Annotated in this window: 58 protein-coding genes (1 of these 58 cut by a window edge); 41 read left to right on the forward strand and 17 right to left on the reverse strand. The window is 70.3% G+C overall.

Going from position 1 to position 55132, the window contains the following annotated elements:
- Positions 1-92: 92 nt before the first annotated feature.
- A complete protein-coding gene (locus VHW64_RS10025; protein ID WP_329650403.1) occupies positions 93-1112 on the reverse strand; it encodes a LacI family DNA-binding transcriptional regulator in 1020 nt (339 codons plus the stop codon).
- 295 nt (positions 1113-1407) lie between these two features.
- Between VHW64_RS10025 and VHW64_RS10030 the strand changes: the two genes are divergently transcribed.
- From VHW64_RS10030 to VHW64_RS10065, 8 genes are read left to right on the forward strand one after another with little or no spacing between them, the layout of a single operon-like run.
- Positions 1408-2586, forward strand: coding sequence for an amino acid ABC transporter substrate-binding protein (locus tag VHW64_RS10030; RefSeq protein ID WP_329650504.1), 1179 nt, complete (start codon positions 1408-1410; stop codon positions 2584-2586).
- 3 nt (positions 2587-2589) lie between these two features.
- Positions 2590-3468, forward strand: a complete 879-nt coding sequence (locus VHW64_RS10035; RefSeq protein ID WP_329650404.1) for a branched-chain amino acid ABC transporter permease — start codon at positions 2590-2592, stop codon at positions 3466-3468.
- On the forward strand, positions 3465-4541 hold the full coding sequence (locus VHW64_RS10040; protein WP_329650405.1) for a branched-chain amino acid ABC transporter permease: 1077 nt from the start codon (positions 3465-3467) through the stop codon (positions 4539-4541). The genes VHW64_RS10035 and VHW64_RS10040 overlap by 4 nt, the downstream gene beginning before the upstream one ends.
- Positions 4541-5272 (forward strand): ABC transporter ATP-binding protein, encoded by a 732-nt coding sequence (locus VHW64_RS10045; RefSeq protein WP_329650406.1) that lies wholly within the window; start codon positions 4541-4543, stop codon positions 5270-5272. Before VHW64_RS10040 ends, VHW64_RS10045 begins: the two co-directional genes overlap by 1 nt.
- Positions 5273-5274: 2 nt before the next feature.
- The gene (locus VHW64_RS10050) at positions 5275-6060 is read left to right on the forward strand and encodes an ABC transporter ATP-binding protein (RefSeq protein WP_329650407.1); all 786 of its coding nucleotides are present in this window, start codon (positions 5275-5277) and stop codon (positions 6058-6060) included.
- Positions 6057-7001, forward strand: a complete 945-nt coding sequence (locus VHW64_RS10055) for an NAD(P)-dependent oxidoreductase (protein ID WP_329650408.1) — start codon at positions 6057-6059, stop codon at positions 6999-7001. The genes VHW64_RS10050 and VHW64_RS10055 overlap by 4 nt, the downstream gene beginning before the upstream one ends.
- Positions 6998-8236, forward strand: a complete 1239-nt coding sequence (locus VHW64_RS10060; protein WP_329650409.1) for a Xaa-Pro peptidase family protein — start codon at positions 6998-7000, stop codon at positions 8234-8236. Before VHW64_RS10055 ends, VHW64_RS10060 begins: the two co-directional genes overlap by 4 nt.
- 22 nt (positions 8237-8258) lie before the next feature.
- Entirely contained in the window at positions 8259-9719 is a 1461-nt protein-coding gene (locus tag VHW64_RS10065) for an NAD-dependent succinate-semialdehyde dehydrogenase (RefSeq protein ID WP_329650410.1), read from the forward strand.
- A 17-nt stretch (positions 9720-9736) separates the two neighbouring features.
- Here VHW64_RS10065 and VHW64_RS10070 read toward each other — a convergent pair whose 3' ends face one another.
- On the reverse strand, positions 9737-10429 hold the full coding sequence (locus VHW64_RS10070; protein WP_329650411.1) for a GntR family transcriptional regulator: 693 nt from the start codon (positions 10427-10429) through the stop codon (positions 9737-9739).
- Positions 10422-10958: a VOC family protein gene (locus VHW64_RS10075; RefSeq protein WP_329650412.1), complete on the reverse strand. Its 537-nt coding sequence runs from the start codon at positions 10956-10958 to the stop codon at positions 10422-10424. Before VHW64_RS10075 ends, VHW64_RS10070 begins: the two co-directional genes overlap by 8 nt.
- 97 nt (positions 10959-11055) lie before the next feature.
- On the opposite strand from VHW64_RS10075, the gene VHW64_RS10080 reads away from it, so the two are divergent.
- Together VHW64_RS10080 and VHW64_RS10085 are read left to right on the forward strand one after the other, a co-directional pair.
- Entirely contained in the window at positions 11056-13230 is a 2175-nt protein-coding gene (locus tag VHW64_RS10080; protein ID WP_329650413.1) for an alpha-ketoacid dehydrogenase subunit alpha/beta, read from the forward strand.
- 20 nt (positions 13231-13250) lie between these two features.
- Positions 13251-14501, forward strand: coding sequence for a dihydrolipoamide acetyltransferase family protein (locus tag VHW64_RS10085; RefSeq protein WP_329650505.1), 1251 nt, complete (start codon positions 13251-13253; stop codon positions 14499-14501).
- An 81-nt stretch (positions 14502-14582) separates the two neighbouring features.
- Here VHW64_RS10085 and VHW64_RS10090 read toward each other — a convergent pair whose 3' ends face one another.
- Positions 14583-15176, reverse strand: coding sequence for an AAA family ATPase (locus VHW64_RS10090; protein WP_329650414.1), 594 nt, complete (start codon positions 15174-15176; stop codon positions 14583-14585).
- Between the two features lie 8 nt (positions 15177-15184).
- Entirely contained in the window at positions 15185-15595 is a 411-nt protein-coding gene (locus VHW64_RS10095; RefSeq protein ID WP_329650415.1) for a TA system antitoxin ParD family protein, read from the reverse strand.
- 249 nt (positions 15596-15844) lie between these two features.
- Here VHW64_RS10095 and VHW64_RS10100 point away from each other — a divergent pair, with 249 nt between their 5' ends.
- A complete protein-coding gene (locus VHW64_RS10100; protein ID WP_329650416.1) occupies positions 15845-16393 on the forward strand; it encodes a hypothetical protein in 549 nt (182 codons plus the stop codon).
- A 152-nt stretch (positions 16394-16545) separates the two neighbouring features.
- On the opposite strand, the gene VHW64_RS10105 is transcribed toward VHW64_RS10100, so the two are convergent.
- The 3 genes from VHW64_RS10105 to VHW64_RS10115 form a co-directional block, all read right to left on the reverse strand.
- Positions 16546-18006: a benzaldehyde dehydrogenase gene (locus tag VHW64_RS10105; protein ID WP_329650417.1), complete on the reverse strand. Its 1461-nt coding sequence runs from the start codon at positions 18004-18006 to the stop codon at positions 16546-16548.
- The gene (locus tag VHW64_RS10110) at positions 18003-19130 is read right to left on the reverse strand and encodes a 5-methyltetrahydropteroyltriglutamate--homocysteine S-methyltransferase (RefSeq protein WP_329650418.1); all 1128 of its coding nucleotides are present in this window, start codon (positions 19128-19130) and stop codon (positions 18003-18005) included. Before VHW64_RS10110 ends, VHW64_RS10105 begins: the two co-directional genes overlap by 4 nt.
- Positions 19131-19196: 66 nt before the next feature.
- On the reverse strand, positions 19197-20201 hold the full coding sequence (locus VHW64_RS10115) for an amidohydrolase family protein (protein WP_329650419.1): 1005 nt from the start codon (positions 20199-20201) through the stop codon (positions 19197-19199).
- Between the two features lie 92 nt (positions 20202-20293).
- Here VHW64_RS10115 and VHW64_RS10120 point away from each other — a divergent pair, with 92 nt between their 5' ends.
- The 5 genes from VHW64_RS10120 to VHW64_RS10140 all read left to right on the forward strand — a co-directional run bounded on the left by VHW64_RS10120 (position 20294) and on the right by VHW64_RS10140 (position 25052).
- Entirely contained in the window at positions 20294-20938 is a 645-nt protein-coding gene (locus VHW64_RS10120) for a GntR family transcriptional regulator (RefSeq protein WP_329650420.1), read from the forward strand.
- Positions 20939-21040: 102 nt separating this feature from the next.
- Complete coding sequence (locus VHW64_RS10125; protein WP_329650421.1) at positions 21041-21742, forward strand: 4-carboxy-4-hydroxy-2-oxoadipate aldolase/oxaloacetate decarboxylase; 702 nt, start codon at positions 21041-21043, stop codon at positions 21740-21742.
- Positions 21739-22695 carry a VOC family protein gene (locus tag VHW64_RS10130; protein WP_329650422.1) on the forward strand — a complete coding sequence of 319 codons (957 nt, stop codon included), beginning with the start codon at positions 21739-21741 and terminating at the stop codon, positions 22693-22695. The genes VHW64_RS10125 and VHW64_RS10130 overlap by 4 nt, the downstream gene beginning before the upstream one ends.
- 21 nt (positions 22696-22716) lie before the next feature.
- Positions 22717-24354 (forward strand): MFS transporter, encoded by a 1638-nt coding sequence (locus VHW64_RS10135; RefSeq protein ID WP_329650423.1) that lies wholly within the window; start codon positions 22717-22719, stop codon positions 24352-24354.
- Between the two features lie 32 nt (positions 24355-24386).
- Positions 24387-25052 carry a substrate-binding domain-containing protein gene (locus VHW64_RS10140; protein ID WP_329650424.1) on the forward strand — a complete coding sequence of 222 codons (666 nt, stop codon included), beginning with the start codon at positions 24387-24389 and terminating at the stop codon, positions 25050-25052.
- A gap of 250 nt (positions 25053-25302) precedes the next feature.
- Here the strand turns inward: VHW64_RS10140 and VHW64_RS10145 are convergent, their stop codons facing one another.
- The gene (locus VHW64_RS10145) at positions 25303-25842 is read right to left on the reverse strand and encodes a hypothetical protein (protein WP_329650425.1); all 540 of its coding nucleotides are present in this window, start codon (positions 25840-25842) and stop codon (positions 25303-25305) included.
- Positions 25843-26821: 979 nt separating this feature from the next.
- On the opposite strand from VHW64_RS10145, the gene VHW64_RS10150 reads away from it, so the two are divergent.
- Positions 26822-27532 (forward strand): hypothetical protein, encoded by a 711-nt coding sequence (locus tag VHW64_RS10150; RefSeq protein ID WP_329650426.1) that lies wholly within the window; start codon positions 26822-26824, stop codon positions 27530-27532.
- Here VHW64_RS10150 and VHW64_RS10155 read toward each other — a convergent pair.
- Both VHW64_RS10155 and VHW64_RS10160 read right to left on the reverse strand, forming a co-directional pair.
- On the reverse strand, positions 27518-28624 hold the full coding sequence (locus VHW64_RS10155) for a HAMP domain-containing sensor histidine kinase (RefSeq protein ID WP_329650427.1): 1107 nt from the start codon (positions 28622-28624) through the stop codon (positions 27518-27520). The genes VHW64_RS10150 and VHW64_RS10155 overlap by 15 nt on opposite strands.
- Positions 28608-29270: a response regulator transcription factor gene (locus tag VHW64_RS10160; RefSeq protein ID WP_329650428.1), complete on the reverse strand. Its 663-nt coding sequence runs from the start codon at positions 29268-29270 to the stop codon at positions 28608-28610. The genes VHW64_RS10155 and VHW64_RS10160 overlap by 17 nt, the downstream gene beginning before the upstream one ends.
- 516 nt (positions 29271-29786) lie before the next feature.
- Between VHW64_RS10160 and VHW64_RS10165 the strand changes: the two genes are divergently transcribed.
- Genes VHW64_RS10165 through VHW64_RS10180 form a run of 4 tightly spaced genes read left to right on the forward strand, consistent with a single transcriptional unit; the run spans position 29787 to position 33851 of the window.
- Positions 29787-30392, forward strand: a complete 606-nt coding sequence (locus VHW64_RS10165; protein WP_329650429.1) for a hypothetical protein — start codon at positions 29787-29789, stop codon at positions 30390-30392.
- A gap of 27 nt (positions 30393-30419) precedes the next feature.
- Complete coding sequence (gene coxB, locus VHW64_RS10170; protein WP_329650430.1) at positions 30420-31193, forward strand: cytochrome c oxidase subunit II; 774 nt, start codon at positions 30420-30422, stop codon at positions 31191-31193.
- A gap of 22 nt (positions 31194-31215) precedes the next feature.
- On the forward strand, positions 31216-33165 hold the full coding sequence (locus VHW64_RS10175) for a cytochrome c oxidase subunit I (protein ID WP_329650431.1): 1950 nt from the start codon (positions 31216-31218) through the stop codon (positions 33163-33165).
- Positions 33162-33851, forward strand: a complete 690-nt coding sequence (locus VHW64_RS10180) for a hypothetical protein (RefSeq protein ID WP_329650432.1) — start codon at positions 33162-33164, stop codon at positions 33849-33851. The genes VHW64_RS10175 and VHW64_RS10180 overlap by 4 nt, the downstream gene beginning before the upstream one ends.
- Here VHW64_RS10180 and VHW64_RS10185 read toward each other — a convergent pair.
- Complete coding sequence (locus VHW64_RS10185; protein WP_329650433.1) at positions 33791-34135, reverse strand: hypothetical protein; 345 nt, start codon at positions 34133-34135, stop codon at positions 33791-33793. The genes VHW64_RS10180 and VHW64_RS10185 overlap by 61 nt on opposite strands.
- Positions 34132-34992: a cytochrome c oxidase assembly protein gene (locus tag VHW64_RS10190; protein WP_329650434.1), complete on the reverse strand. Its 861-nt coding sequence runs from the start codon at positions 34990-34992 to the stop codon at positions 34132-34134. The genes VHW64_RS10185 and VHW64_RS10190 overlap by 4 nt, the downstream gene beginning before the upstream one ends.
- A gap of 51 nt (positions 34993-35043) precedes the next feature.
- Between VHW64_RS10190 and VHW64_RS10195 the strand changes: the two genes are divergently transcribed.
- The 4 genes from VHW64_RS10195 (at position 35044) to VHW64_RS10210 (ending at position 37653) form a co-directional block, all read left to right on the forward strand.
- Positions 35044-35799 carry an SCO family protein gene (locus VHW64_RS10195; protein WP_329650435.1) on the forward strand — a complete coding sequence of 252 codons (756 nt, stop codon included), beginning with the start codon at positions 35044-35046 and terminating at the stop codon, positions 35797-35799.
- Positions 35796-36350, forward strand: coding sequence for a TlpA disulfide reductase family protein (locus tag VHW64_RS10200; protein ID WP_329650436.1), 555 nt, complete (start codon positions 35796-35798; stop codon positions 36348-36350). The genes VHW64_RS10195 and VHW64_RS10200 overlap by 4 nt, the downstream gene beginning before the upstream one ends.
- Positions 36347-37270, forward strand: a complete 924-nt coding sequence (locus tag VHW64_RS10205) for a heme o synthase (protein ID WP_329650437.1) — start codon at positions 36347-36349, stop codon at positions 37268-37270. The genes VHW64_RS10200 and VHW64_RS10205 overlap by 4 nt, the downstream gene beginning before the upstream one ends.
- Positions 37271-37407: 137 nt before the next feature.
- Entirely contained in the window at positions 37408-37653 is a 246-nt protein-coding gene (locus VHW64_RS10210; RefSeq protein WP_329650438.1) for a hypothetical protein, read from the forward strand.
- 105 nt (positions 37654-37758) lie between these two features.
- Here the strand turns inward: VHW64_RS10210 and VHW64_RS10215 are convergent, their stop codons facing one another.
- On the reverse strand, positions 37759-38448 hold the full coding sequence (locus VHW64_RS10215) for a hypothetical protein (RefSeq protein ID WP_329650439.1): 690 nt from the start codon (positions 38446-38448) through the stop codon (positions 37759-37761).
- Between the two features lie 204 nt (positions 38449-38652).
- On the opposite strand from VHW64_RS10215, the gene VHW64_RS10220 reads away from it, so the two are divergent.
- The 3 genes from VHW64_RS10220 to VHW64_RS10230 all read left to right on the forward strand — a co-directional run bounded on the left by VHW64_RS10220 (position 38653) and on the right by VHW64_RS10230 (position 41053).
- Positions 38653-39063 carry a hypothetical protein gene (locus VHW64_RS10220; RefSeq protein ID WP_329650440.1) on the forward strand — a complete coding sequence of 137 codons (411 nt, stop codon included), beginning with the start codon at positions 38653-38655 and terminating at the stop codon, positions 39061-39063.
- Positions 39064-39224: 161 nt separating this feature from the next.
- Positions 39225-40037, forward strand: a complete 813-nt coding sequence (locus VHW64_RS10225; RefSeq protein ID WP_329650441.1) for an S-methyl-5'-thioadenosine phosphorylase — start codon at positions 39225-39227, stop codon at positions 40035-40037.
- Positions 40022-41053 carry an NAD-dependent epimerase/dehydratase family protein gene (locus tag VHW64_RS10230; protein ID WP_329650442.1) on the forward strand — a complete coding sequence of 344 codons (1032 nt, stop codon included), beginning with the start codon at positions 40022-40024 and terminating at the stop codon, positions 41051-41053. Before VHW64_RS10225 ends, VHW64_RS10230 begins: the two co-directional genes overlap by 16 nt.
- 30 nt (positions 41054-41083) lie before the next feature.
- Here the strand turns inward: VHW64_RS10230 and VHW64_RS10235 are convergent, their stop codons facing one another.
- On the reverse strand, positions 41084-42445 hold the full coding sequence (locus VHW64_RS10235) for a hypothetical protein (protein ID WP_329650443.1): 1362 nt from the start codon (positions 42443-42445) through the stop codon (positions 41084-41086).
- A 111-nt stretch (positions 42446-42556) separates the two neighbouring features.
- Between VHW64_RS10235 and VHW64_RS10240 the strand changes: the two genes are divergently transcribed.
- The 9 genes from VHW64_RS10240 (at position 42557) to VHW64_RS10280 (ending at position 48794) form a co-directional block, all read left to right on the forward strand.
- Entirely contained in the window at positions 42557-43231 is a 675-nt protein-coding gene (locus VHW64_RS10240; RefSeq protein WP_329650444.1) for a glycosyltransferase family 2 protein, read from the forward strand.
- On the forward strand, positions 43228-43869 hold the full coding sequence (locus VHW64_RS10245) for a TIGR04282 family arsenosugar biosynthesis glycosyltransferase (protein WP_329650445.1): 642 nt from the start codon (positions 43228-43230) through the stop codon (positions 43867-43869). The genes VHW64_RS10240 and VHW64_RS10245 overlap by 4 nt, the downstream gene beginning before the upstream one ends.
- Complete coding sequence (locus tag VHW64_RS10250) at positions 43866-44513, forward strand: class I SAM-dependent methyltransferase (RefSeq protein ID WP_329650446.1); 648 nt, start codon at positions 43866-43868, stop codon at positions 44511-44513. The genes VHW64_RS10245 and VHW64_RS10250 overlap by 4 nt, the downstream gene beginning before the upstream one ends.
- Positions 44510-45691 (forward strand): molybdopterin-dependent oxidoreductase, encoded by a 1182-nt coding sequence (locus VHW64_RS10255; RefSeq protein ID WP_329650447.1) that lies wholly within the window; start codon positions 44510-44512, stop codon positions 45689-45691. The genes VHW64_RS10250 and VHW64_RS10255 overlap by 4 nt, the downstream gene beginning before the upstream one ends.
- Positions 45688-46131 carry a hypothetical protein gene (locus VHW64_RS10260; RefSeq protein WP_329650448.1) on the forward strand — a complete coding sequence of 148 codons (444 nt, stop codon included), beginning with the start codon at positions 45688-45690 and terminating at the stop codon, positions 46129-46131. Before VHW64_RS10255 ends, VHW64_RS10260 begins: the two co-directional genes overlap by 4 nt.
- On the forward strand, positions 46106-46789 hold the full coding sequence (locus tag VHW64_RS10265; RefSeq protein WP_329650449.1) for a response regulator transcription factor: 684 nt from the start codon (positions 46106-46108) through the stop codon (positions 46787-46789). The genes VHW64_RS10260 and VHW64_RS10265 overlap by 26 nt, the downstream gene beginning before the upstream one ends.
- Positions 46786-47910: a HAMP domain-containing sensor histidine kinase gene (locus VHW64_RS10270; protein WP_329650450.1), complete on the forward strand. Its 1125-nt coding sequence runs from the start codon at positions 46786-46788 to the stop codon at positions 47908-47910. The genes VHW64_RS10265 and VHW64_RS10270 overlap by 4 nt, the downstream gene beginning before the upstream one ends.
- Positions 47911-48149: 239 nt before the next feature.
- On the forward strand, positions 48150-48329 hold the full coding sequence (locus VHW64_RS10275; RefSeq protein ID WP_329650451.1) for an ROK family protein: 180 nt from the start codon (positions 48150-48152) through the stop codon (positions 48327-48329).
- Positions 48330-48353: 24 nt separating this feature from the next.
- Positions 48354-48794 (forward strand): hypothetical protein, encoded by a 441-nt coding sequence (locus VHW64_RS10280; protein WP_329650452.1) that lies wholly within the window; start codon positions 48354-48356, stop codon positions 48792-48794.
- Here the strand turns inward: VHW64_RS10280 and VHW64_RS10285 are convergent.
- Positions 48722-49408 carry an NUDIX hydrolase gene (locus tag VHW64_RS10285; protein WP_329650453.1) on the reverse strand — a complete coding sequence of 229 codons (687 nt, stop codon included), beginning with the start codon at positions 49406-49408 and terminating at the stop codon, positions 48722-48724. The genes VHW64_RS10280 and VHW64_RS10285 overlap by 73 nt on opposite strands.
- Before the next feature lie 62 nt (positions 49409-49470).
- Between VHW64_RS10285 and nadA the strand changes: the two genes are divergently transcribed.
- The 4 genes from nadA (at position 49471) to VHW64_RS10305 (ending at position 54918) form a co-directional block, all read left to right on the forward strand.
- Positions 49471-50460 (forward strand): quinolinate synthase NadA, encoded by a 990-nt coding sequence (nadA, locus tag VHW64_RS10290; RefSeq protein ID WP_329650454.1) that lies wholly within the window; start codon positions 49471-49473, stop codon positions 50458-50460.
- Positions 50457-51896 (forward strand): L-aspartate oxidase, encoded by a 1440-nt coding sequence (locus VHW64_RS10295; protein WP_329650455.1) that lies wholly within the window; start codon positions 50457-50459, stop codon positions 51894-51896. The genes nadA and VHW64_RS10295 overlap by 4 nt, the downstream gene beginning before the upstream one ends.
- Positions 51893-52765: a carboxylating nicotinate-nucleotide diphosphorylase gene (gene nadC, locus VHW64_RS10300; protein ID WP_329650456.1), complete on the forward strand. Its 873-nt coding sequence runs from the start codon at positions 51893-51895 to the stop codon at positions 52763-52765. The genes VHW64_RS10295 and nadC overlap by 4 nt, the downstream gene beginning before the upstream one ends.
- Positions 52766-53016: 251 nt before the next feature.
- Positions 53017-54918 carry a KUP/HAK/KT family potassium transporter gene (locus VHW64_RS10305; RefSeq protein WP_329650457.1) on the forward strand — a complete coding sequence of 634 codons (1902 nt, stop codon included), beginning with the start codon at positions 53017-53019 and terminating at the stop codon, positions 54916-54918.
- Positions 54919-54925: 7 nt separating this feature from the next.
- Here the strand turns inward: VHW64_RS10305 and VHW64_RS10310 are convergent, their stop codons facing one another.
- Positions 54926-55132, reverse strand: partial view of a cation diffusion facilitator family transporter gene (locus tag VHW64_RS10310; protein ID WP_329650458.1) — the 3' portion only. The gene runs 717 nt beyond the window's last position; the window shows 207 of its 924 coding nt (coding positions 718-924); its start codon lies off the right edge, out of view; it ends in the stop codon at positions 54926-54928.

Below are 55132 nucleotides of genomic sequence, written 5' to 3' on the forward strand. Positions count from 1 at the left end.
GGCGTTTCACGCTCAGGAAGCGATGTGAGCCAGCTCCGCGCGGCCGATGCCTCCGATGCCGTACCCGCAGGTGAGACCCGCTCCTTGACAGGCTAGTCGACGGGTGGAGCGCCTGTGGTTCCGCGCACGACCAGCTCGACGGGCAGCATGGATTGGGTTGCCGTAGGTGGCTGGTCGGCGATCCACTCCAGGAGCCGTCGAGCCGCATGGGCGCCCATCTCGGTGAACGGCACTCGCACGGTGGTGAGCGCCGGAGTGAGCTTGTCCATGAAGGCGAGGTCGTTGAACCCCGTGATCGAGTAGTCCCGGGGACATGTGACTCCAGCGCTGCCTAGCGCATCCATGGCTCCGAGCGCCACCAGGTCGTTGGCGGCGACCACCGCGGTGAATGGCCGGCGCCGCGCCATGAGGCGGGCGGCCCCCGCAGCCCCGGCCTGCTCCGTATACGCCGAACACTCGATCACCGTCTGACGGACCGACAAGCGGTGGTCTCGCATCGCGGCACGGAAGGCGTCGGCTCGCTCACGTCCGGTCGAGGTGTTGGACGGCCCGGCGAGATGGACGATGTCACGGTGGCCTTGACCGACCAGGTGCTCGACGCAGAGACGCACGCCCTGCTGGTCGTCGCCGCCGACGAAGGGGAGCGCCGACGTAGCGCAACGCCGGTTGACCAGCACTGTGGGGAACCCCTCGGTCGCCAGTTCATCGAGGAGCGGGTCATGCCAGCTCGCGGTGGCCACGATGAAACCGTCGACCCCATGGGCGCGCAGAGACGCGATCTGGCTCCGCTCGACCTCGGTCGCGCTGTTGGTGTCGGTCAGGACCAGGGTGAAGCCGGCCTCGGTGAGCACCTGCTCGGCCCCTCGCACGATAGGCGGGAAGAGAGCGTTCGTGATGTCGGGGATGACCAGAGCGGCGACGTACGAGCGTGACGTGCGCAATCCTCGGGCCAGGGTGTTGGGTACGTAGCCGAGCTTGTCCGCTGACCGGCGGACACGCTGGACGGTGGCCTGGCTCACCTCGCCTACCACCGCTGGGTTGAGTGCGCGGCTCGCGGTCGCCGGATGGACCCCGGCGTCACGCGCAACATCGACCAGTCGAACCCTTTGCATGCGGGCACAGTAGTGGCTGTAGCCACTACCAGGGCGTCGGACCGCAATCCTTTGCGGCGCCAGCACGAGGTTGGCACCCTCGAGAGTGAGGCACGCGCCCGTCCCTCCTTGACACACACTGATCCGCGGGGCCATGCTCACCGCAATCGTTTGTGAAGATAGATACGGGCATCTTGTTGGTCCCGTGAATGTCTTCCCGCTTCCACACTGATCAAGGGGTCGAACCGTGATTCTGCGCAACCGTTTGCTGCAAAAGTCGGTCCTCGTTGCGACAGCCGGCGCGGTCGCCCTGCTGATGGCCGGATGTGGGTCAGGGAGCGGGAGCTCAGGGACGGGCTCCGGATCCAAGGCGCCCCTGGTCATCGGTGCGTCCGTGTCACTGACCGGTGACTTCTCGGATTCCGGCAAGGCCGTCGAGCGCGGCTACCAGCTCTGGGCCGACACGGTGAACGCGCAGGGTGGAGTGCTCGGGCGCAAGGTCCAGTTGAAGATCGTCGACGACGCCTCGAGTCCGGTTCAGGTCGTGACCAACTATCAGAACCTCATCAACAAGGACCACGTCGACCTGACCTTCGGTCCGTTCTCGACGTTGCTCACGATTCCCGCGTCCCGCGTCGCCGAGCGCTACGGCTACGCCTTCCTGGCCCCGGCAGGTGGCGGGCCAGATGTGTTCGCGCAGAACCTGAAGGACTTCTTCTTCGTGCAGCCCGCGCCCACCACGGAGTCGGGCGATGTGTTCGCCCAGTACATCCTGTCGCTGCCCGCATCCGAGCGGCCCAAGACCGCGGCGTACGCCGAGCTCGACGACCCGTTCTCGGCGCCGATCGCGGAGAACATCCGCACCAAGTTCGAGGCAGCCGGCATCAAGACCGTCTACAAGCAGGTATACCCGTCCGAGACGCAGGACCTCTCACCGGTCATGGCTGCTCTTGCTGCCACGAAGCCCGACGTGATCGTGGGGGGTACGCAGAGCGAGGACGCCTACTCGATGGTCAAGAGCCTCGTCCAGCTCAACTACAACCCGAAGTTCATGTATCAGTCGAACGGCGCCAACTCCCCCCTGGAGTTCCCCGACAAGGTCGGCAAGGGGAACACCAGCGGCATCTTCTCCTCCGCCGACTGGTTCCCGGGCTCGACCGCCACCGGCAGCGCCGCGTTCACCAAGGCGTACGTCGCCAAGTTCGGCGGGAGCGCGCAGACCGTCGACGACAGCAGCGCGGAGGCGTACGCCGTGGGGCAGCTCGTCCAGGCCGTCGCCGCCAAAACCGGCAAGATCGACAACGCCACCATCATCTCCACGCTCCACAGCGGCAGCTGGCCCACCATCCTGGGCAACCTCGCCTGGTCGGCCAATGGTTCACCGACGGGGACCTTCAACCTGGTCCAGTGGCAGGGCGGGAAGCTGTTGCCCGTCTACCCCAGCTCGGTGGCCCAGGCCAAGCCGCTGGCGGTCAAGCCGAGCTGGGGCGGCTGACCTGTGCACGCTCTCGTCCAAGGTCTCATCCTCGGAATCCTCACTGCCGGCGTCTACGCACTCATGGCCTCTGGGCAGACCTTGATCTTCGGAGTCATGAAGGTCGTCAACCTTGCCCAGGGCGCCATGGTGATCCTCAGCGCCTACCTGTCCTACCAGCTCTTCACGTCCTTCGGCATCGATCCGCTCTTGGCCATCCCGGCCACCACCGTCGTGATGTTCGTGCTCGGCGTCGTCGTCCAGCTGGTGTTCCTCCGTCCCCTGCGCGCTGAGGACCGCTCGGAGCTGAGTCTGCTGGTGACGTTCGCGGTGGCGCTCCTGCTGGAGGGCATCATGAGCGTGACGTGGAGCACGTCTGTGCGGAGCATCAACACCAGCTACGCCAACAGCAGCTGGAGTGTGGGGGGATACCAGATCACGCTGGTGCGCCTGTGGGCCTTCCTGCTCAGCATCGCGGCACTGGGGATCCTCTACCTGCTCCTCAACCGGACCAGGCTCGGACGTGCGATCCGTGCGACGGTGCAGAACCCCGAGTCGGCCCGTCTCCTCGGCGTCGAGTCTGATCGGGTCTCGGCCATCGGTTTCGGTCTGGGAGCAGCAACGGCTGCAGCCGCCGGATCCATCTACGGTCTCCTCTACCCGTTCAACTCCGGCAGTCACTATGACCTGATCTCGCGGCTGCTCTCGATCGTCCTACTCGGTGGGCTGGGCAGCATCGGGGGCGCCGTCGTGGGCGCCCTCATCGTCTCGACCAGCTCCGCGGTCGTAGCCGCGACGATCTCGCCCAGCTGGTCGGAGATGACGTTCTTCGTGATCCTGTTGCTCGTCCTCCTGGTGCGTCCTCAGGGTCTGTTCGGAACCACGGCGCGGGGCGCCATATGAGGTCGCCGCGCTCTCTGCTCGGGACGGTGCGCGGGGTGGGCTTCTTCGTGGTGCTGGGCGTCCTGCCGTGGCTCACCCCAGCCCACTGGATCCTGAACATCCTGGTCTTCACCCTGATGTACGCCGTCATGTCCAGCGCCTGGAACCTGGTCGGCGGGTTCGCCGGCTACCCCTCGCTCGGCCACGCTGCCTTCTTCGGGATCGGTGCGTACTCGATGAACCTGTGGTTCGAGCACCGGACGCTGCACTCGGGCTATGAGCCCTTCTTGTTCCTGCCGGTGATCGGACTGTTCGCCGGGCTCGTGGGGCTGGGCGTGGGAGCGATCGCGATGCGGACCCGAGCCGACGTGTTCGCCATAGTCACCATCACCCTGCTCTTCGTGACCCAAACGCTCGCCTTCAACCTGCGTGGCCTGACCCACGGGGCTCAAGGGCTCAGTATCGCGGTCCCGCCGTTCCCGCTGGCGACGTTCGAGCGGCCGTTCTACTTCGTGCTGCTCGGGCTTCTCGCCGTGGCGATGGGCATCAGCTACGGCGCCATGCGCAGCAAGTTCGGTCTGTCGCTGGCAGCAATCCGCGCCGACGAGGACAAGGCGCGCGGCATCGGCGTACGGGTGCTCGGTGTCAAGCTGCTCGCGTTCTCCGTAAGTGTCGGCCTGACCGCGATGGTGGGCGGCGTCTGGGCCTACTACGAGGGCTACATCTACCCGCAGTTCGCGGTGGATCCCCTGGTCACCATCGCCATCGTGCTGATGACCTTCCTCGGTGGGCGGGCGACGCTGTGGGGCCCGGTCATCGGAGCCCTGCTGCTGGAGACAACCCAGCAGACCCTCGCCTACACCCTCGGGGGCAGCCAGTTCTACCTGATCGCCTACGCGCTGGTCTTCCTCGTGGTCATGCTGCTGATGCCTCAGGGAATCGTGCCGTCGGTCCAAGATCTGCTGCGTCGACGTCGCCGTCGCTCGGTCGTCGACGGCGGGGAACCGGCCCCCGGGGCGGACGACCCGGTCGACCCGCCGGCGCACTCCCCGGGCCTCGGACAGTCCATGACCGCCGCGAACGGACGAGGATGATGGCCGCCCTGCTCGAGGTCGAGGGCCTCACCAAGTCCTTCGGGTCGCTGCGGGCGGTCGACTCGGCCTCCTTCGCGGTCGAGGACGGTTCGATCACAGCCCTGATCGGCCCGAACGGCTCAGGCAAGACGACGTTGTTCAACATGATCACCGGCTACCTGTCTCCCGACGGCGGCCACGTCCGGTTCGGCGGTCGCGAGGTCACCGGCGCGGCGTCGGGGTCGCTCTACGGCCGCGGCCTGACCCGCACCTTCCAGCAGGCGCGGGTGTTCACGCAGCTCACCGTCGAGGAGAACCTCACAGTGGCGGCCGGCTACTCCTGGCGGCAGCTGTTCGGTCGGCGGCTGAGCCGAGCAGACCGTGAGCGGGTCGCGGTCCTCCTGGAGGAGTTCCGGATGTCCCACGTTGCGGACCTCTACGCCTCTGAGCTCTCCTACGGCCAACGCAAGCTCCTGGAGTTCGCGGCGGTGCTGATGAGCCAGCCCCGGCTGGTCCTGCTCGACGAGCCGACCGCCGGTGTCAACCCCGTGATGATCGCCACGATGGAGCACCACATCCGGGAGCGGCACGGAGCAGGGGTCACGTTCTTGATCGTCGAGCACGACATGCCGTTCGTGATGCGGTTGTGCGACCCGGTCGTGGTACTGGACCGCGGGCACGAGATCTTCGCTGGCCCGCCTCACGCGGTGCAGTCGGACACCCGTGTCCTCGACGCCTACCTGGGGAGCTGAGGATGGACGCCTTGTTGTCGCTTCACGGCGTACGCGCGGGATACGGAGCCGGAGACATCCTCAAGGGTGTCGACCTCGAGGTGACCGCCGGCACCGTGACCTGCCTGATCGGCCCCAACGGTGCGGGAAAGTCCACCGTGCTCAAGGCTGTCAGCGGCCTCATCCGACCCCGTGCGGGCTCGGTGGTCTTCCAAGGCGCCGACATCGGCCGGCTGTCGCCTCGCGCCAGGCTGCTCCGCGGCGTCGTCCACGTACCTCAGGACCGCAGCCTGTTCCCCGCGATGACCGTCTGGGACAACCTGCTCATGGGCGGATACGTCATGAAGGACCAGAAGGCGGTACGTCGCCGCATGGACGCCGCTGCCGACGTGTTCCCGATCTGCGCCACCCGCGCCAAGGACCATGCCGGCTCCCTGTCGGGTGGGGAGCAGAAGCAGGTCGAGCTCGCCCGCACGTTGGTGCTCGACCCTGCCCTGATCCTGCTCGACGAGCCCTCCATCGGGCTCGATCCCAAGTCACGTCAAGCCGTCTTCGCCAGCATCCGGCGACTCGCAGAGGACGGTCGGACGGTGCTCCTGGTCGAGCAGAACGCACGGTCGGGGCTGGCCGCTTCCGACTTCGGCGCCGTACTCGAGGGCGGCCTCGTCCGGCTGACCGCCACGGGCCAGAGCCTCCTGACCGACCCGGAGGTCGCCCGCCTCTACCTCGGTGCCGGCGCCGTCAGCGTCACCTCAGGGCCCGTCACGGCCCAAGACCCAGTCGCTCTGCCTCCCGAAGGAGCCCGATGACCACGGACACGATCACGGTCGGCTGGATCGGCGCCGGCCGGATGGGCGCCGCCATGGCGAGCCGACTGGCCCGGGCCGGCGAGGACGTCACCGTCTGGAACCGCACGCGAGCCAAGGCCGAGGCACTCAGCGACGCCGGCTGCAAGGTCGCCGACACCATTGCGGACCTGCGGGGGCTCGACGTCGTCTTCACGATGGTCTCCACCCCGGCCGACCTGGTGGAGGTGCTCACCGGTGCGGATGGTCTGCTGGCCGATCCCGGGCACGTGCCAGGCGCTGTCGTCGACTGCTCCACCGTCGACAACGAGACGTCCGCCGCGATGCGCGCCGCTTGCGCCGAGCGTGGGGTCGACTTCCTCGCCGCACCCGTGAGCGGCAACGGCAAGGTGGTGGCTGCTGGCATGCTCACGCTGGTCGTCTCGGGTCCGGAGGAGACCTGGCTCCGGGTCGCGCCGCTCCTCGGCCACCTCGGCAAGGGAGCGACGTTTGTCGGTGAGGGCGATCTGGCGAGACTGGTGAAGATCTGCCACAACGTGATGCTCGGAGTCGTCACCCAGTGCCTGGCGGAGATCACCGTCCTGGCTGAGAAGGGCGGGGTTCCCCGGGCGGCGTTCCTGGAGTTCCTCAACGACTCGGTGATGGGGTCGACGTTCACCCGTTACAAGTCACCGGCGTTCGTCCACCTCGACTTCACGCCCACCTTCACTCCGGTCCTGCTCCGCAAGGACTTCGACCTCGGCTTCGCCGCCGGCCACGACCTCGACGTACCGATGCCCGTCGCGGCCGCCGCGGCTGCGGCCGTCCAGGCAGCCGTCTCGACCGGCCGGGTGGAGGAGGACTTCGCGATCTTGCTGGACCTGCAGGCCCGCGCCTCCGGGCTTGTGCTGAAGCCGGAGGACGTGGCGGTCGATGACGGCCTGTCCGGGGGAGGCACGCGGTGAACCGGCCGATGCCGGCGCCGGGCCACATGGCGGTCGACTACGAGGACCGGCTCGACTTCGTCAGGCTTCGTGACTACCGCCTAGGACGCGCGCGTACGGCGCTCGAGGCAAGCGAGTGCGGCGCCTTCCTGCTCTTCGACTTCTACAACATCCGCTACACCACGCATACCTGGATCGGCGGGGCGCTCGGCGACAAGATGATCCGCTACGCCTTGCTCGCGCGCGGCAAGGACCCCGTGCTGTGGGACTTCGGATCGGCGGTCAAGCATCACCAGCTCTACTCCCAGTGGGTCCCGAGGGAGAACTATCGGGCCGGCTTCCTCGGCTTTCGCGGTGCGGTCGCGCCCTCGGTCGGGCTGATGGAGGCCGCGGTGGCAGAGATCAAGTCGCTGCTGGTCGAGGCCGGGGTCGCGGACCAGCCTGTCGGCGTCGACATCGTGGAGCCGCCGTTCCTGTTCGAGCTGCAGCGTCAGGGGCTCACCGTCGTCGATGCCCAACAGCTGATGCTCGACGCCCGCGTGATCAAGTCTCGCGACGAGATCACCCTCCTGACCCAAGCCGTGGCGATGGTCGACGGCGTCTACCAGGACATCACCGAGGCGCTGAAGCCCGGCGTCCGCGAGAACGAGATCGTCGCACTGGCCAACAAGCGTCTCTACGAGATGGGCTCGGACCAGGTCGAGGCCGTGAACGCGATCTCGGGGGAGCGCTGCAACCCGCACCCCCACAACTTCACTGATCGGCTGGTCCGACCGGGCGACCAGGCGTTCTTCGACATCATCCACTCCTACAACGGATACCGGACCTGCTACTACCGGACCTTCGCGGTGGGGTCGTCCACGGCGTCCCAGCGCGCGGCGTACGACCGGGCGCGCGAGTGGATGGACCGCGGGATCGAGGGCATCCGAGCCGGCGTCGGCACCGACGAGGTGGCGGCGCTCCTACCGAAGGCGGAGGAATTCGGTTTCGCCAGCGAGATGGAGGCTTTCGGGCTCCAGTTCGCCCACGGCTTGGGCCTCGGCCTGCACGAACGGCCGATCATCTCGCGCCTGAACTCGATGAAGGAGCCGGTCGAGCTCCAGGTCGGAATGGTCTTCGCGCTGGAGACCTACTGTCCGGCATCCGACGGCTTCTCGGCCGCCCGGATCGAGGAGGAGATCGTGATCACCGAGGACGGGCCCCAGGTAATCACATTGTTCCCGGCGCAGACCCTCATGGTCACCAACCCCTACTGACTCGACTGAAAGGACCTCTGCCGTGGCGGACTTCAGCCTCGACCAGCTCCCCGACCTGCCGCTGGACCTGTGGGTCGGGGGCGAGGAGAGGACAGCCTCCGACGGCGGCCGTTTCGACGTCGTGGACCCCGCGACCGAAGGGGTGTTGACCGCGGTGGCCGATGGCACGGTGCAGGACGCGATCGCGGCTGTGGACGCCGCGCACGCGGCCGCTGCGGGCTGGGCGGCGACCGCGCCCCGCGAGCGGGCTGAGGTCCTTCGCCGGTCCTTCGAGCTGATGACCGCGCGGTCCGACCAGCTTGCCCACCTGATCTCGCTGGAGAACGGCAAGGCACTGGTCGACGCACGCGGTGAGGCGGCCTACGCCGCGGAGTTCTTCCGGTGGTACGCCGAGGAGGCCGTGCGAGCATCTGGCGAGCTGATGACCGCGCCGTCGGGGGCCAACCGCATCATGGTCGTCCGCCAACCGGTCGGGATCGCGGTCCTGGTGACCCCGTGGAACTTTCCCGCTGCGATGGCCACCCGCAAGATCGGGCCCGCCCTTGCGGCCGGCTGCACCGTCGTCCTGAAGCCGGCCAGCGACACCCCGCTGACCGCCCTGCTGATGGCCAGGATCCTCCACGACGCAGGCGTACCGGCCGGCGTCGTCAACGTGCTGCCGGCCCGTCGTTCGGGCGCCGTGGTGTCGGCGATGCTGCACGATCCGCGGGTGCGCAAGCTGTCGTTCACCGGCAGCACGGAGGTCGGCCGGATCCTGCTCAAGGAGGCCGCCGACCAGGTGGTCAACTGCTCGATGGAGCTGGGCGGGAACGCCCCGTTCGTGGTGTTCGAGGACGCCGACCTCGAGGCTGCGCTCGACGGAGCCATGGTCGCCAAGATGCGCAACGGCGGAGAAGCCTGCACCGCAGCCAACCGGTTCTTCGTGCACGCCGATGTGGCCGGCGAGTTCGCCACCCGGCTGGCCGAGAGGATGGCGGCCCTGCGGGTCGGGCCTGGCACCGACAACGACACCCAGGTCGGGCCGCTGGTCAACCAGGACACGGTGGCCAAGGTCGACGACCTCGTGCGAGGAGCGGTTGCCGCAGGCTCCCGCGTGGTCACCGGCGGCGCGCGCCCCGACGGCCCGGGCTACTACTTCGAGCCGACCGTGCTCGCGGACGTGCCGCACGGCGCCGCGATCTTGCGCGAGGAGATCTTTGGTCCGGTCGCGCCCATCGTCGCCTTCGAGGACGAGGCGGAGGCGATCCGCCTGGCCAACGACACCGAGTTCGGCCTGGTCTCCTACGTCTACACCCGCGACCTGGCTCGCGGGCTCCGAGTGAGTGAGGCACTGGAGTCGGGGATGGTCGGGCTCAACCGCGGCCTAGTCTCCGATCCGGCCGCCCCCTTCGGCGGGACCAAGCAGTCCGGCCTCGGTCGTGAGGGCGGTCATGAGGGAATGCTGGACTACCTGGAGTCCAAGTACGTCGCCGTGACCTGGTGATCGCCAGCAGTGACTCCTCAGGAGTCCGCGAAGACCGAGGGATGCCTTCCCAGCTCGATCCGAGTACGACGGATGTGACCCTCCAGGAACCTCTCGGCGTCGGTGGGGTCACGTCGCACGACGGCGTCGAGGAGCAGTCGGTGCTCGAAGTTCACCACCCACATCCGGTCCTGGCCTCCGAGCGCGACGTACGCACGTCGATAGTGGTGGGTCGAGTTCCACAAGCGGGTGACCATCGCGTTCAGCGGGTCGATGTGGCACCCCGAGTAGGTGCCCAGGTGGAAGTCGCGGTCCAGCTCGAGGAACCTATCGAGATCGGTGTTCGCCTCGATCTGTCGCTGCACGTCCTCCAGGCGGGCGTGGTCCTCATCGTCGAGGGCGAGCAGACTCTCGGCCAGGGCCAGCGGCTCGAGTCGCTCGCGCATGCGGTAGACCACGTCCAGCTCGTGCATCGACAGCCGGGGCACCCGGGCACCCTTGTTGGCTTCGTGCTCGGTGAGGCCCTCGGCCTCGAGCATGCGCAGTGCCTCACGCACCGGCACCCGGCTCATCCCGAGGCGCTCGGCGATGTCTTCTTGCCGGATCCGATCGCCGGGCCTGAGCTCGTCACGCAGGATCAGGTCGCGGACGTACGACGCGACGCGGCCGGACGCAGCACCGCCCTCAGCGCCGGGGAAGTGAGGGACGCTCCCCTCGGGTGGGTCAGTCATCAGGGCCAGTGTCTCGTGGGTGAGTGCGGTCCCAGGCCTTCCCGCCCGGATAGCTCACCAGCTCGAACTGCATGCCCCAGGGAGCAAGGAAGTAGATCCACCGGTTGCCGAGCGCCGCGCCCCGGCTGGCTGTCGGACCGTCGAAGACCGTCACGCCGGCCTCCTTCACGTGCGCGATCGCCGCGTCGAGGTCATCGACGTACAGACCGACGTGATGGCCACCGATGTCGCTGTTCCGCGGTACCGCGTACCGCTGGTCAGGCGAGTCGTAATGAAAGACCTCGAACACGGCCTGGTCGCCGCAGCGATACCACCGGTTGAGCATGCGGGTGTCGGGGTGGACGTGGAGATGGGTGGCCATCCAGTCGCCGTCAGGCTCGAAGGGACCCAGCGTGTAGAGGTACTCACAACCCAAGACCTCGACCAGGAACCGGTGGGCCTGCTCGATGTCGGGCACCGTGAACCCGACGTGGTCGAAGCGACGTAGGCCCGGCATCGCCATGTGCACCACCCCCTTAGTGGATCCCAAGATAGCGAATCTTCCGTCAACCGAGGAAGCTTCCGCCGTCCACATGTAGAAATTGGATCCAATCGTGTGAGATCGTCAAGTAGACCAAGGAGACCGCATGCCCGAGCACCGACCGATGGAACCGTCGTCCCCCTGGGTCGAGATCAGAGCGACCGACAGCGACTGGGACGCCGCCGATCCCGGTCTGCTGCGCACGATCTACGCCCAGCTGGTGTGGATCCGTGCGTTCGAGCAGTACGTGCTGGAGCTCGCCAGCGCCGGCCTCATCCACGGTCCTGCGCACTCAAGCATCGGACAGGAGGGTGGCGCTGTGGGATCGGTCCTCGCCCTGACCACCCAGGATGCTGTGAACGGCTCCCATCGCGGCCACCACCAGTTCCTCGCCAAGGCCCTGCACCACATCGAGCCGAAGGGCCTGGATCCCCTGGAAGCCCCGGGCGACGACCTACGCCAGGTGTTGCTGCGCACGCTCGCCGAGATCTGCGGGCTCGACCGCGGCTGGAGCCATGGTCGGGGCGGGTCGATGCACCTGCAGTGGAAGGAAGCAGGCGCGATGGGCACCAACGCGATCGTCGGAGGGGGCGTCCCGCAGGCCGCAGGGTTCGCCTGGGCGCGTCAGCACGCCGCCACGGACGCGGTCTCTGTCAGCTACTTCGGAGACGGTGCGATCAACATCGGCTCCACCCTGGAGACGATGAACCTCGCGTCGGCGTGGGATCTCCCGGTCTGCTTCTTCATCGAGAACAACCACTACGCCGTCTCCACGAACGTCAACGAGGCGACTGGTGAGCCCCGGCTGGCCGCGAGAGGACCAGGGTTCGGCATCGCGGCCTGGTCCGTCGACGGGATGGATCCGCTGGCCGTCCACCTGGCCATGACCGAGGCCGTCGAGCACATGCGGCGAGGTCGCGGGCCTACGGTCGTCGAGGCCGACACCTACCGCTTCTTCCACCAGAACGGCGGTTTCGCCGGCAGTGCGTTCGGCTACCGCGACAAGGCGGAGGAGCGGTCGTGGCGCGACCGCGACCCACTCGTTCAGACGGCCGGCCAGCTGCAACGACTGGGCCTACTCTCCGCGGAGGAGTCGCGCGAGGCAGTCAGCCAGGCCCGGCGGGTGATGGCCGAGATAGGCGACGTCCTGCTCGAGGACGACCCGGACGGGAAGCCCGGCCAGCGCAGGATCAAGCCTGCCGAGTGGCCCGACCCGTCCTGGGTCGACGTCGGGGTCCTGGGTGACCTGGGTGAGCTCGACGGTGCGCCCGTCGTGGCCAAGGGATCGTCGGTGGCCGTCGAGAGCATGAAGTTCATCGACGCCGTCGCCGGTGTGATGGGACGTCGCATGGCCGACGACGACCGCATCGTGGTGATGGGTGAGGACATCCACCGGCTCAACGGAGGCACGAACGGCGCCACGCGCGGCCTCGCCGCGGCGTACCCGGGACGCATCTTGGGGACCCCGATCAGCGAGAACGCATTCGCCGGACTCGCCGGCGGGATCGCCATAGACGGTCGCTACCTCCCGGTCGTGGAGTTCATGTACGCCGACTTCATGTGGGTCGCCGCGGACCAGCTCTTCAACCAGATCGGCAAGGCCCGGCACATGTACGGAGGTGCGGGAGGTGTGCCGCTGGTGCTGCGCAGCAAGGTCGCCATGGGGACCGGCTACGGCTCCCAGCACTCGATGGACCCAGCGGGCGTCTTCGCCACGTCGGCCGGGTGGCGGATCGTCGCGCCCAACACGCCGTACGACTACGTCGGGCTCATGAACACCGCTCTGCGGTGTCAGGACCCGGTTGTCGTGCTGGAGCATGTCGACCTGTACAGCTCCGAGGGTCCGGGACCGGTCGACGACTGGGACTACTGCCTGCCGGTCGGACAGGCGTCCGTGCGCCGCCACGGTGCCGATGTGACGGTGCTGACGTACCTCGGGATGACGCCGTACGTGCTGGAGGCCGCCGAGGGCCACGAGGTGGACGCCGAGGTGATCGACCTGCGCTGGCTCGACCGGGCCAGCCTCGACTGGTCGACGATCGAGTCGAGCCTGACCAAGACCAACCAGCTTCTGATCGCCGAGCAGGGCGCGGTCGGCACGTCGTACGGCGGGTGGCTGGCCGACGAGATCCAGCGCCGGTACTTCGACCTCTTGGACGCGCCGGTACGTCGGGTGACCGGGGGAGTGGCCTCGCCCAGCATCAGCAGCATTCTCGAGAGGGCCGCGATCGCACAGTCCGCAGAGGTCAGGCTCGCGCTCGACGAGATCGGCAGGTACTGACGATGGCCCGGGTGCTGAGGATGCCGGGCGTCGCGGCGAACGCCACGCAAGCGGTGCTCGCGGAGTGGCTCGTCGCGGAGTCTGCGGACTTCGAGGCTCTCGAGCCGGTCGCCACCGTCGAGACCGACAAGGCCGCCGTCGAGGTCGAGGCGGAGGGCGCCGGTCGCCTCCTCAAGACCCTGGTGCCCGCCGGCGCGATGGTGGAGGTAGGTGACCCGATCGCGGTCCTCGGCGATCCGGGGGAGCAGGTGGACGACCTCGTCGGCCTGCTGACGTCTCTCGGAGTCCGCATCGCCGCCGACGTCACGTTGGCGGTGCGTCGAGACGTGGTGGTGGGTGACCAGGCCGCCACCGCGGCGGCAACGGCGGACGTGCCGGCCGCGGAGCAGCGGGCGCCGGTCGCCAGCAGGGTCTTCGCAAGCCCGCTCGCCCGGAAGCTGGCCAAGCAGGGCGGTCTTGCGGTCGAGCAGATCCCGGGATCCGGACCTCGAGGGCGCGTCCTGCGCCGCGATGTGGAGGAGGCGCTGACCCGTCGTCGTACTTCCGCGGCTTCGCAATCTGCCCAGGCGCCCTCCAGGCAGGTGGCTGGAGCCGCCTACGAGGAGGTTCCCCACTCTCGGATCCGGCGGGCGATCGCAGCCCGCCTGGTCGAGAGCGTGCAGACGGCGCCGCACTTCTACCTGCGGGCCACGGTGCGCGCCGATCGACTGGTCATCCTCAGAGCGGAGCTGAACGAGGAGCCCGGCACCACGGTTTCGATCAACGACCTCGTCGTGAGGGCAGCCGCGGTCGCCCACCAGAGGGTGCCGGGCATGAACGTGACGTGGAGCCCCGACGTCGTACGCCGGTACGCGTCTGTCGACATCGCGGTGGCGGTCGCGACAGAGCAGGGTTTGATGACACCCGTCGTCCGCGATGCCGCCTCCCTGACGGTGCGCGCGATCGCTGACCGCATTCGCGACCTGGCTGGTCGCGCTCGCGCGGGCTCGCTGAAGCAGACCGAGCTCGAGGGCGGCAGCCTCTGCGTCACCAATCTCGGGAGCTACGGCGTGGAGGAGTTCGCCGCCATCATCAACCCGCCGCAGGCCGCGATCCTGGCTGTTGGAGCGGTCCGCGAGGAGCCGGTCGTCGCGGACGGCACCGTCGTGGCGGCACGGGTGATGAGGGTGACCCTTTCGGTCGACCATCGACCCGTCGACGGGGTCTTGGCCGCCGAGTGGCTGGCCACCCTTGTCGAGCTGCTCGAGAGTCCCGTACGTCTGCTCGGCTGACGTGGTCGCCGGCAGCGTCTGGGGCCGTCTCGCTCGCGCGCGTGACGCCACTTGCCAAGAGAGCCGCCTCACAGCCTCGGCTCAGTCGCCGCCAAGGTCGGGCGGCCATCCGTAGCGGAGGTCGGTCGGCGTCCAGGTCGGCCACTCTGCTGCACCCGTGGCGAGGCCGCCGGCCGCTCTGGCGACGGGCCGGGGGCCGCGGTCCGCGGAGTTGTCGTACACGGTCGCGAGGTCGCATCCGCGGGCGGCCTGGGCGACAAGCCTCCACAGCCGGTCGTAGCGGCCGCGGATCTTCGTCTCGGGTACGGAATGCCCGCCTGCCGCGACGCGGTGTTCGACCCGGGAGACGGTCAACTCCTCGGGGACGAGGAGGATGTGGAGCACCACAGTGAACCCGGCGTGCTGGGCTGACTCGATGAGCTCGAGCTTGGACTCATGGGAGAAGACGGTCTCGGCGACGAACGGTAGGCGCGCTTCGATGAGGGCGTTCCGGGTTGCTTCGGCGACCTTCGCGGCGTCGTAGGACTTGGCTTCGGGGTCGGTGCCCCATCGCTGTCGAGCGATGGCGTCGGCGTTGACGATGGCTGTGCCTGGTGGGAGCGACGAGACGAGCGTCAGCTCGATGAAGGTCGTCTTGCCGGCACCGTTGGAGCCGACGACTAGGTCGAGACGCAAGATCTACGTCAGTGCGTCGTGATGACTTTGTCGAGGACGGTGGTCGAACCGTCGGGGTGGTGCTCGACAAGTCGTCCGTGGTCGTCGAGGGCGACGGTGGTGAGGCCGCCGGCCGCGAGCGTCTGCCCGTAGTGCACGGCGGCGAGGTTCTCCTCGATGGCAGCGGTGACCTCGGCGTTCACCACGATGGACTCTTCGCGGGTGAGGTGGTCGAGGGGGAGGCGGCCGGCAAGGGCCGCTTCGACGCGGCTGCGTTGGCTAGAGGCGATGGTGGTGACTGCGCGGCCGACGCGCGCCCAGTGATCGAGCTGCTGCTTGGCCGAGCGGGACTGTCGGGCGCCCTCTAGGGTTGCGGCGTCGACGAGGTCGGCGGAGAACCGCGTGACCCTGTCCTCGTGCAAAGGCTTCGACCGAGCCATCTCCCAGGCCTTCCAGTTGCAATCCGCAGCTAGTGTAGCAGGTTGCTACATGGCGGATGCGGCGCCCTGGCCAGGTCGAGGAGATCGCCGGTTCGCGACCACACACTGAAGCGTGCGTGCGGCACCAAGCACAGGAAGATCTTCGGCCCGGGTGCGGATCTGGGCAGCTCTCCAGCAGCACCGCAGGTGCCAGCTCAGGTTCTTGGAGCATGGATAGACACATCCAGACGACGCATCTATCGTCCCTCCATGTCTCGCAGACTCTGCGCGCTGTTCGCCCTCATGTCGATCCTCGGTGTGATCCTGGCCTCGGTCACGGTCCCCGCGTCAGCGGCACGGCACGGCGTCACCATCACGTGGAAGGGCTCACAGGGTGCGTCGTTGGGTGACGACATCAAGAAGACGGCCCACCGGCTAGGCAAGAAGGCTCACCACGACTTCCACAACGGAGACTGCTCGGAGTACGGCACCTTCTCCAACCGGAAGGTCACGTTCCACACCGCGCGCTGGCCGAAGATCGACACGATCTTCACCTACAACGGCAAAGTCCGGCTTCCGTACGGGATCCGCGTCGGTCAGAGCGTCGGCGCGGCGCAGGGGCGACTTCCGAGAAGGTTGACCTGGCAGGGGCCGATCAAGGAGATCAGGCGCGACTACAGCATCGACATCTGGTACGCCGCTCGGTCGCGACACGACCTCCTGATGGTGTCCTCGTCGTCAGGGTCGACGAAGGTCTCCTGGGCTGGGGTCTTCAGCTCCAAGGAGGCGATCAAGCTGTACGTCTGGGAAGACTGCTAGACCAATCACGGATCGTTCAGCACGTGGTCTTCGGCCAGCCCCATCAACCGGTAGCGGTACTCGGCCGCCACAGCGCTGACGGAGGACGCACCTCTCGACGAGGTCGGGGCGTCCGCTGGACCGCGGGAACGTCTGCGTCCCGTCGACGACGATCAGAACGGGTAGCTCGCCGGCTCGCCTCGCATCGTGATCCAGCGGGTCTCGGTGAACGCCTCGATGTTCGCCGTCGCGCCGCCCAGCCGGCCCAGCCCGGATGCGCCGATGCCGCCGAAGGGGGCGTTCGCCTCGTCGTTCACCGTCTGGTCGTTGATGTGCACGATGCCGGTCGGGATCTGTTCGGCGAGCGCCAGTCCGCGCATCACGTCGCGGGTGACGATGCCGAGCGACAGCCCGTAGTCGCTCTCGGAGGCCAGCCGCACTGCCTCCTCGAGGGAGGAGACTCGGGTGACGGGAGCGACCGGGCCGAAGACCTCCTCGGTGAAGACGGGCGAGGTGAGGGGGACCTCGGCCAGCACGGTCGGCCGGTAGAAGAGCCGGTCGTACTCCCCGCCCGCCGCCAGGCGCGCGCCTTGGTCGACACTGCCAGTGACCAGGCCGTGGATCTTGTCCCGCGACCGCTCGTCGATGATCGGACCGAGCGCAACCTGCTCGGTGGCGGGGTCGCCGACCGGCAGGTGATCGGCCTTCGCCGCGAGCTGGTCGACGAAGTCGTCGTAGATCCCGTCGGCGACGAAGTACCGGCCGGTGGTCATGCAGATCTGGCCCTGGTTGAGGAACGACGCCCATCCGGTCAGCCCGACCGCCTTCTCGACGTCCGCGTCGTCGAGGATCAGCAGCGCCGAGTTGCCGCCCAGCTCGAGGTGAGCTCGTTTGAGGTGTCGGCCGGCGAGCTCCCCGATCGACCGGCCGACCGCCGTCGAGCCGGTGAACGAGATCACGCGGACGTGCGGGTCGGCCACCATCGCCTCACCGACGTCCTTGCCACCGGGGAGCATCTGTAGCACGCCGGCCGGCAGCCCGGCCTCCTCGAAGATGCGCGCCAGCACCGTGCCGCCCGTGACCGCCGTGCGGGGGTCTGGCTTGAGGAGGACGGCGTTCCCGAGAGCGAGCGCCGGGGCCACCGACCTGATGCCGAGGATGATCGGGACGTTGAACGGCGAGATGACAGCCACCACGCCGGCCGGCAGCTGGCGGGCCATGGAGAGCCGGGGCTGCTCGCTGGGGAGTACCTGGCCGATCGGCTGCCCCGGCAACGAGGCGGCCTGATAGCACTCCTCGGCTGCGACGTGCAGGGCGAAGTCGGCCATCGGCGGGATCGCGCCGACCTCGCGAACGTTCCAGTCGCGGATCTCGTCAGCGTGCTCGGCCCACAGGTCGCCAGCTCTGCGGAGCACCGCCGCTCGCGCAGTGTGCGGGAGCGCCGCCCACTCCTTCTGTGCCTGCGCGGCGGAGGAGCCGGCCTCGGCCACGTCCTCGGCATCCGCCTGCCCCATCGTCCCGAGCTCGTTGCCCGTGGCCGGCTCCACGACGGCGTACGTGCCGCCGCCTCCATCGATCCATGCGCCGCCCTTGAAGACCTTGCCCTCCCACGCGACGCCCTCGAGCAGTGTCATGACCTACCCCAGACTTCCTCGGCCGTCTCGACGACCAGCCGCAGCTTGGCCCGCTCCTGCTCTTCGCTCAACTCGTTGCCCTCCACTGTGGACGAGAAGCCGCACTGAGGCGAGAGGCAGAGCTGTTCGAGTGGCACGTACTTCGACGCCTCGTCGATCCGGCGCTTGAGATCGTCCTTGTCCTCGAGCCGGCCAGTCTTGGTGGTGACCAGGCCGAGCACGACCTGCTTGTCCTGGGGGACGAACCGCAACGGCTCGAAGCCGCCGGAACGCTCGTCGTCGTACTCGAGGAAGAAGCCGTCCACGTCGAGCTGCGAGAAGAGAACCTCGGCCACGAAGTCGTAGCCGCCCTCGGCCGCCCACGACGAGCGGAAGTTGCCGCGGCACATGTGTGTCGTGACCCGCATGCCATCCGGGCGGCCGGCGATCGCGGCGTTGACATTCGCGACGTACTGCTCGTGCAGGTGCTCCGGGTCCCCGCCCTGGGCCGCGACCATCGCGCGCTGCTCGGGGTCGTTGAGGTAGGCGAGGCTGGTGTCGTCCAGCTGGAGGTAGGTGCAGCCGAGCTCCCCGAGTCGGCGGACCTCCTCGGCGTACGCCGCGGTGAGGTCGGCCCAGAACGGCTCGAGCTCGGCGTAGACCGACTCGTCGATGGCTGCTCGGCCGCCGCGGTAGTGGACCATGTTCGGCGAGGGGATGGTCAGCTTCGGCACCTGCTCGTCGGTCGTCACGCCCACCAGGTACTCCAACGCGTCTCCGAAGATCGTGTGTCCGAGCCGCACCCGGTCGTGGACGCTCAGTGCCGCGGTCTCGAAGTCGAGCGCGGCGGCCTTGTTGCGGAAGTGAACTGCCAGCTTCTGATCGGTCGGGTCGACGCCCTCGAGCTGGTAGATGAAGTCCATGTGCCACGAGGTGCGACGGAACTCACCGTCGGTTGCGGTGCGTATGCCCGCATCGCGCTGGAGGGCCACCGCATCGCTGATCGCCCGGTCCTCGGCCACCCGCAGTCCTGCGTCGTCGAGATCACCGGCCCGATGTCGCGCCCGCGCCTCGAGCAGTGCCGCCGGTCGCAGCAGGCTGCCGACGTGGTCGGCGCGGAAAGGTGGGAGCGTGCGCGCTGCCATGTCTCGCAGCGTACTCGCGCGCGTGTCGTGGCCCGGCGCCCGGAGCCGCTTCGGTCTTGATGTCGGCTAGGAACCTGACAACGCGAGACGGGGGTAGACGCGGCGCGCGTTGCCCTCGTAGATCGCGGCTCGCTGCTCGTCGGAGAGCGGCGCGGCTTCGACGTACCGCCGGGTGTCGTCGAAGCCGCGCCCCGTCTCGGGGTCGACCCCGCGCACCGCGCCGACCATCTCCGAGCCGAAGAGGATGTTGTCGGTGTCGACGACGGAGACCAGCAGGTCGATGCCCGGCTGGTGGTAGACGCAGGTGTCGAAGAAGACGTTGCGCATCAGGTGCTCGCCGAGAGGAGGCTTGGAGAGCGTGTCCGCCAGACCCCGGTAGCGGCCCCAGTGATAGGGCACGGCCCCACCGCCGTGCGGGATGACCAGCCGGAGGTCAGGGAAGTCGGCGAAGAGATCGCCCTCGAGCAGCTGCATGAACACCGTGGTGTCGGCGGCCAGGTAGTAGCCGCCGGTGGCGTGGAGGGCGGGGTTGCAGCTCGCGGACACATGCACCATCGCGGGCATGCCCAGCTCGACCATGACCTCGTAGAGGGGATACCAGTACCGGTCCGTCAGCGGCGGGGCGGAGAAGGCGCCCCCGCTCGGGTCCGGGTTCAGGTTCAGGCCCACGAAGCCCGACGCCGCGCATCGGCGGACCTCGGCCACCGCGGCGGCCAGCGGCTCACCAGCGGTCTGCGGGAGCTGGCAGACGGCGGCGAAGTCGTCGGGGAAGAGCTCGACGACCCGGGCGATGAGGTCGTTGTTCGCCTCCGCCCAGGCGCGAGAGACCGCGAGGTCGCCACGATGATGGCCCATGGCCGAGGCTCGCGGCGAGAACAGAGTCCGGTCGATACCGCGCTGGGCGGCGAGCCGGAGCTGATGATCTCGCAGGCTCTCCGCGATGTCGTCGTCGGACGGCAGCCGGTAGGGGTCGGGGTGTACGCCGGCGGCGTACGCCCCGAGCTGACGCTCGCGCCAGGACCTGTGCACGGCAGGGGCCGTGGTGTAGTGACCGTGACAATCGATGATCACGAGACGCCGCCTCGATTGTGGACGATATTGTGGTCAACCTACGCCCACGTGACGGTTCCGGGCCGCGCCGGCCGTTCGGAAGGATGTGACCGATGAGCTCCACCGAGGACCCACGGCGCGTTGACGCGGGCTCGGTCGCGGACGCCATCCGTGAGCGCATCGCGACGGGGGCCTACGCGCCAGGGCAGCGGCTCGTGGAGGCCGACCTGATCGAGGAGCACGGCGTGGGCCGCGGAGCGGTCAGGACGGCACTGATCCAGCTCGAGCAGGCGGGCCTGGTCGAGCGGGTCGCCAACCGCGGTGCCCGGGTGCGGATGATCGAGATCGACGAGGCCGTGCGGCTGATGGAGGTGCGCATGGTCGTCGAGGGCCTGTGCGCCGCCAAGGCGGCGGAGAACGCGACACCGGCGGACATCAGGGAACTCCGCGCGATCGCCTCGGCGATGACGCAGGCCGTCGGCGCGGGAGAGCCGACGGTCTATTCCAACCTCAACGCCCAGCTGCACGACACCGTGCGTCGCATCGCCGACCAGCACGTGGCCACCGAGGTGCTGCTGGGTTTGCAGGCTCGCAACGTGCGCCACCAGTTCCGGCTGGCGATGCGGCCCGGGCGGCCCCAGGTGTCGCTGCCCGAGCACCTGGCGCTGATCGACGAGATCTGTGCGAAGGACCCGGGGGCCGCGGACCGGGCTGCGCGCCGGCACGTGGCGAGCGTGATCGAGGCGATGCGGGCCTGATCGACAGGTGGGCGTCAGATTGTTCTTCATATTGTGAACAATCTGGGTTACGGTCAGGGAGATCACACCGCCTACGGGCTGACGCCCGATCGAGGGGTCTGCATGCCAGGCACCATCGTCACCGACGTCCCACGACCCGACGAGGGCGGCGTCGCCGCGCTGCGGGGCTACGGCGTGGCCACCGTCCACGAGGCCATGGGTCGCGTCGGCAGCCTCGGACCGGAGCTGCGGCCGATCCAGCAGGGGGTGACGATCGCCGGGCCTGCCGTGACGGCGCTGTGCTGGCCCGGGGACAACCTGATGATCCACGCCGCGGTCGAGCAGTGCTCGCGCGGGGACGTCCTGGTCGTCGCGACGGCATCCCCGGCGACTCATGGGATGTTCGGCGACCTGTTCGCCACCGCGCTGATGCACCGGGGTGTGCGCGGCGTGGTCGTCGACGCGGGGGTCCGCGACACCGCGACCCTGAGGGAGCTGGGGTTTCCCGCCTGGTCTCGGTACGTGTCGGCGGAGGGCACGGTGAAGGCCACGGCCGGGAGCGTGAACATGCCAGTCGTGCTGGCCGGCCAGCAGGTCAGGGCCGGCGACGTCGTCGTCGCCGACGACGACGGCGTGGTCGTCGTACGTCGTGAACGCGTGGCCGAGACGGTCCGGGCCTCGGCGGCCCGGGCCGAGAGGGAGGATGCGGCTCGCGCGGCGTTCTCCCAGGGCGAGCTCGGTCTGGATCGCTACGGCCTCCGTCAGCGCCTGGCAGACCTGGGAGTCGGGTACGGGGCGTGGGCCGACATCCCGGAGGCGCAATGACGTCGACACCAACCCCCTGGGGGACGATCGCGCACCTGGGGACCGTCGAGCTCTTCAGCCCTGACCTCGAGGGTTCGGTGTGGTTCTTCACCGAGATCCTCGGAATGACCGAGACCGGACGCGGCGACGGTTCGGTCCTGCTGCGCGCCTACGACAACTACGAGACCACCAGCCTGGTGGTCACCGAGCGGGACCGACCCGGCATGGGTGCCACGGCGCTGCGGGCCAGCAGTCCTGAGGCGCTCGACAGGATCGAGCGCGCGCTGGGGGAGAGCGGTCATGAGACAACCTGGATCGACGGGTACGCCGGACACGGGCGCACCTTGCGCACCACCGACCCGGACGGGCACGCGATCGACGTGTACTACGACACCACGTGGTACGACGCTCCGGCCGAGCTGCGCGCAGCGCTGAAGAACCAGCCACAGGCCAAGCCCAACCGGGGCATCGGCGTACGCCGCCTCGACCACGTCAACTACCTGGCCCAGGACGTGCTCGCCAACGTCGAGTTCCACCAGCAGGTGCTGGGGGCGCGGGCGACGGAGCAGATCCGCCTGGAGAGCGGGAAGATCGCGGCGCGTTGGCTGACCTACACCCAGAAGTCCTACGACGTCGTCTACACCGAGGACTGGACCGGCTCCCAGGGGCGGCTGCACCACGTCGCGTTCGCGACCGACGGCCGCGAGGACATTCTGCGCGCCTGTGACATCTGCGTCGACCACGACGTGTTCATCGAGACCGGCCCTCACAAGCACGCGATCCAGCAGACCTTCTTCCTCTACGTCTACGAGCCGGGCGGCAACCGGATCGAGCTGTGCAACCCCCTGACACGGCTCGTCTTCGCTCCCGACTGGCGACTGGTCACCTGGACCGAGGAAGAGCGGAAGAAGGGCCAGGCCTGGGGCCTGAAGACGATCGAGAGCTTCCACACGCACGGCACCCCGCTCGTGTGAGCGCAGGAGAGAGAAGGAACCATGAGTGAAACCGTGGCGGCGAACGACACTCCCTCGGTCCTGCCCCGGCTCGCTGCCGGCACGCTCGTGGCCGCGGTCGCGGCCTGCTTCGTAGCGCAGATCGGGGTGAGCATCCCGGCGACCACGCAGGGCTACATCAACCAGGACCTCCACGTCTCGTCGACGACGCTGACCTGGGTCTCCGACGCCTTCATGGTGCCCGTCACGCTGCTCGAGCTCTCCTTCGGCGTGGTCGGCGACCTGTTCGGTCGCAAGCGGCTGCTGGCCATCGGCGCCGCGTTGATGGCGCTCGGCGGTCTGCTCGCCTTCCTCACACCCGAGGGTCATGGCGCGGGCCTCCTGCTCACGGGCCAGGTCGTCTCGGGTATCGGAGCCGCAGCGCTCTTCCCCACCTCGATCGCCATGATCGCCGCAGGCACGCACACGGTCGAGGAGCGTGCGCGGACGCTCTCGATCTGGGCCGCCGCGCTCACCACTGGAGGCTTCGGATCGCCCCTGATCGGCGGCGTGCTGGCCCGCATCCGTCACTCCGGCGGAGAGTTCGCCAGCTGGAGGTGGGCGTTCCTCGCAATGGCGGTGCTCGCCCTGGCCAGCGTCGTCATCACGATGGTCGCCGCGCAGGACTCGTCCTCCCCCCAGGGCCGCTCTCTGGACTGGCCCGGTCAGATCACCATCGCCGTCGCGCTGTTCGCGCTGATCTACTCGGTGGTCCAAGGCGCCCAGGACGGCTGGGGAAGCCCGGTGATCATCGGCGGGTTCGTGCTCGCGGCGCTGTTCCTGGCCATCTTCGTGGTGGTCGAACGCCGCGTGGACAGGCCGCTGATCCGGCTCGAGCTGTTCAGCAACCGGATGTTCACCGTGTCTGCGGTCGTGACCGTGCTCGGGATGTTCGCCTACCTCGGCACGGCGTACGGCACCAGCATCCGGCTGTCGGCGATCCAGAACTACACGCCGCTCAAGACCTCGGTCGGGTTCGTGCTGCTCAACATCATGGGCGTGATCCTCTTCCCGGTGAGCACGAAGATGCTCCAGAGGCTCAACCCGGGCTGGGTGCTGGCCGCCGGCATGGGGTTGATCGGAGTCGGCGACGTCGCGCTCGCCGCGATCCCGGCCACGCACCTGGGCCTGGCCGCGGTCGCCGTCCCCCTCCTCGTCGTCGGCGCCGGCTTCAAGATCGCAGTCACCGCCATCACCGTCGTCGCCGTGAACAGCGTCCCCACGTCGAAGGCCGGGATGGCCAGCGGAGCCACCAGCATGCTGCGCGACTTCGGCCTGACGCTGGGCCCGGCGATCGTTGCGGCGATCGCCCTGACCAACGCGGCCAACGCGATCAGCGCGAAGATCGCGGCCTCGCCGAGCCTCGGCAAGGCCGTGGATGCCTTCAACTCCTCGAGCCAGGTGCCGCCACCGCTCAAGGGAGCGGTGAACTCCGGACCCCTGGGTGCGAACGCGATCCCGGATCCGCCGAACCCACTGAAGGATGTGGCCTTCCACGCCCTCTCGCACGGCTACGGGCTCGGGTACCTCGTCTGCGGCATCTCCGCTCTGGTCGCCGCCCTGATCGCGGCGCTGATGCTCGGCGGACGGTCCCATGCCCACGCCTTCGTGGATGTGGCGGAGATGGCCGACCCCCGCTAGTCGTGCCAGACCTGGTCCGTGGACTGTCGTCGATGGCGACGAAGGCGCTGCTCGCCGAGCTGAGCGGCGTCGCACGGCGCCATCACTCCTGGGACGTGCGGTTCGAGTCCGCAGCAGGAGTCGAGGTCACTCGCAAGGTTCGCGGCGGGGTGCGAGTCGACCTCGTGGTGCAGGGGGAGGAGGAGATGCTCGAGCTGGACGCCGATGGCGTCCTGGAGCCGCGCACGCTGCGGCCGCTGTTCGTCTCCGACGTGGTCGCTGCCGTCCCCGAGAGCGCCGTGTGGTCGCCGTTCGACTCCGAGCAGCAGCTGAGAGAGGCGCTGGTCGGTACGGCTCGGGTCGCCTACTCGACGGGCCCGAGCGGCAAGGCGTTCCTCGACCTCCTCGAACGCTGGGGCCTCGAGCAGGTCATGGAGGAGAGGCTGGTCCGGGCCGCACCCGGCACCCCCGTCGGGAGCCTGCTCGCCGCCGGTCAGGCCGACCTCGGGTTCCAGCAGCGCAGTGAGCTGGCCGATCTCGCGGGGATACGAGTCCTCGGCCCCCTGCCGGGGACGGCCAGGATCCGCTCGACGTTCAGCGGAGCCCTGCTGGCGCGGGCGGCGAAGCCGGCTCTCGCTCGTGAGGTGCTCGGCTTCCTCGGATCGGAGGAGGTCGAGGGTCGGGTCGTGGCGGCGGGCATGATGCTCGCCCGAGCCTGACCCAGCGACGCCTCACTCGCTGTCGTCGTCCGCGGAACCCTCCGGTACCTCGGCCCGGTGGGTCGTCGCGGTGTCGTGGACGGTGCGGTTGTCGATCACGATCGCCTCGATCCCCGATCCTGTGGAGGAGGTGGGACACCATGACCCCCGCCGGACCCACGCCCACGACTGCGGACCTGTGTCCGGGTCCGAGAGCGTCCGGCCTCCCGTACCGCCACTCGAGGGCGGGCGACCCCTCGGTCATCCCGTGCTAGTCGAGGTCGTCGATGAAGTTCGTGACCTTGAAGGTCGCCTTCTGGTATCCGGGCTTGGTCAGGGTGATCCGCACGGAGACGCGGTGACCGTTGATCGACCAGTGACCGTGGTGGTACGTCAGGTGCTTCGACTTCAGCTCGCTGCGCGCTCCCGCGCCCATCGGTCCGTACGGCGCGCCGTTGTGAACCGAGCCCGAGGTCTTCTTGACGACCTTCTTGCCGACGTACCAGCGGTAGGAGGCATCGAAGCGCTTCATCGAGGGCTTCCAACCGATCTGGTTCTCGGACAGGTAGTCGGACACGCATGCCTTGCGGAAGGGCACGAGCTTGACGCGGTTGCCCGGCTCAACCTTCCAGCGACCGGCACCGACCTGAGCGGTCAGGAAGTCCGCCGGCTCTGCTGACTCCCGGGTGCCGCACGCGCCCGCCTGCTTGAAGTGGTGGAGGCCCGAGGCGTCGCTGGCGGGACCGGAGATCACGAGACCGGCAGTGGCGGCGGCGCCACAGGTGAGGACGACGAGCAAGCGCTTCGGCATGAGGAGACCTATCTCGAGGCTGTCCGGGTGACCTGTCGGTCACCTATCGACCGTGCGTCGTCACGATCGCCAAGGGGGCGAGCGAGGTCAATCGTCAATATGCGGGTTGTGCGCCCACGGGATAGCCCTTCGGTCGGACCGTCAAGGAGGCGTCGGCAAGGTACGGGGAGACGATGACCAGCAACGAGGGCGACAGCCTCGAAGTGGCCTTGGCCTCGTTCGGGACTCGCAACTTCTCCCACGGCTGCCTGGCCGGCTGCCGACGGGCGCGGCTCGCGATGACGATGAGGCCGGCACTGCTTGCGGCGGAGGGGACGAGCCAGGTGCTTGCCGCCGACTTCGGCGCCGTCTCGACGTCGGGCGACGGGCTCACCCGGACGTTGTCCATGGGCGGACACGAGGTGAGCGTCGAGTTCGCAACTGCTGGGGATGCTGACCGGTTCGTGCGGGTGCGCGGATTCCAGCGGAAGACGGCGAGTCAGGGTGCAGCAGCTCGCGCGCTTGGACGACCGGGCGCGATCTCCAGGTGGGCGGACCCGGTGGTCGAGGGCTCCCCGTCCCGGGACCCCGTCTCACCCTGTGACTCTTCCTCGTCGGGTTCCCGCTGGCGGGTGTCGTCTGTCTCGTGGCTCCACTGGTCAGCGTCGGCGTGCCGGTCTGCCTGGCCGCCCTGACGCGCGTTGTCGTCTACGGCCACCAGCTGCGCGCCGAGGACGCTCAACGGTTGGTCGCAGGCCGTCGCGACAGCCACGTGAGCTGGAGGTGCTCCGGGCCGGATCGAGCCGTCAGGCGCCTGGCCTGGGGTCGGGCCCGAACGGTCCGGCGATCCCTGCGCCGGCCGTCTGGATGTTCGGCGCGTCGTCCAGGGCGCAGCCTGACAGAAGGCTGACTGAAACCCGGGCCCGCGGCGTGACTCAGCGCTGATCGGGGCATGCTGGGAGGTGTGCAAGGCCTGGCAGCCCGGCGACGAGCGGGAGTGATGGCCTCGGCCCTCACCCAGACGGTGGCCGAGGCCCTGGGTCGTGAACGTCGTGCCGACCCGGTGCTGCCGCGAACCGGGGGGCCTGCCGGCAATGCTCTCCTCACGGCGTGGACCGGTCTCGTGCTTCTCGTGGGCTCGATCGCGGAGCTGCTCACCTTGGTCAACATCCGCGGGCTGATCTCCTGGCACGTCGCCATCGGCGCCCTGCTGGTGCCGCCGGCGGTGATGAAGTCCGCGAGCACAGGGTGGCGGATCGCCTGGTACTACGCGGGCAAGCGAGCCTACGTCGACGCGGGCCCCCCGCCGTTGCCGCTGCGACTGCTCGGTCCGCTGGTCGTGGCCTCGACCTTGGGCGTGCTGGGCTCCGGCGTGCTGCTGGTGCTGCTCGGTCCGGTTCGTGCGCATGACAGGCTCGCTGCGGTGCTCGGCTTCCGCATCGATTGGGTGAGCCTGCACCAGGGATCCTTCGCCGTGTGGGCGGTGGCGACGGGGTTGCACCTGCTCGGTCGGATCCTTCCGGCTCTCAGGATCACCATGGTCAGGGGCGATTCGGTCACCGTGCCGGGCGCCTGGAGCCGAGGGGTGGTGCTGACGCTGACGACGGTGTCGGCGGTGGCCCTCGCCGTGCTCCTCGTTCACCACGCCGGCAGCTGGGCCGACCTACGCCACCTGGACTTCCCTCACGGCCGGTCCTCAGGCCCCGGGTGACCCGTCGGAGCCGATGAGGTCCCGGGCTGGTACGGCGTGGGGGAGGGACATCGCGAAGACCGTGCCCCCACCGACCCGGTGCCGGACGTCGACCCACCCCCCGTGCCCCTCGGTGATCGCCTTGACGATGGCGAGACCGAGACCTGCTCCTGAGGAGCTCGCGCCCTGTCCGCGGTTGAAGCGCTCGAACAGCGAGTCGGCCAACGAGTCCGGAACCCCGGGTCCGCGGTCCGCCACGGAGATGACGTAGTGGTCGGCCGCCCGCCGGGCGGTCACCTCGACCGGCGTGCTCGGTGGGCAGTGGGCGATGGCGTTCCCGATCATCTCGTCGATCGCCTCGGCGACGTGCGTCGGATCGACGGGGAGGACGTCGTCCTGGAGGACGCCCGTCTGGACCGAGGCGTGCACCGCGGTCCACCGGGCGACGGTCGTGGCCACGAGGCCGCCCATCGCGGTCTGGACCGGGTACAGGAAGTCGGGCTGCTCGCTCCTGGCGAGCCGGAGGAACCTGTCCGAGATCGACTTCAGGCGGTTGAGCTCGGCGACGACGACGCGGGCATCTTCGACCGTCTCGGCGTCGGTCGCAGTGCGTTGCAGCAGCTCGGCGTGACCGAGCGCGATCGTCAGGGGCGTGCGGAGCGCGTGGGAGGTGTTCTGCACCATGATCCGACTCTGCTCCACCAGCGTCAGGTTGTGGGCGGCGATGCGCTCGGTCTCCTGCTGGGCCGTGACGCGGTGCCTGACGTGGAGGACCATCACCAGGAAGACGGCCGACATCAGCGGGATCTCGGTGAGCTCGTCGGGCTCTTGGAAGCCGTGGGCGACGTCGACCACCAATGCCGCGCCGGTGAGCACCACGATCACGGCCAGGGAGATGACGGTGACCTTCATGGTCCAGACCCGCCACCCGTACATCAGCGAGACGCCGATCCAGATGAAGTGGAACGGCACGGTCGCCCAGTCGCGGAGCATGAGCATGCCCCACGCGTTCGCCGCGACGAAGCACCACCACGCGACGTCGACCCAGTGCGGGCGCAACGCCAGGGTCGTGCTGGCAGGAGCCAGGGTGGAGGCCTCAGAGATCGACGCCATAGCCGACTCCGCGCTCGGTGACGATGGCACGGCTGCCCAGCTTCTTGCGGATCCGGCGCACGTACACGTCCACGACGTTGGTCTCCGGGTCGAAGTCGTAGCCCCATACCTCGGAGAGGAGTCGCTGCTTGGTGACGCTCTGCCCCGCGTGCTGCATGAGCTCACCGAGGAGGGCCGACTCCCGCCGGGTGAGCACCACCTTCGTGTGCGGGGTGGTGACCTCGTGCCGGACCGTGTCCAGCTCGAACTGACGGGTGCTCAGCACCACGCCCTCAGGTGAGCGCACGCGCATCCGCGCCCGCACGCGTGCCAGCAGCTCGTTGAGCGCGAACGGCTTGCCCAGATAGTCGCTGGCGCCGAGGTCCAGCGCGCGCACCTTGGACCGGGTATCGGTCAGGCACGACAAGATCAGCACGGCCTGGTCGGGATTGTGGTGCACCAGTCGTCTGAGGAGGGACATCCCGTCCAAGCCGGGCATCACGAGGTCGAGGACGACGAGCCGGTACGCCTGCGTCAGCGCCAGCCGATAGCCCTCGAGCCCACTCTCGGCACAGTCGACCTCGACGCCCTCGGCACGCAGCGCCCGGGACACGAAACGCAGGACCCCAGGCTCGTCATCGATCACCAGGACGCGGTCCCGGGCCATGGCTTACCCCACAATCCCCCGAGAAACGCCGGGAGTTTAGCCCTTTCTCGCCGAATCGGCGCGGAGTGGTGCCAGATCGATGCGTCAGGGGTACGCACCGAGAGCGGTGCGGGCCGGGCCCGGAGTGGCCTCGGCCACTGCCTGGGGAGCAGGTAGGTCCGCGGACGAACACAGGGTGGAGGCGGCGACCTTCCACAGCGCCTCGGGCTTTCGGTGGCCAGAGCCGGACATCGTGGCCTCCCGTCGTCGACGTCGCCCTCAGTTGAGCGGGGGCACCCGTGTCGTTGCTGCGGGCCACGGGTCGGCGGCCTGAGAGGCTCTTCCGGCCGCTCTCATGAAAGTTTTGTCATGTGGAGGCGCGAATGCCGCGAGTTCGTTGACAGCCGTCAACCAACGGTCTAGACACCACCTGGGATTCGAGGGAAACGAAAGGTTGCGATGAGTCCGAGAAAGCTCATCGGTCCGGTCGCGACTGTCCTCATCGGGGGGGCATTCGTCTCCGTACTGGGTCTTCTGTTGCACCAGAGTCTGAGTCCGGCGGTCGCGGCGCGCGTCGCGGCTGCCACCACCCCGTCGTCCACCGAGCGGCACCACGTCTACGTCAACCTGTCGACGTACCCGGACAGCATGGCGGGTGAGCACGGCAAGGACGGTGGCGCCAACCCCGACTGGGTCAGCTACGGACCGGGGACGAACATCCGGGTCCCCGCTCACTCGCTGGTCACGGTGACCATCAGCCAGTACGACGGCGGCGAGGCGATCACCAACCCGTGGTTCGCCAAGGTGCACGGCACGGTCGGCGGGACCGAGACCGTGAACGGCAAGCCGGTGACCCAGGTCGACCCTGAGGAGATCGGGCACACCTGGACGCTGCATGCGGCGCCCACCGCCCAGGACTCGCTGTTCGTGAGCGCGCCGTTGCCGGCGGTCCCGGACTCCGCGCCGCTGGCACCCGGGAGTGCCTACCCCAAGCCCATCGAGGTGACGTTCTCCTTCTACACCAAGAGCCCCGGCAAGTACGTGTGGAACTGCGAGTTCCCGTGCGGGGACGGGTACTACGCGAAGTTCGGTGGCCCCATGTCCACCCGTGGCTACATGTCGGGCACGTTCACCGTCACCTGACGGCGGAGACCAAGGAAGAGGGACACTGTGTCGGTCGCAACGACGCCAGCAGGTGCTCCGGACCGCTCGACGAGATCGGACCTGCGAACCATCGGCCTGCTCTGGGCGATCTTCACCATCCTCGGAGTGGTGTTCGCGCTCGTCGTCCCCCACCACCTCATGGGGCGGCCGGCCAGCAACACGATGACTGAGGTGGAGCGCACGTTCACCGTGTTCTCGGTGGCCTCGGCACCGGTCGCCGCGGCGGTGTGGGCACTCGCGGTCTACAGCCTTCTCCGCTGGCGGAGGCGGGGCGCCTGGAAGGAGGGCGACCCGGACGGGCCCGCGCTGCGTGGTCACGGGCTCACGACCGGCGCCTGGATGTTCGTCTCCTCCGCGCTGTGCCTGTTCCTCCTGATCTGGGGACTGGACGCTCTGAGCAAGGTGGACTCGGCGGCCGCTGCGTCCGGCGATCCCCTCGAGATCGACGTCACCGGCCAGCAGTGGGTCTGGACCTTCACCTACCCCTCCGATGGCGTGGAGTCGGACCAGCTGGTCCTGCCGCTGGACCGGCCGGTCGTGTTCAAGGTGACCAGCGACGACGTCATCCACTCGTTCTGGGTCCCCGAGATGGGGATCAAGGTCGATGCCAACCCAGGCATGACCACCACCACCTCCACGACACCCGACCGGCTGGGCACCTACCACGTCCGCTGCGCCGAGCTGTGCGGACTGCTGCATGCCGACATGGAGACCGGCGCCCAGGTCGTCTCGACCAATGACTTCGACAGCTGGGTGGCCGGACAGGGAGGACACGCATGAATCGGCGCAGGGGAGGGCAGGCGTGACCACCGCAGACGTCTACAAGACCGATCCGCTCCACGGGTCGCCGAACGGCGGGGTCATGCGCCGGCTCAACATGGGCACCGGCGTGATCGCCGGTGTGGTGCTCGCGGTCGCGGCCAACCAGCTCCTCAAGCACCTCACCAAGGACCACGTCCACGGTCCCGATGCCCGCGCCATGTTCACCATGGTGGGCTGGGCGGTGGGCTTCATGCTGGGCATCGGGGCCTTCACCGGCCCCTTCCGCTGGCTGTCCGGACGCGACCTGACCCACGCCGACGAGCTGTTCCTCGCGGGCAAGGACCAAGGCGTGAGCCGGTACTTCCGCTTCACCACCGACCACAAGGTCGTGGGCATCCAGTATCTGGTCCTGGTCATGGTGATGCTCGGGGCCGGCGGTTCGATGGCGATGCTGATCCGGACCGACCTGATCTCGCCCAACACCGGCTTCCTGGGCCCCCAGACCTACAACTCCCTGGTGGGTCTGCACGGCCTGACCATGATCCTGGCCACGATCATCATGGTGACCGGGCCGTTCGGGAACTTCGTCGTGCCACTGATGATCGGCGCGCGCGACATGGCGTTCCCGCGGCTCAACGCGCTGAGCCTCTGGCTGTTGGTCGCCATGCTGCCGATCCTGTACTCGGCCGCGTTCCTGGGAGGGATCCCGATGGGATGGGTCGGGTACACCCCGATCGCGGACCAGGGACCCAAGGGCGTCGACGCGTACATGATGGCGATCCTGGTCTTCGCCGTCTCCACGGCGGTGGCCGGCATGAACATCACGACGACCATCGTCACGATGCGCACACGGGGCATGACCTGGACCCGGACGCCGATCTTCGTGTACGGCGTTCTGGCCAGCGTGGTGCTCGCGCTGCCGGCGTTCCCGATGTTCATGGCCGCCGAGCTCCTGCTCCTGGTCGACAGAGTCATGGGCGGAGGCTTCTACGTCTCCAATCGCGGGGGCCAGCCCTGGCTCTACCAGAACCTGTTCTGGCTCATGGGTCACCCCGAGGTCTACGTGATCCTGATCCCGGCGGTCACCGCGCTGATGGAGCTGACCACGGTCTTCGCACGCAAGCCGTTGTACAGCTTCCGGGTAGCGGTCCTGTCGATCGTCGGCATCGTCGGTCTCAGCGTCACGGTGTGGGCCCATCACATGTTCGCCTCGGGGTGGGCGCCGGACCTCAACGGCCCGTTCATGCTGACGACCGAGATGATCTCCATCCCGACCGGCGGCCTCTTCCTGGTGATCCTGGGCACGATGTGGCGAGGCCGCATCTGGACGACGTTCCCGATGATGTGCACCTACGCGATGCTGTGGAACTTCATCATCGGGGGGATCACCGGCATCTACCTGTCCGACGTGCCGTTGGACTACCAGCTGCACGGCTCGATGTTCGTCACCGCACACTTCCACTACACCCTGATGGGCGCCGGGCTGACCGGCGCGATGGGCGCTCTGGGCTACTGGTTCCCCAAGATGACGGGGCGGATGCTGGCGAGCACCCCGGCCTTCGTCTCGTTCTGGCTGGTGCAGATCGGCTTCAACGTGACCTTCCTCGGGATGTTCATGGTCGGGCTGGAGGGCCAGCCGCGTCGGGTCGTCCACTACGACGCGAATCTGCACACCGGGAACCTGATCTCGACGATCGGTGCCTACTGCATCGGCGTCGGCATGCTGGTTCTGCTCTACGACGTCATCAGCTCCTGGCGCTCCGGGGAGTTGGCGCCGATGAACCCCTGGGGTGCCAAGACGCTGGAGTGGACGGTCCCGAACCCGATCCCGCTGGAGAACTTCGCCGTGCTACCGGTGGTCACCGAGGACGCCTACGGGTACGGCGAGGAACCGGTGACGGCCCCTGAGCCCGAACCCGTGCCGGCGTCCGCTGGCGCCGCCGCGACGGGCGTCGACCAAGGCGAGCGCACCCCCGGAGCTCCGGCATGAGCACCGAGTCGCTGGTCAACAAGGAGGCATTGGCTCCCGAGGAGCCGCACGAGTTCGGCGACCGCTGGCGGACCGGTGCGCTGTTGCTGATCCTCGCGGACGCGGCGTTCGTGGCCGCGCTCTCCTTCACCTTTCTCTATCTTCGGGCACTGGACACGCAGCACTCGTTCCACCCGGGTGGCACCGGCGTGGCCACCCTGTGGTGGTCCTGGACGGTGTCGGGCGTGATGGTCCTGTCCGCGCTGGCCTACTGGAACGGCTTCCGCGTGCACGAGCCCGGACGACGTCACTTCCTGGGTGGTGCCACGGTCGCGGTCATGGGCATGGCGGTCGCGTTGGTGCTCACGATCTTCCAGATGTACCAGTTCCCGTTCACCGTGAGCGACAACGCCTACTCGGGTGCGGTCTGGGTCATCACAGCCGGGAACGTCTTCCACCTGGTGATCACGGTCTTCCTGGGTGTGGGGATTGCGGTGCGAGTCAACCGGCGGGCCACCCGCGGGGCTCGGGACTGGCATGTGCGGATCGTCGGCATCTGGTTCGCCTGGGTCTGTGTCGCCTCGATCGTGGGGGCGTTGACGATCACCGTCGCCAACGGCACCGTCGGTTGCCCGCTGCCCAAGGATCAACCCGACCCGGGCGCTCGATCGGTGGTCGCGTCGTCATGCCCCAGTTCGGCCAGATAGGCCCGCCAAGCGCGCAGGCCGGGGTCGTCCTCGGGGATGTCGTGCTTGCCTCGCGACCGACCCGGAGGTGCTGGCCGGCGCACGGGCCGGTCGCGCACGACATGCCACCACATGAAGACGAAGACCGCAGCGTAGGCAGGCCATTCGAAGGTGTAGACCCAGGCGATCGAGCGTCCGCCGCGCGCACGCCCGAGCTCGAACCAACCTGCTGCCAGACACACCGCGATGGCCAGGGTGAAGAACAGGTGGTAGCGCCACACCGTGCGTCGTCGCTCGGCCCTCATGCGGCGGCACCCGTTCCCAGCCGAGCGCGGGACTGCTCGCGCTGGTCCCGTCGCTCCTCGGCCACCAGCCAGTTGCGTGCGGCCAGCACCATCCATCCGACGCCCAGCACCATCGACGTCGACCACATCGCGATGCCAGCCGCGCGCTGGTCGGCCAGTGGCCCCGGCGGGAAGGGGCGGTCCGTGTGGGCGTAGAACGGGTAGGCCAGGTGGGGCAGGGCGAAGATGAAGAACCCGAGGAACGCCATGGGCAGCATCACGCTGAACAGGGACGCGACGCGGACCCAGTGTCGCGCCTGTCGACCGGCCGTGCTGACCAGCAAGGGGTAGAAGTACAGCATCCCGACCGTCAGGTAGAGCGGGTGCTCGACGTAGTCGTGAACCACAGGGTGCTCCAGCGCGAAGTCGTAGACGGAGGGCAGGTGCGTCACGCCCATGACTCCGACGAACACGACCCAACCGGAGACCGGATGGGTCAGGATCCTGACGAGGTCGCTGCGCACGATCGGCACCAACCGGCGGCGACGCCAGCCCGGGCTCGAGACGCGGAACAGCAGCAGCAGCGGGTCTCCCAGGACCAGCAGGGGGGCCGCGAGGCTCATCAGCGCGATGTGCTGGGTCATGTGAGCGAAGAAGTACACGTCGTCCCACGCTCCGGGAGGACCGACGATGGCCACGAGCAGGGTGACGATCCCGCCGATCCAGCACGCGGTCATCGACCGTGGCCACGGCAGGCTCGGCGTACGCCGAGACACGATGCGAGCAGCGAGGAGATAGGCGGTCGCGAAGGCGAGAATCCCCAACCATGGCACGGGATCGAGGTCCCAGGTCCCGAGCAGCGACGCGAGATGGCCCACAACCGCTCACGGTACGCCGATCGTCGGCCGCGCGGAACGACCCTGCTCGTCATGGCCGTTCTGACCAGCTGCACCCTCACCGCCTGCGGCGCCGCACGCGGCGCCGAACGGCACAGCGGCGTGGGGAGCACGGAAGCCGCCGCTCCGAGCTATGGGACGACCCTGAACGGGCCCGTGCCCGCCACGATTCTGGACGCGCCCCTGGTCGACCAGGCCGGGCGTCCCACCTCTCTCGGATCGTGGCACGGCAAGGCCATCGTGCTGTCTGACGTGATGACGCTGTGTCAGGAGACATGCCCGCTGGCCACGGCGAGCATGGTGAGCGCGGCCCGGGAGATCGACCGCACCCCGCTGGGCAAGAACGTGGAGTTCGTGAGCCTGACCATCGACCCGGCTCGCGACGACCTCCGGCATCTGCGGGCCTATCGGCACCAGTTCGGTGCGCTGCCCAACTGGGCCGTGCTGCGCGGCTCCCCCCAGGTCGTGAACGCCATCTGGGACCGGCTGGGAGTCTGGCGGCACCGAACGCGGCTGCGTCCGCCGTACCCCACGGACTGGGTGACGGGGCAGCACCTCACCACCGACATCGCCCACACCGACGAGCTCATCCTCATCGACCGGGACCAGCGGTTCCGCTACGAGATGGAAGGCGCCGGGAACATCCGCCCCGGCGCGATCCCGGCACGCATCTACCGCTTCATGGACGCACTCGGTCATCGCAACGCGGCCAGGCCGGACGTCGGCTCGTGGTCGCCGTCCCAGGTGAAGACCGTGATCGGCTGGATGCTGGGCAGGCCGACGTCGTGACCGGACCCAGGACCGTCATCCTGCGCCTGTGCCTCGGCCTCGGCCTGCCCCTCCTGCTCACCGGGTGCCTGCAGGGACCCCCGGTGGGCCACCAGCGCGAGGACGCGGCCGTGGGGCTGACCGTGTTCGGACCCTCGGGGCAGCCCACCCTGCCCACACTGGCCGGATCGACCCTGTCGGGCAGGCGGCTGACGGCATCGTCGTACGCCGCAGGCTCGCCGCTCGTGGTCAACGTCTGGGCCTCGTGGTGCTCGCCATGCCGACGTGAGCTCCCCCTGCTCGTGCGCACGGCACGGCGCGGAGTCCGCGTGCTCGGGATCGACGAGCGAGACACGGAGTCCCGCGCGCGGGCTTTCGCGCGCAGCCACGGGGCCGTCTTCCCGAGTCTGAGCGATCCCGACGGCAAGATCCTCGCCTCACTTCGCGTCCTTCCCCAGGCCGGCATCCCCAGCACGCTCGTGGTCGACCCCTCGGGGCGCATCGTGGCCAGGGTGGTCGGACCTCTCACGCCGCGGGCCTTGGCGCGCGCCCTCACGAAGGCGGCAACGTGACCACCGACACCAGCATCGCTGCCGGATCGCAGGCAGTCAGAGTCCAGCAGCTCCTCTCGGCCTACCTCGCGCTGACGAAGCCGCGCATCATCGAGCTGTTGCTGCTCACGACCCTTCCGGTCATGTTTCTCGCCCAAGGAGGAGTGCCGCCCCTGGGGCTGGTCCTGGCCACGATCGTGGGCGGGACCCTGTCGGCAGGGAGCGCCAACGCCCTCAACTGCGTGGTCGACGCCGACATCGACGCCCGGATGAGGCGCACCCGGCGACGCCCCCTCGCCCGTGACCTGATCACGCGCCGGGCCGGGCTCGTCTTCGGCCTGGCCCTCGGCGTCGTCTCGACCCTCATGCTCGGAGCCCTCGTGAACTGGCTCTCGGCGGTGCTGGCCCTGGCAGCCAACGTGTTCTACGTGGTCGGCTACACCATCGTGCTCAAGCCCCGCACGACCCAGAACATCGTCTGGGGCGGGGCAGCCGGGTGCTTCCCCACCCTGATCGGCTGGACGGCGGTACGGGGCGAGCTGGGATGGCCGGCGGTGGTGCTCTTCCTGGTGGTGTTCTTCTGGACCCCGCCGCACTTCTGGGCACTGGCGATCCGCTATCGGGAGGACTACGCCGACGCGGGGGTGCCCATGCTCCCTGCCGTCGTCCCGACGCCAGCCGTGGCTCGACAGATACTGGCGTACTCCGTCATCACCGTTCTCACGTCACTCGTCCTCTGGCCGGTCGCGCACACCGGCCAGATCTACCCTGTGATCGCGCTCGTGCTGGGAGCTGTGCTGCTCCACGAGGCCGTCCAGCTGCTCCGGCGGGCTCGGGTCTCCGACGAGCTCACGACGCTCGCGCCGCTGAGGCTGTTCCATTTCTCGAACCTCTACCTGAGCCTGCTCTTCCTCGCCGTCGCCCTGGTCCCCTTCCTGTAAGGGGAGCTCCCGGGTCGAGAAGTCGGCTCCGACCAGCGGCCGGGTCGGAGGCCTCCGTCGGCGGAGCTCGGGGGCCCCGGGGGAAGTACCCCAAAGCAGGGACCCTGCTCGGGCGCTGCCGGGCGTACGATCAGCGGATGCCGGTGACCACGCGACTGCGAGACCTGTTGGGTGAGGTACGACGCACGCGGGTGGCCTACGACCTCGAGCTGCACCGCCGGCGGCCAGAGGCGTACCAGGTCAATGCGACGCGTCTCGCCGTGCTGATGGCGCTCGAGGACTACGCCTCGGCGCTGGGGCAGCAGAACCTTCCGGTGCCGCCCAAGATGCACCGCGACCTGAAGATGCTGCGGCTGCTGTGCGCGCAGACCCGCGCGGTCTGAGCCTCGTCCGACCCGGCAGCACGACGCGGCAGCACGACGCCCTAGCAGACGTGTGCCCCCGGCGGAAGTCCGCCGGGAGCACACGCGGTTCATGCGGTCAGCTCGTCACTTGACGCCGAAGTACAGGAACAGGTTGGTGGGGATGACCGGGGTGGTCTTCCCCGCCTTGACCTGCTTCAGCAGGTAGTGCGCCGACTTGTGGTGGCTGATCCTCTGGTACTCGGCCGGGCTGGTGACGCCGACGACGCGGACGTCCCACCACTCCGGCTTGCCGCCGTTGCGGTCGGTGATGAAGTGCTGGTGACCGGGCGTTGCGGCGTTCCGCAGGACCGCGAGCAGCTGCTTCTTGGTCAGCGTCGGGTAGAGCGGCTTGAGCGCGGGCTCGAGCCGGCGCAGGTCGATGGTGCCGGGGTGGTCGACGCACACGAGGCCGTTGGGGCACTCCATGCTCATCGGCTTCACGTCGAAGCCGAGCGGCACGGTGATGTACAGCGGGTCGTGCTGCTTGGAGGGTGCCTTCTTCCACTTCGCGCCCGCCTCGCACTTCGACGACGCGGTCGACCTCACCGACTTGTCGCACCAGTAGCCGCGGCTGTAGGTGAAGCTGGTCACGTGGCCCTTGAAGAAGGCCTTGGTCATGCCGAACTCGTTGATGCCACGACCCTTGGCCATCGCGTTGCTGGGCGGCATCGAGGAGCTGCCGGAGGCAGCGAACGCCATCCCTACGCCACCGGCCAGGAGAACCGCGGCCAGCATCGCCCCAAGGCGAGCCCGTCCGCTTCCGAAGAACTTCATGGGTTGCGTTCCCTTCCGCGACCGCCACGTTGACCGCCGCTGCGGAGAGTTCGCCACGAGCGGGACAGCGGATTGCCACGAGATGGCGATGCGGACCAATCCGCGCAGTCTCCGTGCGCGAATCCCCCGCGTGACCTCAGCGGTACGGCTGCCGCGCCGGTCACACCCAGCCAGCGCCGATCGCGACCTCTCCAGGAGGAGCTCATGAAGGTCACCACCTCACCGGACCAGTGGGTCGCCTCGATCCTGCTGTTCGTGGCCGCCGGCACCCACATCCCGCTGATCCGGGAGCACATGGAGGAGGCGCCGTACATCGGGTGGCTGTTCGTCGCGCTCAGTGTCGTGTGCATCGTCTTCGGCGTCGCCATCCTGGTCCTCGACAACCCCGGACTGTGGCTGCTCAGCGGCCTGGTGTGCTTCGCAGCGGTGGTCGCATTCCTCGCCTCGCGCACCATCGGGCTGCCCCAGATCGGCGACGACATCGGCAACTGGACCGAGCCGCTCGGCTTCCCGGCCGTCGTGTCGGAGGCGCTGGTGCCGCTCCTGGCCTACCTGCACCTCCGCGAGCGCCACGCCGCGCGGGTCACCGCTGGCAACGGAACCAACCCTGCCTGAGCTGAGCCTGCCCGTCCTCACGGGTCTCGCTCATGCGGAGTGGTGACCACCGGACGCGTCGGCGTTACGCGCGCTCCGCGATGAGACCAGCCAGGTGACGAACCCGTGACGGATCGGCCGCGCACCGGCTGCCCGGGCCCGGCTGCTGGCAGGGTGGAGGGGTGAGCACTCGTGCAGAGGTGGCCGTCATCGGCGGCACCGGCTTCTACTCGTTCCTGCGCGATCCCGAGGACGTGCCCGTCGCGACGCCGTACGGCGAGCCGTCGGCGCCGGTGTCGGTCGGCGAGGTCGCGGGGCGGCGGGTGGCCTTCCTGCCTCGGCACGGGCGCGGCCACGAGTACCCACCGCACGCGATCAACTACCGCGCCAACCTGTGGGCGCTGCGCTCGCTCGGCGTGCGCCAGGTGCTCGCGCCGTGCGCGGTCGGAGGCCTACGGCCGGAGGTGGCACCGGGGGACCTCGTGGTGCCCGACCAGCTGGTCGACCGGACGAGCGGACGTGCGCGCACCTTCGTCGAGCATGGCGCCGTGCACCTGCCCTTCGCCGACCCGTACTGCCCGCGCCTGGGCGAGGTCCTGGCTGCCGCCGACGGCGTCCACGAGGGCGGCACGATGGTCGTCGTCGACGGGCCGAGGTTCTCCACCCGGGCCGAGTCGCAGGACTACGCCGCCCGCGGCTGGACGCTGGTCAACATGACGGGCGCCCCCGAGGCGGCGCTGGCGCGCGAGCTGCGGATGTGCCTGGCCACGATCGCGCTGGTCACCGACATGGATGCCGGCGCCGAGCAGGAGCAGGGCGTGCGCCAGCAGGACGTCTTCGCGCTGTTCGCCCAGAACACCGAGCGGCTCAAGGGCCTGCTCGCCGGGGTCGTCGAGCAGCTCCCGGACCCCGACGGGTGCAGCTGCCACAGCTGGGCGGACGGCATCGACCTCACCTACGAGATCCCGGGGGAGTCACCGTGCGAGTGCTGCTGACGGGCTCCGCCGGTTTCATCGGCTCGGCGGTGGCGGAGGCGTTCTCGGGCAGCGGCGACGAGGTCGCCGCGGTGGATGTGATGCTGCCGCAGGCGCACGGTGCCGCCGACGTGCCGGCGGGGACCCACCGGCTCGACGTCCGCGACGCGCAGGCCTGGACCGGGTTGCTGCGTGGGACCGACGTCGTCGTTCACGAGGCCGCCCTGGTCGGGCTCGGCGCGCAGGTCTCGGACTTCCCCGACTACGCCTCGCACAACGACCTCGGCACCGCGACCCTGCTTGCCGCGATGGCGAGCGCGGGCGTCGGTCGCCTGGTGCTGGCCTCGTCGATGGTGGTCTACGGCGAGGGCCGCTACGCCTGCGTCGCGCACGGCGTCCAGCAGCCGACGCCGCGTCGCCGGGCGGACCTGGACGGCGGCCGGTTCGACAACGCGTGCCCGGTGTGCGACGAGCCGCTGGCCTGGCAGCTCGTCGACGAGGATGCGCCCCTCGACCCCCGCAGCGCCTACGCCGCCAGCAAGCTCGCCCAGGAGCACTACGCCGCGGCCTGGGCGCGCCAGACCGGCGGCAGCGTCGTGGCCCTGCGCTACCACAACGTCTACGGCCCGGGCATGCCGCGGGACACGCCGTACTCCGGGGTCGCTGCGATGTTCCGCTCGTCGGTGGAGCGTGGTGAGCCGCCCCAGGTCTTCGAGGACGGCCGGCAGATGCGCGACTTCGTGCACGTCTGCGACGTCGCCCGTGCCAACGTGCTCGCGGCCGGCGCCGCGGGTGACGGGCCGACCGGGTTCGCGGCGTACAACGTCTGCTCGGGCACCCCGGTCTCGATCCTCGACGTGGCTCGCGCGGTCACCGGTGACGGACCGGCGCCGGAGGTGACCGGACGCTATCGCCTCGGTGACGTCAGGCACGTCGTGGCCTCGCCGGAGCGCGCGGCGCGCGAGCTCGGCTTCCGCGCGCAGATCGTGCCCTCGGTCGGCTTGGCCGCCTTCCGGACGGACCCGCTCCGGGCCTGAGCCGGCGCCGGCCCGGCGACCAGACCCGGCTCACCAGCCGGTCAGCAGGAGATGCTCGACCAGGAGGGCGGTCACGACCTGGCCGACCAGGGCGCGGCGACGCCACGACTCGGGCAGGAACGCGGTCGAGAGCAGCAGCCACGGCACGAACGGCAGCCAGATCCGCTCGACCTCGGCCTTGCTCATCAAGGAGAGGTCCGCCACCGCGACGGAGAGCGCTGCGGCGCCGACCAGCAGTCGCACGGCGCTCGGCACCTCGCGTCCGCGTGCGACGACCGACGCCAGACCGGCCCCCACCATCGGGCCGGCGCAGACCAGCAGCGACGCGAGGTCGCCCCAGAGCCAGTACGACGCGGGGCGATCGTGGGCGATCCCGGCCCAGTAGCGGTCGCGCAGCACGGGGTAGGCCTCCCACCACACGAAGCCCCCGCCTGCCAGGGCGAGCACCGGCAGCAGTGCTACGACGGCGACGACCGGCAGGATCCGCCAGGCCCGGGTGACGATCAGGACGGCGATCGGCAGGGTCGCGTAGAGGACGAGGCCGTAGGACAGGGTCGGCAGGAGCCCGAGCAGCAGACCGCCGCCGGCGGCCGCGCCCCAGCGGGTCCGGGTGTGCTGGGTGGTCGCGGCCACGGCCACGAGGGCCACACCCCAGGCGCCCACGGTCCCGAAGAGAGCGTCGGCCGAGACGGCGATCCACAAGGCGGCGGGCGTGAGCACGAGGTACGGCGCTGCCTGGCGGGCGAGGGCCTCCTGGCCCAGGGCGCGCATCGTGACCAGCACCGCGATCGGCATGCTCACCCCGATCAGGGTGATCAGCAGGCCCGCGACGAACGGGTCACCGAGGCCGGTCCTGACCAGGACCACGAAGAAGAGCAGCGCGCCCGGAGGATGTCCGGCCGGATGGGTCGGCCACCCGCCGGGGCTGCCGAGCGGGATCCGCGCGACGTAGCCCTGGAGCATGGCGTGCAGCCCGTCCACCCGGCGCGCGCTGAAGAGGTACTCGCCGTGGCTCGAGGTCGCGCGTGACAGTCCGCTGGGGCCGGACACGAACGCCAGCGCCAGCGCCCAGGCAAGGCCGGCGGCGTACGTCGCGCCGAGCAGGCGTCGCCACTCGAGGCGTTCGGCGAGCCGATGCCCGTGCCCGACCCCCGCCCACGCCAGCAGCAGGGCGAACGGCGTGCCGATCCCCAGGTGCGGGTCCCACGCGGCGTACAGCGGCGCGGCCGTGTGCCGCAGGACCCCGGAGGCGTGGACGTTCCAGCCGGTCAGCGGTGGCACGGCGAACGCCGCGCCGACCAGGACCACCGCGATCGCGAGACCCCGAGCCGCGGCGCGGGCCATCCGCGGCTCCCGGGTCACCTCGGGCCGGACGGCTGAGGTGGCGGGCATCCAGCCAGGCTAGGCGTGGACGGGGTCCGGGGGGCAGGCCGCGGGGCGTCGTCAGGCTTTCGTAACCCCATCCGGACCCGCCGCCGGCTACGTACGCCTAGCGTGACGAGCATGGACTCCTCGGCTCGCGGCCCGGCGTGCGACCTGGTGCTCCCCTGTCGTGACGAGGGCCCCGCGCTGCGCGCGCTGCTGCCCGAGGTGCCCGAGACCTTCCGCGTCATCGTGGTCGACAACGGCTCGACCGACGACACCGTCGCGGTCGCCCTCGCCCACGGTGCGAGCGTCGTCCACGAGCCCGTGCCCGGCTACGGCGCGGCGGTCCACGCCGGCATCGAGGCGGCCACCGCGCCGTACGTCGCGGTGATGGACGGGGACGGGTCGTTCGACCCGCACGAGCTGCCGAGGCTGCTGGCGCCGATCGTCGCGGGAGAGCTCGACCTCGCCCTGGGACGCCGGCGCCCGGTTGCCCGCGGCGTATGGCCCTGGCACGCGCGCCTGGGCAACGGGCTCGCGGTCCGGATCCTGCGCCGGTCCGGCTTCCCCGCGCACGACGTGGCGCCGGTGCGGGTGTGCCGGCGCGCGGACCTGCTGGCGCTGGGCGTCGCTGACCGCCGCTTCGGCTATCCCGTGGAGCTGCTGCGCAAGGCCCACGGCGCCGGCTGGCGCCTGGGGGAGTACGACGTGACCTACCGACCGCGGGCAGCGGGTACGCGGTCGAAGGTGAGCGGCTCCCTGCGTGGCACCGTCCGGACGGCACGCGACTTCTGGAAGGTGCTCGCCGCATGAGGGCCCTGGTGATGGCCAAGGCCCCGGTCCCGGGGAGGGTCAAGACGCGCCTCGGCGCGACCGTCGGCATGGAGGCCGCGGCCGCCGTGGCCGCTGCCGCACTCCTGGACACCCTGGCCGCCTGTCGAGCGGCGTTCGACGAGTGCCACCTCGCACTCGAGGGCGACCTGCGCGACGCCGCCTCCGCATCCGAGCTGGGTGGCGCGCTGAGGGGTTGGCTGGTCCACCCCCAATGTGGGTCGTCGCTGGGCGAGCGGCTCGCCCACGCCCACGCCGACACCGCCGGACCCGGAGCCACCGTGCAGGTCGGCATGGACACCCCGCAGCTGACCGCCGAGGACCTGCTCGTGGTCGCCGACGCCGCCGACGACGGGAGCGCCGTGCTGGGTCCGGCGCCGGACGGCGGCTGGTGGGTGCTCGCACTGGGCGACGCCCGGGCGGCGGCGACCCTGGCCGGCGTCCCGATGTCGCGGCCCGACACCTTCGTGCGCACGCGGGAGGCGCTGGTGGCGGCCGGACAGACCGTCGTACCGGCGCGTGAGCTGCGCGACGTCGACACCGCGGCCGACGCCGACGCGGTCGCGGCGGGTCTGAGCAGCGGCCACTTCCTGCGGGCGTGGTCGGAGGTGGCGTCGTGACGCCGGTGTCCGCGCCGGTCTCGCCCGAGGACGTGTTCGCCTCGGCCCTGCGCGGCGAGCCCTGCCTGGTGATCGACGAGGACGGACGCGATGCCTGGCTGCCCACCGAGCAGTGGCTGCGCGACGCCGACTCGCACGACGAGACGTTCCTGGGGCTCTGCGACGGACCGACCGTCGACATCGGCTGCGGCCCCGGCCGGATGACCCACGCCCTCGCGCGCACCGGGCGGACCGTGCTGGGGATCGACGTCGTGCCCGAGGCGATCCGGCTCAGCCTCGGCCGCGGCGTGACGGCGCTGTTGCGCGACGTCTTCGGCCCGATTCCGGGGGAGGGACGCTGGGGGACCGCCCTCCTCGCCGACGGCAACATCGGGATCGGGGGAGACCCGGTGGCGCTGCTCCAGCGCACCCGTCAGCTGATCGCGCCCTCCGGCCGGGTCGTCGTCGAGCTGGCCCCTCCGGGCACCGGCGTCCGCACCCGACACGTCCAGCTGGCGACGACCGTCGGCCGGAGCGCGCCGTTCGCCTGGACGACGGTCGCCGCCGACGCCATCGAGGCGGTGGCACGTGCCGCGGGCCTCCGGGCGGCCACGGCACACCGCGGGGGCGGCCGGTACGGTGCCGTTCTCGTGGTACGACGATGAAGCTCGCGGCACCTCCGCGACCGCGACGGATCCCTCAGGAGGACGACTTCACGTCGTGGCTGCGCAGCCCCGCGGTCACGGCCCGGATCGGGGTCTGGCTGGGCGTGACCTTCGGCCTGGCCTTCGTCACCGGGGTGATCAGCCACTGGGCGCAGACGCCCGCCCCGTGGCTCCCGTTCCCTACGAGTCCGAGCTGGGGGTACCGCGTCACGCAGGGCGTGCACGTGATCTCCGGGACCGCGGCGGTCCCGCTGCTGCTGGTGAAGCTGTGGACCGTCTTCCCCAAGCTCGTCGCGCGGCCACCGAAGTCGCTCGGGGCGCTGCTCGCCCACGGCCTCGAGCGGATCTCGATCGGCGTGCTCGTCGCGTCCGCCATCTTCCAGCTGGCATCGGGCCTGGCCAACAGCGCGCAGTGGTATCCCTGGCACTTCCACTTCCGCGCCACCCACTACGCCGTCGCGTGGATCGCGATCGGGTCGCTGCTGGTGCACATCGCGGTGAAGCTGCCGATCGTGCGCGCCGCGTTCGCCGCCGACGTCGACGACACGGCTCAGGACCGGCCGGGGATGGCCGCCGGCCCCGGCGTGCTCACGCGGCGGGGGCTGCTGCGCACCACGTGGACCGCGGCGGGGGTGGCGGTGCTGGCGACGGCCGGCGCCACCGTGCCCTGGCTGCGACACGTCTCGGTCCTCGCGGTGAGGTCGGGCACCGGTCCTGGCGGTGTCCCGATCAACCACACCGCCGCCGAGCGCGGGGTGGTGTCGTCCGCGACCAGCGCGGCGTACCGGCTCGTCGTGGCCTACGACGGCCGCGAGACGTCGTACACGCTTGCGGAGCTGCGGGCGATGCCGCAGGCCACGGCCTCTCTGCCGATCGCCTGCGTGGAGGGATGGAGCGCCGGAGCGACCTGGACCGGGGTGCCGGTGCGCGACCTGCTCGCCCGCGCCGGAGCGCCGGCCCGCAGCCAGGTGATCGTGCGCTCGCTCCAGTCGAGCGGCGGCGAGCGCTACAGCTACCTCGCGCCGAACTTCACCGAGGACCCGCGCACCCTGCTGGCGCTGCGCCTGCACGGCGAGCCGCTCTCCCTCGACCACGGCTTCCCGTGCCGGCTGATCGCCCCCGACCGCCCGGGCGTCCTCCAGACCAAGTGGGTCGGCCGGCTGGAGGTGACCCGATGACGAGCCCGACGCGCCTCGTCGTCGGCGCCGCGGGCCTCGGCGTCGGGGCGTACGGCGTGCTGCGGCTGCTGGAGCTGGGGCTCGTCAACCTGCGGGGCGCCGTGACCTGGCTGGCCGGCGGCGTCGTCCTGCACGACGCGGTGTTCGCCCCGCTGGTGCTCGTGGTCGCCCTCGTGGGGGCCCGGCTGCTGCCCCGCCGCTGGCTCGCGCCGGTGACCGTCGCGCTGGTGGTCCTGGTCCCCGTGACGCTGCTGTCCCTCCCCGAGCTCGGGCGCTTCGGGGCGGACCCGCGTAACGACACGCTGCTGGACCGGCACTACTGGTGGGGCTGGTCCGTGCTCAGCACACTGGTCGTGCTGACGGTGCTGGCGACTGCCCTGACCAGGGCGGCGCTGACGAGACGAGGAGGTGACCATGGCGCGCGTGATGGTGGTCGATGACGACCTGACGGTGCGCGAGGTCGTCGTCACCTACCTCCGGGCGGCGGGCTACGACGTGGCCGAGGCCGCGGACGGCGAGTCGGCCCTGGCCGACCTCCGCGAGACGCGCGCCGACCTGGTGGTGCTCGACCTGATGCTGCCCGGGATCGACGGTCTGGAGGTCTGTCGGCGCATCCGCGCGAAGGGCGACGACGTCCCGGTCATCATGCTCACCGCGCTCGGCGCCGAGACCGACCGGGTCGTCGGCCTCGAGCAGGGCGCGGACGACTACGTCACCAAGCCGTTCAGCCCGCGCGAGCTCGCCCTCCGGGTCGGCTCGGTCCTGCGACGCGTCGGGGAGCGCGGCGCCGTCACCGGCCGCGTCTGCGACGGCGACCTCGTCGTCGACGCGGGCCAGCACGTCGCCACGCTCGGCGGGAGCCGGCTCTCGCTCACCGCCCGGGAGTTCGACCTGCTGCGGTTCTTCCTGAGCCATCCGGGGCGCGCGTTCTCGCGCGACGAGCTGCTGCAACGCGTGTGGGGCTGGTCGTTCGGAGACCAGTCGACGGTCACGGTGCACGTGCGCCGACTGCGCGAGAAGGTCGAGCAAGACCCGACCCACCCCGTCCGGCTCGCCACCGTGTGGGGCGTCGGCTACCGCTGGGAGCCGGCGTCATGACCCACGACCAGGTCGTCATCGTCCTCAACACCGCCGCGTGGTCGGGGGGCGTCGGCGTCGCGGGTGCCCTCGTGCTGTGGCTCGGACGTCGAGCCTCCGTGCGCTGGCTCACCCTCGGCGTCGCGACGACCGCCGTGCTGGCGGTCGTCGCGGGCACGGTGGCGACGTCGCGCGCGATGTTCCTCTCCCACCACGACCTCGGGGTCATCACCCTGGTCGCGGCGGTCGCCGGCGTCGTGGCGCTCGTCGTCGCGCTGGCTGTCGGGACGGCGCTCGCCCGCTGGTCGCGCCAGCTGCGAGACGAGGCCCGGCGGTTCGGGGAGAGCGGCGCCTTCGTCGCCGGGCGGAGCGGCCCGGCCGAGTTCACCGCCCTGTCGGAGGAGCTGCGCAACACCAGCGAGAAGCTGGCTGAGTCGCGGGAGCGGGAGCTGACCCTGGAGCAGTCGCGCCGCGAGCTGGTCTCCTGGGTCTCCCACGACCTGCGGACGCCGTTGGCCGGGTTGCGCGCCATGACCGAGGCGCTGGAGGACGGGCTGGCCGACGACCCGGCGCGCTACCACCTCCAGATGCGCTCCGAGGTCGACCGGATGGTGCGGATGGTCGACGACCTCTTCGAGCTCTCGCGCATCCATGCCGGCGTCCTCCGGATCAGCCCGCAGGCGGTCGCCCTCGGCGACGTCGTCAGCGAGGCGTTGGCCGGCGCCGACTCGGTGGCCCAGGCCCGCGGCGTACGTCTCGGCGGGTACGTCGACGAGGACGTCCTGGTCACCGCCGACCCCGCGAGCCTGTCCCGCGTCGTGTCCAACCTGCTGATGAACGCCATCCGGCACACGCCGCCGGACGGCGTCGTCGAGGTCCGCGGCCGAGCGGTGCCCGACGGCGTCGAGCTGTCGGTGACCGATGCCTGCGGCGGGCTCAAGGACGACGAGCTGAGCCGGGTGTTCGACGTCGGCTGGCAGGGCAGCGCCGCCCGCACGCCGGCGCACGACAACGCGGCCGGCGGAGCAGGAGCCGGGCTCGGACTGGCGATCGTCAAGGGCATCGTCGAGGCACATCTGGGCAACGTCGCCGTCAGCAACCACGAGCCCGGATGCCGGTTCCTGGTCACGCTGCCCACCTAGGGAGCTACACCCTGGAGCGCGGCCGGCCCGGCATCCGCGACCGGGACGTTCGGGTCGTGCACGCTGTGGTGGCATGACGAGCGTGCCCGTGCTGCACGTCGGCGGTAGCCACGTCGCCGCTCCATTCCTGGTCCGTTCGAGTACGACGCGGGCATCGGCCGCTACGAGGGGGTCGGGAAGTTCGAGTCCCTGCGGGGAGTCGACGTCGGGGAGCTGGTGGCGACGAGGCTCGGGCGTCCGTGCGTGGCATCGGCTCCGTCAACGACGCCGCCGCGTTCGGCCTCGGCGAGTGGGTGGCCGGCGCGGCGACGGGAGCGGGCCGGGCCGTCGCGATCACCCTCGGGACCGGCGTGGGCTCCGCCTTCGTCGACAACGGCTCCGTCGCCCACCGAGGGCGACGACGTCCCGCCGGACGGTAGCTGCACCTGCTGCGGCCCGGTGGCGTGCCGCTCGAGGCACGCGTGGGCACCCGGGCCATCGCCGGTGCCTACGGCCAGGGCGCGACCGGAGTGCGGGAGGTGCTCGACGCGGCGGAGCAGGGCGACCGGAGGGCACGCGAGGTGCTCGCCGACGCGCTCGGCCTCCTGGGCTCCGCGCTGGCTGCGTGGCTCACGGCGTTCGGAGCCGAGGTGCTCGTCGGCGGCGGCCGGATCGTGCTGGCCTGGCCGCTCGTCGAGCCTCTCCTGTGCGCCGGGCTGGCCCGGAGCGGAGTGCGGGTCCCCGTGGTGCCGGCGACGCGGCCCACGGCCTCGGGGCTGGTGGGAGCGGCGTACGACGTGACCCGGCGCGCCGGCCTGAGAGGAGGCCCTGGTCAGGGCGAGCGGGGTGGCCGGAAGACCGCGAACGGGTCGGTGACGTGGAGCGTCCGGTCGCAGAACCGGTAGAGCGCCGCGGGTCGGCCGCCGTCCGGGCCGTGCGCGCTGCGCGCCCCCGTCGGCTCGATCATCGACCGGCGTGACATCACCCGCTGGAGGTTGGTGGCCCCGACGTCGTAGCCGAGGGTGGCGCTGACCACCCGGCGCAGCTGCTGGATGGTGAACTCCGTCGGGACGAGCGCGAACCCGACGTTGGTGTAGCTGAGCTTGGCCCGGAGCCGCTCGATGGCCGCGTCGATGAAGTCGACGTGGTCGAAGGCCAGCCGCGGGAGGGCGTCGACCGCATGCCAGGCGGTGTCGTCGGGGAGTCGTGGCTCGACGTCGGTCGGGACCAGCGCGAGGTAGCCCGTGGCCAGGACCCGCGCACGGGGGTCGCGGTCGACCCGGCTGTGGGTGGCGACCTGCTCGAGCCACGAGATGTCTCGGACGTCGACCTTGGTGGCCAGGTGGGCGGAGAGCGCCTCGCGCAGGCGCTGGTCGGACCGGACGCCGCCGCCCGGAAGGGCCCAGCGCCCGGAGTCGGGGTCCTGCGCGCGCCGCCAGAGCAGCACGTACAGCGTGTCCGCGTGCACCGACAGCACGACGGCCAGCACCTCGTGGGGGTACGCCGGAAAGGGGTCCACGGACGCCATGCTAGTGTCCGTCCCGTAGTTATCGCTCGTCAGTCGAAAACTAGGAGCGTGGAATGGGCACCCTGACCGAGGCGGCGCGGGCGACCGAGACCTGGCAGGACGAGGTCCGCCGCCTGGCGCGCGAGCAGGACGCGATCGTGCTGGCGCACAACTACATGCCGGCGGAGATCCAGGACGCCGCCGACGTGGTGGGCGACTCGCTGGCGCTGGCCAGGCACGCCGCGGCCACCGGCGCCTCGACGATCGTGCTGTGCGGGGTGCTGTTCATGGCCGAGACCGCCAAGATCCTCAGCCCCGACAAGCGGGTCCTGGTCCCGACCGCCGACGCGGGGTGCTCGCTGGCCGACGGTGTCACGGCGGCCGACGTACGCCGGTGGCGCGCCGAGCACCCAGGGGCCGTCGTGGTCGCCTACGTGAACACCACGGCCGCGGTGAAGGCCGAGGTCGACCTGTGCTGCACCTCGGCCAACGCCGTCGACGTGGTGCGCTCGGTCCCGGAGGACCGGCCGGTGCTGTTCCTGCCCGACCAGTTCCTCGGCGCCCACGTGCGCCGCGAGACGGGCCGCGACAACCTCCACGTGTGGCTGGGCGAGTGCCACGTGCACGCCGGCATCAGCCCCGACGACGTACGCCGTCAGGTGCGCGCGCACCCCGACGCCGAGCTGCTCGTCCACCCCGAGTGCGGGTGCGCGACGTCGGCCCTGTGGCTGGCCGACGAGGGGGTGCTCCCGCGCGAGCGGACCCAGGTCCTGTCCACGGGCGGCATGGTCGAGGCGGCGCGGCGCACCACGGCCGACACCGTCCTGGTCGCCACCGAGATCGGGATGCTGCACCAGCTCCGGAAGGCCAGACCCGGCACCACCTTCCTGCCGATGAACGAGCGCGCCTCCTGTCGGTACATGAAGATGACCACCCCCGACCTGCTGCTGCGCTGTCTGCGCGAAGGTCGCGACGAGGTCGACGTCCCGCCTGACCTCGCCGCGCGGGCGCGGGCGGCCGTCGAGGCGATGCTGGCGATCGGCGAGCCGGGGGGTGGGGAGTGACCGAGCTGCATGCCGACGTCGTCGTGGTGGGCAGCGGCGTCGCGGGGATGAGCGTCGCCCTCGGCCTGGCGACCACCCGCGACGTCCTGGTGGTCGACGACGGCGACGGGTCCACGCGCTGGGCCCAGGGCGGGATCGCCGTCGCCCTCGGCGGCGACGACCCGCGGGCGCACGCGCACGACACCGTGCTCGCCGGCGTGGGCCTGGGAGACCCCGAGGCCATCCGGCGGCTCGTCGAGGAGGCACCGCACCGGGTGGCGGAGCTGGTCGCGCGCGGAGCCGTGCTCGACCGTGACGCCGACGGTGTGCTCCTCCGCTCCCGCGAGGGAGGGCACGACCGCCCGCGCGTGGTCCACGCCGGGGGCGATGCGACCGGGGCAGAGGTCTGGCGTGCGCTCCACGCCCACGCCGACCGCACCGGCCTACGCCGGCTGCGCGGCACCCAGGTCGACGGCCTGGCCCTCGCGGGGGGAGGTGTCGCCGGCATCGCCGGGACCGGTCCGCAGGGCAGGGTCACCGTCCGCGCGAACGCCGTCGTGCTGGCGACCGGGGGAGTCGGTCACGTCTATGCCGCCACCACCAACCCCGTGGGAGTCCGCGGCCAGGGCATCGCCCTCGCGCTCCGGGCCGGGGCAGCGGTCACCGGGATGGAGTTCGTCCAGTTCCACCCCACCGCACTGGCGACCGGTGACCGGTCCGGCCAGCTCCCGCTGGTGACCGAGGCACTGCGCGGGGCCGGTGCGGTGCTGCGCGCCCGCGACGGCACGCCGTTCATGGCCGAGGTGCACCCGCTGGCCGACCTCGCGCCGCGCGACGTCGTCGCGGCCGCCGTCCTCCGCGCGATGCGAGACGACGGCACCGACCACGCCTGGCTCGACTGCCGCGACGTCGACCACGTCGGCCGGCGGTTCCCGACGGTGCGGGCCGCCTGCGACGACATCGGCGTCGACCTCGCCCGCGACCTGGTGCCGGTCCGGCCGGCCGAGCACTTCCTGTGCGGGGGCATCGCGACCGACGCCTGGGGAGCCACGACCCTGCCCGGCCTGTACGCCGTCGGCGAGGTCGCGGACGCCGGCGTCCACGGCGCCAACCGCCTCGCCTCCAACAGCCTGCTCGAAGGACTGGTGTACGGCGGACGGGTCGCGGCGGCGCTCACGCTGGAGCTGCCGGCCGCTCCGCCAGGCCCGGTGACGACCGTGACGACGGCGACGGACCCCGCCCTGGCCCGCACCGCCCAGACCCTGCTGGAGACTCACGCCGGCATCGAGCGCTCGCGCGAGGGGCTCGCCGAGGCGGAGTCGTGGCTCTCGCAGCGAGCCTCGCTCGACTCCACCTGCCTGGTCGCGGCGGCGATCGTCCGCGCTGCCCGAGCCCGCACCGAGAGCGTGGGCTGTCACCGACTGGCAGCCTCACGCACCCTGGCGGCGGCCCGATGAGGACCGCACCGCTGCTGCGCGACTGTGGCCTCGATCCCGAGCAGGTCGCCGCGCTCCTGCGAGCGACCCTCGCCGAGGATCTCGGCGAGGCCGGCGACATCACGTCCGCCGCGACGGTTCCCGCCGAGGCCCGGCTCCGGGTCGCCTACGTCGCACGAGTCCCTGGCGTCGTCTGCGGGCTGCCGCTGGTCGCCGCGCTCGCCGAGCCCGTCGGCGACCTCACGACGGAGGTGTCGGACGGCGCGCGGGTGGAGGCCGGGCAACGGCTCGCGGTCCTGGAGGGCCGCGCCCGCGAGGTGCTCGCCCTCGAGCGCACCTCGCTGAACCTGCTGACCCACCTCTCCGGCATCGCCACCGCGACCCGGGCCTGGGCCGACGCGGTCGCGGGCACTCGGGCCCGGGTGCGCGACACCCGCAAGACGACCCCGCTCCTGCGCAGCCTGGAGAAGTACGCCGTGCGGTGCGGCGGCGGCGTCAACCACCGGACCGGTCTCTACGACGCGATCCTGGTCAAGGACAACCACGTCGCCGCCGCCGGGGGCGTGGGCCGCGCCCTCGACGCGGCGTACGCCGCCCATCCACGCGGCTCGCTCGTCGTCCAGGTCGAGGTCGACACCCGAGCGCAGCTCGACGAGGCGCTGGCACACGGCGCCGAGCAGGTCCTCCTCGACAACTTCACGCTCGCCCAGCTCCGCGCTGCCGTCGAGCGGGTCCGCAGCACCCATCCGGAGGTGCTCGTCGAGGCGAGTGGCGGCCTCACCCTGGCCGATGCCGCAGAGGTGGCGGCGACCGGCGTCGACTTCCTCGCCGTGGGGGCCCTCACCCATTCGGCGCCGGCGCTGGACATCGGCTTGGACGTGCTTGCCTGAGTCCCGCCTCGGAGATCACCACGTGGTCGGGGAAGTGCCGCTCGTCCCACGCTTCGAGCCCGGGTGCTGCCAGGTGTCGCCTGGTGCGGTGCGTGCGCAGGGTCCTGCCTCCTCGCGGACGCGCTGAGGGGTGCGCGCCCTCTTGACCCGACGAGACCGCCACCCGCACGTCACGGACACACGCCACGCCCTCACGCGCGCACCGCCCGCGCCTGACCGCGACGCGCGCGACGTCGTGGTTGGCTCTGGTCATGGAGCGAGGCCCTCGGGGTGGCCAGGGATCACTGGCCCTGGTCGCCATGGGGGCGCTGGGGGTGGTCTTCGGCGACATCGGCACCAGCCCGCTCTACGCCCTGCGCGCCGTCCTCCACGACTCGCAGGCGACGTCGCGGTCCGAGGTCTACGGCGTGACGTCGCTGGTGGTGTGGGCTCTGGTCAGCGTGGTCGGGCTGCTGCACGTCGAGGTGCTGCTGTCGGCCGACAACCGAGGTGAGGGCGGCGTCCTGGCCCTGGCGTCGCTGCTCCGGCGCGGAGTGCGCCGCGGACGACTCCGCACGACCGTCAGCGTCGTAGCCATGATCGGTGCCGCGCTGTTCCTCGGCGACAGCATCCTGACCCCGGCGATCTCGGTGCTGTCCGCGTCGGAGGGTCTCGAGGTCGCGGCGCCGTCCATGAGCCGTCTGGTCGTTCCGCTGGCGTTGGCGATCCTGTGCGGGGTCTTCCTGCTCCAGCCGGTGGGCAGCGGGCGGATCGGGGTGGGCTACGGCCCGGTCATGCTGCTCTGGTTCGCCGTGCTGGGCGTCGGAGGCCTGGTGTCCCTCGTCCAGACCCCCGCGGTGCTGACGGCGCTGTCGCCGACGTGGGGGGCCGGGTTCCTCGCCGAGCATCCGGGGACGGGCTTCGTCACGTTGGGCGCTGTGGTGCTCGCGGTGACCGGCGCCGAGGCGCTCTACACCGACCTCGGCCACTTCGGGCGTCGGGCCATCGCCACGGCCTGGTGGACCGTGGTGTTCCCGGCGCTGGTGCTCGCCTACCTCGGCGAGGCCGCCGCGGTGCTGCGCGACCCGTCGACGGCGGGCAACCCCTTCTACGGCGTCGTGCCGTCGTGGGCGACGGTTCCGGTGCTGGTGCTCGGGACGCTCGCCACGGTGATCGCGTCGGAGGCCGTGATCGCGGGTGCCTTCACCGTGCTCCACCAGGCCGGCGGTCTCGACTTCTTCCCGGACCTGCGCACCATCCACACCTCGCGTCGCCACCCCGGGCAGATCTACCAGCCGGCCGCCAACTGGACCCTCGGGGCTGCGGTGCTGCTGCTGGTGGTCGCCTTCCGCAGCTCCGACCGGCTGGCCAACGCCTATGGCGTGACCGTCAGCGCCACCGTCGTGCTCACCGTCGTGCTCTACGTCGTGTGGGCGCTGCGGCAGCGGCCGCGTCCCTGGGCTCGCATCGGCGTCGGGACCGCGTCCGGCCTGGTGGCGGCGTTGCTCTTCGCCGGCACGCTGCCCAAGCTGGTCGTCGGGGGCTGGGTGCCGGCGGCGATCGGGGCCGTGCTGTTCGTGCTGATGCACACCTGGTGGACCGGTCAGGGCCGGGTGGCCGCCCGACTCCGCGACGAGGAGCTGACGGCCGAGGAGCTCGTCGAGGCGGTGCAGGAGGACGCCGCCCACGTCCGCCACCTCGAGGGCCATGCGGTCTTCTTGACCCACGACCCCGCGATGTCGCCGCTCGCGCTGCGGTCGCTGCTCGACATCGCCGGCCTGGTCCCCGAGCACGTCGTCCTGCTGAGCTGGGAGGTCGACGACGCCCCCAGCGCCCCACCGGAGGAGTCGAGCGTCACCGTGCGCAGCCTGGGCGACGACAGCTGGGACGTGACCGGGGTGTCGGTCGTCCTGGGCTACGCCGACCGGCTGGACGTGACCCACATCCTGGAGGACGCGGTCGAGGCCGAGCCGGACCTCCTGTCGTCGTTGGAGCCCGCCGAGGCCGTCTTCATCGTGTCCCGGCTCGACCTCGGCTCGTCGCGGCGGGCGCCCTGGGCGCGCTGGCGACAGCGGGTCTTCCTCGCCATGAACCGGCTGGCTCGCGACAAGGCCGACCAGCTGTCCCTGCCTCGCGCGCGGACCATCGTGATCGGTCGCGAGCTCAGACTCTGACGGTCGGTCAGGAGAGGCCCGCGCGGTCGCCCGGCGTTGGGTCGAGGAAGACGTGGCGGACGTCGTCGAAGCGCTCCTTGACCAGCGTCTCGACGTCGTCGGCGGCGCGCTCGATCTCGTCGGCGGACAGCCCGTCGGTGAGCTCGACCCGGGCCGCCACCAGCACCTGGTCCGGCGCGAGTCGCATGGTGAGCAGCTCGAGCACGGCGTCCAC

The sequence above is a fragment of the Nocardioides sp. genome (genome assembly GCF_036267815.1).
Taxonomy (GTDB): Bacteria; Actinomycetota; Actinomycetes; order Propionibacteriales; family Nocardioidaceae; genus Nocardioides.

Coding starts and splice junctions, on each gene's coding strand:
- VHW64_RS10025 (WP_329650403.1), bottom strand. CDS start 1,112: ATGCAAAGGGTTCGACTGGTCGATGTTGCGCGTGACGCCGGGGTCCAT.
- VHW64_RS10030 (WP_329650504.1), top strand. CDS start 1,408: ATGGCCGGATGTGGGTCAGGGAGCGGGAGCTCAGGGACGGGCTCCGGA.
- VHW64_RS10040 (WP_329650405.1), top strand. CDS start 3,465: ATGAGGTCGCCGCGCTCTCTGCTCGGGACGGTGCGCGGGGTGGGCTTC.
- VHW64_RS10045 (WP_329650406.1), top strand. CDS start 4,541: ATGGCCGCCCTGCTCGAGGTCGAGGGCCTCACCAAGTCCTTCGGGTCG.
- VHW64_RS10050 (WP_329650407.1), top strand. CDS start 5,275: ATGGACGCCTTGTTGTCGCTTCACGGCGTACGCGCGGGATACGGAGCC.
- VHW64_RS10055 (WP_329650408.1), top strand. CDS start 6,057: ATGACCACGGACACGATCACGGTCGGCTGGATCGGCGCCGGCCGGATG.
- VHW64_RS10070 (WP_329650411.1), bottom strand. CDS start 10,429: ATGACTGACCCACCCGAGGGGAGCGTCCCTCACTTCCCCGGCGCTGAG.
- VHW64_RS10080 (WP_329650413.1), top strand. CDS start 11,056: ATGCCCGAGCACCGACCGATGGAACCGTCGTCCCCCTGGGTCGAGATC.
- VHW64_RS10085 (WP_329650505.1), top strand. CDS start 13,251: ATGCCGGGCGTCGCGGCGAACGCCACGCAAGCGGTGCTCGCGGAGTGG.
- VHW64_RS10095 (WP_329650415.1), bottom strand. CDS start 15,595: ATGGCTCGGTCGAAGCCTTTGCACGAGGACAGGGTCACGCGGTTCTCC.
- VHW64_RS10100 (WP_329650416.1), top strand. CDS start 15,845: ATGTCTCGCAGACTCTGCGCGCTGTTCGCCCTCATGTCGATCCTCGGT.
- VHW64_RS10105 (WP_329650417.1), bottom strand. CDS start 18,006: ATGACACTGCTCGAGGGCGTCGCGTGGGAGGGCAAGGTCTTCAAGGGC.
- VHW64_RS10110 (WP_329650418.1), bottom strand. CDS start 19,130: ATGGCAGCGCGCACGCTCCCACCTTTCCGCGCCGACCACGTCGGCAGC.
- VHW64_RS10120 (WP_329650420.1), top strand. CDS start 20,294: ATGAGCTCCACCGAGGACCCACGGCGCGTTGACGCGGGCTCGGTCGCG.
- VHW64_RS10125 (WP_329650421.1), top strand. CDS start 21,041: ATGCCAGGCACCATCGTCACCGACGTCCCACGACCCGACGAGGGCGGC.
- VHW64_RS10130 (WP_329650422.1), top strand. CDS start 21,739: ATGACGTCGACACCAACCCCCTGGGGGACGATCGCGCACCTGGGGACC.
- VHW64_RS10135 (WP_329650423.1), top strand. CDS start 22,717: ATGAGTGAAACCGTGGCGGCGAACGACACTCCCTCGGTCCTGCCCCGG.
- VHW64_RS10140 (WP_329650424.1), top strand. CDS start 24,387: ATGGCGACGAAGGCGCTGCTCGCCGAGCTGAGCGGCGTCGCACGGCGC.
- VHW64_RS10145 (WP_329650425.1), bottom strand. CDS start 25,842: ATGCCGAAGCGCTTGCTCGTCGTCCTCACCTGTGGCGCCGCCGCCACT.
- VHW64_RS10150 (WP_329650426.1), top strand. CDS start 26,822: ATGGCCTCGGCCCTCACCCAGACGGTGGCCGAGGCCCTGGGTCGTGAA.
- VHW64_RS10155 (WP_329650427.1), bottom strand. CDS start 28,624: ATGGCGTCGATCTCTGAGGCCTCCACCCTGGCTCCTGCCAGCACGACC.
- VHW64_RS10160 (WP_329650428.1), bottom strand. CDS start 29,270: ATGGCCCGGGACCGCGTCCTGGTGATCGATGACGAGCCTGGGGTCCTG.
- VHW64_RS10180 (WP_329650432.1), top strand. CDS start 33,162: ATGAGCACCGAGTCGCTGGTCAACAAGGAGGCATTGGCTCCCGAGGAG.
- VHW64_RS10185 (WP_329650433.1), bottom strand. CDS start 34,135: ATGAGGGCCGAGCGACGACGCACGGTGTGGCGCTACCACCTGTTCTTC.
- VHW64_RS10195 (WP_329650435.1), top strand. CDS start 35,044: ATGGCCGTTCTGACCAGCTGCACCCTCACCGCCTGCGGCGCCGCACGC.
- VHW64_RS10210 (WP_329650438.1), top strand. CDS start 37,408: ATGCCGGTGACCACGCGACTGCGAGACCTGTTGGGTGAGGTACGACGC.
- VHW64_RS10215 (WP_329650439.1), bottom strand. CDS start 38,448: ATGAAGTTCTTCGGAAGCGGACGGGCTCGCCTTGGGGCGATGCTGGCC.
- VHW64_RS10220 (WP_329650440.1), top strand. CDS start 38,653: ATGAAGGTCACCACCTCACCGGACCAGTGGGTCGCCTCGATCCTGCTG.
- VHW64_RS10235 (WP_329650443.1), bottom strand. CDS start 42,445: ATGCCCGCCACCTCAGCCGTCCGGCCCGAGGTGACCCGGGAGCCGCGG.
- VHW64_RS10240 (WP_329650444.1), top strand. CDS start 42,557: ATGGACTCCTCGGCTCGCGGCCCGGCGTGCGACCTGGTGCTCCCCTGT.
- VHW64_RS10245 (WP_329650445.1), top strand. CDS start 43,228: ATGAGGGCCCTGGTGATGGCCAAGGCCCCGGTCCCGGGGAGGGTCAAG.
- VHW64_RS10255 (WP_329650447.1), top strand. CDS start 44,510: ATGAAGCTCGCGGCACCTCCGCGACCGCGACGGATCCCTCAGGAGGAC.
- VHW64_RS10260 (WP_329650448.1), top strand. CDS start 45,688: ATGACGAGCCCGACGCGCCTCGTCGTCGGCGCCGCGGGCCTCGGCGTC.
- VHW64_RS10265 (WP_329650449.1), top strand. CDS start 46,106: ATGGCGCGCGTGATGGTGGTCGATGACGACCTGACGGTGCGCGAGGTC.
- VHW64_RS10270 (WP_329650450.1), top strand. CDS start 46,786: ATGACCCACGACCAGGTCGTCATCGTCCTCAACACCGCCGCGTGGTCG.
- nadA (WP_329650454.1), top strand. CDS start 49,471: ATGGGCACCCTGACCGAGGCGGCGCGGGCGACCGAGACCTGGCAGGAC.
- nadC (WP_329650456.1), top strand. CDS start 51,893: ATGAGGACCGCACCGCTGCTGCGCGACTGTGGCCTCGATCCCGAGCAG.
- VHW64_RS10305 (WP_329650457.1), top strand. CDS start 53,017: ATGGAGCGAGGCCCTCGGGGTGGCCAGGGATCACTGGCCCTGGTCGCC.